This is a genomic window from Streptomyces sp. NPDC020965 (genome assembly GCF_044333555.1).
Classification (GTDB): Bacteria; Actinomycetota; Actinomycetes; order Streptomycetales; family Streptomycetaceae; genus Streptomyces.
The window spans coordinates 1-57671 of record NZ_JBIRRE010000017.1 but is presented as its reverse complement, the minus strand read 5'-3'; the positions used below and the strand labels follow the sequence as shown (position 1 = coordinate 57671).

49 protein-coding genes (1 of these 49 running past the window's edge) are annotated in these 57671 nt (G+C 70.8%); 28 read left to right on the top strand and 21 right to left on the bottom strand.

Going from position 1 to position 57671, the window contains the following annotated elements; all coding sequences use genetic code 11:
• The 4 genes from ACH4S7_RS34530 to ACH4S7_RS34515 form a co-directional block, all read right to left on the bottom strand.
• Positions 1-445 carry the 5' portion of an AMP-binding protein gene (locus ACH4S7_RS34530; protein WP_398525357.1) on the bottom strand. It extends 1055 nt beyond the left edge of the window, so the window shows 445 of its 1500 coding nt (coding positions 1-445); it begins with the start codon at positions 443-445; its stop codon lies off the left edge, out of view.
• Positions 445-1185, bottom strand: a complete 741-nt coding sequence (locus ACH4S7_RS34525; RefSeq protein ID WP_398525356.1) for a glycosyltransferase family 2 protein — start codon at positions 1183-1185, stop codon at positions 445-447. Before ACH4S7_RS34525 ends, ACH4S7_RS34530 begins: the two co-directional genes overlap by 1 nt.
• Positions 1182-2210 (bottom strand): 3-oxoacyl-ACP synthase III family protein, encoded by a 1029-nt coding sequence (locus tag ACH4S7_RS34520; RefSeq protein WP_398525355.1) that lies wholly within the window; start codon positions 2208-2210, stop codon positions 1182-1184. The genes ACH4S7_RS34525 and ACH4S7_RS34520 overlap by 4 nt, the downstream gene beginning before the upstream one ends.
• Positions 2211-2436: 226 nt before the next feature.
• Complete coding sequence (locus tag ACH4S7_RS34515; RefSeq protein WP_398525354.1) at positions 2437-2670, bottom strand: hypothetical protein; 234 nt, start codon at positions 2668-2670, stop codon at positions 2437-2439.
• A 409-nt stretch (positions 2671-3079) separates the two neighbouring features.
• On the opposite strand from ACH4S7_RS34515, the gene ACH4S7_RS34510 reads away from it, so the two are divergent.
• The 6 genes from ACH4S7_RS34510 (at position 3080) to ACH4S7_RS34485 (ending at position 12595) form a co-directional block, all read left to right on the top strand.
• Complete coding sequence (locus tag ACH4S7_RS34510; RefSeq protein ID WP_398525353.1) at positions 3080-3343, top strand: hypothetical protein; 264 nt, start codon at positions 3080-3082, stop codon at positions 3341-3343.
• Positions 3344-3882: 539 nt separating this feature from the next.
• The gene (locus ACH4S7_RS34505) at positions 3883-4911 is read left to right on the top strand and encodes a helix-turn-helix domain-containing protein (protein WP_398525352.1); all 1029 of its coding nucleotides are present in this window, start codon (positions 3883-3885) and stop codon (positions 4909-4911) included.
• Positions 4912-5175: 264 nt separating this feature from the next.
• Positions 5176-6795: a phospholipase A2 gene (locus ACH4S7_RS34500; RefSeq protein WP_398525351.1), complete on the top strand. Its 1620-nt coding sequence runs from the start codon at positions 5176-5178 to the stop codon at positions 6793-6795.
• A gap of 150 nt (positions 6796-6945) precedes the next feature.
• The gene (locus tag ACH4S7_RS34495) at positions 6946-9318 is read left to right on the top strand and encodes a S8 family serine peptidase (RefSeq protein ID WP_398525350.1); all 2373 of its coding nucleotides are present in this window, start codon (positions 6946-6948) and stop codon (positions 9316-9318) included.
• A 487-nt stretch (positions 9319-9805) separates the two neighbouring features.
• Positions 9806-10144, top strand: a complete 339-nt coding sequence (locus tag ACH4S7_RS34490; protein WP_398525349.1) for a hypothetical protein — start codon at positions 9806-9808, stop codon at positions 10142-10144.
• Between the two features lie 609 nt (positions 10145-10753).
• Positions 10754-12595 (top strand): amidohydrolase, encoded by a 1842-nt coding sequence (locus tag ACH4S7_RS34485; protein ID WP_398525348.1) that lies wholly within the window; start codon positions 10754-10756, stop codon positions 12593-12595.
• A 416-nt stretch (positions 12596-13011) separates the two neighbouring features.
• On the opposite strand, the gene ACH4S7_RS34480 is transcribed toward ACH4S7_RS34485, so the two are convergent.
• A complete protein-coding gene (locus ACH4S7_RS34480; RefSeq protein ID WP_398525347.1) occupies positions 13012-13545 on the bottom strand; it encodes an EF-hand domain-containing protein in 534 nt (177 codons plus the stop codon).
• 448 nt (positions 13546-13993) lie between these two features.
• On the opposite strand from ACH4S7_RS34480, the gene ACH4S7_RS34475 reads away from it, so the two are divergent.
• Entirely contained in the window at positions 13994-15127 is a 1134-nt protein-coding gene (locus ACH4S7_RS34475; protein WP_398525346.1) for a PQQ-dependent sugar dehydrogenase, read from the top strand.
• A 179-nt stretch (positions 15128-15306) separates the two neighbouring features.
• Here the strand turns inward: ACH4S7_RS34475 and ACH4S7_RS34470 are convergent, their stop codons facing one another.
• Together ACH4S7_RS34470 and lhgO are read right to left on the bottom strand one after the other, a co-directional pair.
• Positions 15307-16719, bottom strand: coding sequence for an MFS transporter (locus ACH4S7_RS34470; protein WP_398525345.1), 1413 nt, complete (start codon positions 16717-16719; stop codon positions 15307-15309).
• A gap of 96 nt (positions 16720-16815) precedes the next feature.
• Complete coding sequence (lhgO, locus tag ACH4S7_RS34465; protein WP_398525344.1) at positions 16816-18063, bottom strand: L-2-hydroxyglutarate oxidase; 1248 nt, start codon at positions 18061-18063, stop codon at positions 16816-16818.
• Between the two features lie 116 nt (positions 18064-18179).
• On the opposite strand from lhgO, the gene ACH4S7_RS34460 reads away from it, so the two are divergent.
• Positions 18180-18839 carry a GntR family transcriptional regulator gene (locus ACH4S7_RS34460; protein WP_398525343.1) on the top strand — a complete coding sequence of 220 codons (660 nt, stop codon included), beginning with the start codon at positions 18180-18182 and terminating at the stop codon, positions 18837-18839.
• A 291-nt stretch (positions 18840-19130) separates the two neighbouring features.
• The gene (locus ACH4S7_RS34455) at positions 19131-20345 is read left to right on the top strand and encodes an MFS transporter (RefSeq protein WP_398525342.1); all 1215 of its coding nucleotides are present in this window, start codon (positions 19131-19133) and stop codon (positions 20343-20345) included.
• Positions 20346-20506: 161 nt separating this feature from the next.
• On the opposite strand, the gene ACH4S7_RS34450 is transcribed toward ACH4S7_RS34455, so the two are convergent.
• The 8 genes from ACH4S7_RS34450 to ACH4S7_RS34415 form a co-directional block, all read right to left on the bottom strand.
• Positions 20507-21418 carry a class I SAM-dependent methyltransferase gene (locus ACH4S7_RS34450; RefSeq protein ID WP_398525341.1) on the bottom strand — a complete coding sequence of 304 codons (912 nt, stop codon included), beginning with the start codon at positions 21416-21418 and terminating at the stop codon, positions 20507-20509.
• A 113-nt stretch (positions 21419-21531) separates the two neighbouring features.
• Positions 21532-22635: an NAD(P)-dependent alcohol dehydrogenase gene (locus ACH4S7_RS34445; protein ID WP_398525340.1), complete on the bottom strand. Its 1104-nt coding sequence runs from the start codon at positions 22633-22635 to the stop codon at positions 21532-21534.
• Positions 22636-22637: 2 nt separating this feature from the next.
• The gene (locus ACH4S7_RS34440) at positions 22638-24041 is read right to left on the bottom strand and encodes an aldehyde dehydrogenase family protein (RefSeq protein WP_398525339.1); all 1404 of its coding nucleotides are present in this window, start codon (positions 24039-24041) and stop codon (positions 22638-22640) included.
• 8 nt (positions 24042-24049) lie between these two features.
• Entirely contained in the window at positions 24050-24826 is a 777-nt protein-coding gene (locus ACH4S7_RS34435; protein ID WP_398525338.1) for a (5-formylfuran-3-yl)methyl phosphate synthase, read from the bottom strand.
• 425 nt (positions 24827-25251) lie between these two features.
• Positions 25252-26007, bottom strand: coding sequence for a nicotinamide riboside transporter PnuC (locus ACH4S7_RS34430; RefSeq protein ID WP_398525337.1), 756 nt, complete (start codon positions 26005-26007; stop codon positions 25252-25254).
• Positions 26008-26124: 117 nt separating this feature from the next.
• Positions 26125-26583 (bottom strand): riboflavin kinase, encoded by a 459-nt coding sequence (locus ACH4S7_RS34425; RefSeq protein ID WP_398525336.1) that lies wholly within the window; start codon positions 26581-26583, stop codon positions 26125-26127.
• The gene (locus ACH4S7_RS34420; protein WP_398525335.1) at positions 26576-27100 is read right to left on the bottom strand and encodes a flavin reductase family protein; all 525 of its coding nucleotides are present in this window, start codon (positions 27098-27100) and stop codon (positions 26576-26578) included. Before ACH4S7_RS34420 ends, ACH4S7_RS34425 begins: the two co-directional genes overlap by 8 nt.
• A gap of 34 nt (positions 27101-27134) precedes the next feature.
• On the bottom strand, positions 27135-28481 hold the full coding sequence (locus ACH4S7_RS34415; protein ID WP_398525334.1) for an NtaA/DmoA family FMN-dependent monooxygenase: 1347 nt from the start codon (positions 28479-28481) through the stop codon (positions 27135-27137).
• Positions 28482-29195: 714 nt separating this feature from the next.
• Here ACH4S7_RS34415 and ACH4S7_RS34410 point away from each other — a divergent pair.
• The 14 genes from ACH4S7_RS34410 (at position 29196) to ACH4S7_RS34345 (ending at position 44620) form a co-directional block, all read left to right on the top strand.
• A complete protein-coding gene (locus tag ACH4S7_RS34410; RefSeq protein ID WP_398525333.1) occupies positions 29196-30182 on the top strand; it encodes a LacI family DNA-binding transcriptional regulator in 987 nt (328 codons plus the stop codon).
• A 177-nt stretch (positions 30183-30359) separates the two neighbouring features.
• On the top strand, positions 30360-30827 hold the full coding sequence (locus ACH4S7_RS34405; protein WP_398525332.1) for a GNAT family N-acetyltransferase: 468 nt from the start codon (positions 30360-30362) through the stop codon (positions 30825-30827).
• 589 nt (positions 30828-31416) lie between these two features.
• The gene (locus ACH4S7_RS34400; protein ID WP_398525331.1) at positions 31417-31632 is read left to right on the top strand and encodes a DUF6243 family protein; all 216 of its coding nucleotides are present in this window, start codon (positions 31417-31419) and stop codon (positions 31630-31632) included.
• 659 nt (positions 31633-32291) lie between these two features.
• Positions 32292-33737 carry a 2-hydroxymuconic semialdehyde dehydrogenase gene (locus tag ACH4S7_RS34395; RefSeq protein ID WP_398525330.1) on the top strand — a complete coding sequence of 482 codons (1446 nt, stop codon included), beginning with the start codon at positions 32292-32294 and terminating at the stop codon, positions 33735-33737.
• A 10-nt stretch (positions 33738-33747) separates the two neighbouring features.
• On the top strand, positions 33748-34581 hold the full coding sequence (locus tag ACH4S7_RS34390) for a 2-keto-4-pentenoate hydratase (protein ID WP_398525329.1): 834 nt from the start codon (positions 33748-33750) through the stop codon (positions 34579-34581).
• A gap of 1 nt (position 34582) precedes the next feature.
• Positions 34583-35356 carry a 2-keto-4-pentenoate hydratase gene (locus ACH4S7_RS34385; protein WP_398525328.1) on the top strand — a complete coding sequence of 258 codons (774 nt, stop codon included), beginning with the start codon at positions 34583-34585 and terminating at the stop codon, positions 35354-35356.
• A 95-nt stretch (positions 35357-35451) separates the two neighbouring features.
• Positions 35452-35895, top strand: a complete 444-nt coding sequence (locus ACH4S7_RS34380) for a RidA family protein (protein WP_398525420.1) — start codon at positions 35452-35454, stop codon at positions 35893-35895.
• A gap of 16 nt (positions 35896-35911) precedes the next feature.
• On the top strand, positions 35912-36484 hold the full coding sequence (locus ACH4S7_RS34375) for a 3-hydroxyanthranilate 3,4-dioxygenase (protein WP_398525327.1): 573 nt from the start codon (positions 35912-35914) through the stop codon (positions 36482-36484).
• A 20-nt stretch (positions 36485-36504) separates the two neighbouring features.
• Positions 36505-37524, top strand: coding sequence for an amidohydrolase family protein (locus ACH4S7_RS34370; protein ID WP_398525326.1), 1020 nt, complete (start codon positions 36505-36507; stop codon positions 37522-37524).
• Positions 37517-38440 (top strand): acetaldehyde dehydrogenase (acetylating), encoded by a 924-nt coding sequence (locus ACH4S7_RS34365; protein WP_398525325.1) that lies wholly within the window; start codon positions 37517-37519, stop codon positions 38438-38440. The genes ACH4S7_RS34370 and ACH4S7_RS34365 overlap by 8 nt, the downstream gene beginning before the upstream one ends.
• Complete coding sequence (gene dmpG, locus ACH4S7_RS34360; RefSeq protein ID WP_398525324.1) at positions 38437-39459, top strand: 4-hydroxy-2-oxovalerate aldolase; 1023 nt, start codon at positions 38437-38439, stop codon at positions 39457-39459. Before ACH4S7_RS34365 ends, dmpG begins: the two co-directional genes overlap by 4 nt.
• A gap of 977 nt (positions 39460-40436) precedes the next feature.
• The gene (locus ACH4S7_RS34355; protein WP_398525323.1) at positions 40437-43187 is read left to right on the top strand and encodes a SpoIIE family protein phosphatase; all 2751 of its coding nucleotides are present in this window, start codon (positions 40437-40439) and stop codon (positions 43185-43187) included.
• A 205-nt stretch (positions 43188-43392) separates the two neighbouring features.
• Complete coding sequence (locus ACH4S7_RS34350; RefSeq protein WP_398525322.1) at positions 43393-44175, top strand: phosphotransferase enzyme family protein; 783 nt, start codon at positions 43393-43395, stop codon at positions 44173-44175.
• 241 nt (positions 44176-44416) lie between these two features.
• On the top strand, positions 44417-44620 hold the full coding sequence (locus ACH4S7_RS34345; protein WP_398525321.1) for a cold-shock protein: 204 nt from the start codon (positions 44417-44419) through the stop codon (positions 44618-44620).
• 95 nt (positions 44621-44715) lie between these two features.
• Here the strand turns inward: ACH4S7_RS34345 and ACH4S7_RS34340 are convergent, their stop codons facing one another.
• Positions 44716-45258 carry a class I SAM-dependent DNA methyltransferase gene (locus ACH4S7_RS34340; protein ID WP_398525320.1) on the bottom strand — a complete coding sequence of 181 codons (543 nt, stop codon included), beginning with the start codon at positions 45256-45258 and terminating at the stop codon, positions 44716-44718.
• Between the two features lie 4 nt (positions 45259-45262).
• Positions 45263-46048, bottom strand: coding sequence for a TetR/AcrR family transcriptional regulator (locus ACH4S7_RS34335; protein ID WP_398525319.1), 786 nt, complete (start codon positions 46046-46048; stop codon positions 45263-45265).
• 241 nt (positions 46049-46289) lie between these two features.
• Between ACH4S7_RS34335 and ACH4S7_RS34330 the strand changes: the two genes are divergently transcribed.
• The gene (locus tag ACH4S7_RS34330; protein ID WP_398525318.1) at positions 46290-48515 is read left to right on the top strand and encodes an MMPL family transporter; all 2226 of its coding nucleotides are present in this window, start codon (positions 46290-46292) and stop codon (positions 48513-48515) included.
• A gap of 101 nt (positions 48516-48616) precedes the next feature.
• Here the strand turns inward: ACH4S7_RS34330 and ACH4S7_RS34325 are convergent, their stop codons facing one another.
• Both ACH4S7_RS34325 and ACH4S7_RS34320 read right to left on the bottom strand, forming a co-directional pair.
• Positions 48617-49024 (bottom strand): heme-binding protein, encoded by a 408-nt coding sequence (locus ACH4S7_RS34325; RefSeq protein ID WP_398525317.1) that lies wholly within the window; start codon positions 49022-49024, stop codon positions 48617-48619.
• A gap of 115 nt (positions 49025-49139) precedes the next feature.
• Positions 49140-49862, bottom strand: a complete 723-nt coding sequence (locus ACH4S7_RS34320; RefSeq protein WP_398525316.1) for a PepSY domain-containing protein — start codon at positions 49860-49862, stop codon at positions 49140-49142.
• A gap of 361 nt (positions 49863-50223) precedes the next feature.
• On the opposite strand from ACH4S7_RS34320, the gene ACH4S7_RS34315 reads away from it, so the two are divergent.
• Together ACH4S7_RS34315 and ACH4S7_RS34310 are read left to right on the top strand one after the other, a co-directional pair.
• Positions 50224-50478, top strand: a complete 255-nt coding sequence (locus tag ACH4S7_RS34315; RefSeq protein WP_398525315.1) for a DUF6480 family protein — start codon at positions 50224-50226, stop codon at positions 50476-50478.
• A gap of 359 nt (positions 50479-50837) precedes the next feature.
• Positions 50838-51956, top strand: a complete 1119-nt coding sequence (locus ACH4S7_RS34310; protein WP_398525314.1) for a helix-turn-helix domain-containing protein — start codon at positions 50838-50840, stop codon at positions 51954-51956.
• On the opposite strand, the gene ACH4S7_RS34305 is transcribed toward ACH4S7_RS34310, so the two are convergent.
• Both ACH4S7_RS34305 and ACH4S7_RS34300 read right to left on the bottom strand, forming a co-directional pair.
• Positions 51837-53123 (bottom strand): hypothetical protein, encoded by a 1287-nt coding sequence (locus ACH4S7_RS34305; protein ID WP_398525313.1) that lies wholly within the window; start codon positions 53121-53123, stop codon positions 51837-51839. The genes ACH4S7_RS34310 and ACH4S7_RS34305 overlap by 120 nt on opposite strands.
• 120 nt (positions 53124-53243) lie before the next feature.
• Positions 53244-55712 (bottom strand): glycoside hydrolase family 3 protein, encoded by a 2469-nt coding sequence (locus ACH4S7_RS34300; RefSeq protein WP_398525312.1) that lies wholly within the window; start codon positions 55710-55712, stop codon positions 53244-53246.
• Between the two features lie 161 nt (positions 55713-55873).
• Here ACH4S7_RS34300 and ACH4S7_RS34295 point away from each other — a divergent pair, with 161 nt between their 5' ends.
• Together ACH4S7_RS34295 and ACH4S7_RS34290 are read left to right on the top strand one after the other, a co-directional pair.
• Positions 55874-56446 (top strand): TetR/AcrR family transcriptional regulator, encoded by a 573-nt coding sequence (locus ACH4S7_RS34295; RefSeq protein WP_398525311.1) that lies wholly within the window; start codon positions 55874-55876, stop codon positions 56444-56446.
• Positions 56447-56674: 228 nt separating this feature from the next.
• A complete protein-coding gene (locus ACH4S7_RS34290; protein ID WP_398525310.1) occupies positions 56675-57484 on the top strand; it encodes an SAM-dependent methyltransferase in 810 nt (269 codons plus the stop codon).
• Positions 57485-57671: the final 187 nt, after the last annotated feature.

Here is a 57671-nt window from a genome sequence, read left to right as displayed (position 1 = left end):
AGCCGGGCAGCCGGGGGCCGAGCGTGGCCACCGGACCCAGCTCGGCGAGGTCGGGCAGGGCGAGCCCGCCCCGGCGGGCCAGCGGCCGGGCCCAGCCCGCGACGGCCTGCGCGGACGCATCCGCGAGGACGAGATCGGGACGGGCCAACGAGAGCCGCGCGCGCAGCACGTCGGGTCCGGCGCCGGGGTCGAGCACCGCGGCGCGTGCTCCCAACCGGTGCACGGCGAGCAGTACGGCCAGCGCGCGGGGCCCGGGGCGCACGGCGACACCCACCGTGCCGCCGGGGCCGATGCCCCGCGCGTGCAGGGCCCCCGCGTAGTGGTCGGCGAGATCGGCCAGATCACCGCGGCTCGCCCTGACGCGTACGGCTCCGGTACGGGTGGTGCCGAGAACGGCGGGTCTGTCGGGTTCGGTCCGCAGCGTGCGGGCGAGGGCGTCGAGCATCAGCGCGGGTCCTGTCCATGACGGCCGGGACCCCGGTCGAGGTACCAGCGGGCGGTGCCGACGAGTCCATAGGCGCGCAGCCGCCGGGTGGAGTTCTCCACGACCATGTCGCGCGCGTGGACGATGGCGGTGGTGTGGCGGCGGACCCGGTTGAGGAAGAGTCGGTCGGTGGGGGAGGGGCGGCGCGGCATTCCGCCGACCCGCTGGTACAGCTCGGCGGTGATGGCCATGTTGTTGCCCGCGTGCATCCGGTACGGGGCGAGGTAGCCGTGGTGGCGCCGGTGCGCCGGACGTATGCGGCCGAAGAACGCGGCGATGCGCACCAGGGCCCGGAACGCGGCCCGGCCGGCCGGGCCGTGCTCGTCGCGGCGTGCGTCGATCCGTCCGCAGACCAGGCCCGCGCCCCCCTCCAGCGCGGCCCGCGCGGCACCGGTCCAGCCGGGGTGCGGCAGACAGTCGGCGTCGGTGCGGGCGAGCAGGGTCGCCCCGCGCCCGATCGCGTACCGGAATCCCGTGTCCACCGCGCAGCCCACCCCCTTCTCCGGCTCACTGAGGACATGGACCGGGAACGGGGCCCGCCGCGCGAAGCGGTGGACCGTGTCGGTGGTCGCGTCGGTGGACGCGTTGTCCACCACCACGAGCGTGAAGTCCCGGTCCGTCTGCGCCGCGAGCACGTCGAGGGTGTCGCCGATGCGCGCGGCCTCCTGGTGGGCGGGCACCACCACCCACAGCGTGCTCACGCCTGCTCCCAGACCATCGTCATGATGCTGACGCCGCCGCCCAGACCGACGAACAGCACCCGGTCGCCGGAGCGCAGCCCGCGGTGGACCCGGTCGAGCTGTATCCCGAGGCTGGCGCTGGCGACATTGCCCAGCTCACCGACGGTCACCACCAGCCGGTCCGCGGGCACGCCGGTGATCTCCACGAATCGCTCCAGGTACGGGACGGTGACCTGGTGCACCAGGACGTGCCGGAAGTCCGTCCACTCCATCCCGGTCCGGTGCCGCACCCGGTCCAGCACCGAGGTGCCCACCTTCTCGAACACCTCGCGCAACTCGCTCCCGTCACCGCGGAAGTAGCTGTGCTCGTCCCCGCGCGGATGGCGCGAACCACCGCCGGGTATGCCCCCGGCCCGCCAGTGCTCGGAGTGCGTCTCGCCGTCCACATCGAGGATCCCGCCGCGCTCGACCGCCTCCAGGACGACCGCCGCGCCCGCGTCGCCGAAGGTGTAGCCGGCGAAGCCGTCGCGGAAGGCGGCCGGATCGGGCGGGTCGAGGCGTACGGCCCGGCTCGGCGTCTCCCCGGTCACGACCAGGGCCCGCCGGGCGCGCCCGGCGAGGATCATCGCCCGTGCGGTGTCGATGCCGTTGACGAAGCTGTTGCAGGCGTTGGTCACGTCCAGGGCGTGTGCCCGGGAGCCTAGCTCCGCCTGCACGATGTGCGCGGTCGCGGGCTCGACCATGTCGCGGCTCGCGGAGGCGAACACCAGCAGATCGATGTCCAGCGGGTCCAGCCCGGCCGTCGCCAGCGCGTTGCGGGCGGCGGCCACCGCCAGCGTGGAGGCGTACTCGCCCGGGCCCGCCGCACGGCGGGTCACGATCCCGGTGACCCGCTCGAATATCCCGTCCGGCAACGAAAGCCCACTGCTTCGGGACACCTGGCGGCGCAGTCGATCCGATGCCACCACCCGGTCGGGCAGGAAGGCGCCCACCCCGGTTATGCCGACCCGGAGGGGATCGGCGTCGGCCATGCTCGTCCTGTACATGTGCCGGAGGCTAGGGCCCGATCCGGACAGCGGGCCTGAGCGTTGGTACTCATCCGACCTGGGTACATCCGGAAAGGACGGCTCCCGCGGTGGTGAATCCTGCCGAGGGGCCGCCCGCCCGCGGGTCAGCTGGGCTCAGGCTCAGATCGGGCCCTCCCCCCGACACCGGCCGGCGGCGGAGCCGCCCTCCGGGGGAGGGCGGCTCGCTCTACGGGGACAGGGACGGTCAGTAGCGGACCCACAGCTCGTAGACGCTGGGCTTCGCGGCGAACGGCTTACAGAGGTAGAGCGCTCCGTTCAGGGGGCGGAGCGCTTCGCCGGCCGCCTGACAGGCGGTGGCCGAAGCGTGGTGGCTGTGGACCCAGAATCCGGGTGCGGCGGTGGCCGAAGAGGCGCTGCCGAGCGTGAGTGCGGCGGCGGCGAAGGCGGTTGCCGCGATGGCACCGAGACGCATTTTCATGGACATAACTCCCTGTCAACAAAAGGATGTGTCGTTCCATCAGGAGCTGTGCACCCCAAGCCGGTTGAAGATCCGGATCGGGCAAGGCACAACGTAACGGCGCCGCTCACAGGGCACAAGAGGTCTACACCAGTAGACCTGCTACGCGTTCGAACTGGGGATATGCGGTCGGACGGCGCGTCAGGCGAGGGGCTCGGTCGTGGTGACGGCCCCCGGCCGGACGGCCCGGATGACCCGGATGCGATGGTCCGGAGTGCCCCCCGATCCCGATACCCGCCGAATCCGATGGTGTAGACCTCTTGTCGGCCTCCTCCAACCATGGCTAGTTTTCTTCTTGGCTGTCGGCCGGGCGGCTCTCGCACACGCACGTCCCGTTCATGTTTCCCCTTTACCAGTAAGGGAGTCGCACATGTTCAGACGTATCGGAATCGCACTCGGAGCCACCCTGGCCGGGGCTGCTCTCACCCTCGGCGCCGCCACCACGGCGTCCGCCGCCACCCCCTCCGCCGCCCCCGTCGCCGCTCCCGCGTCGGCCGCCTCTCCGTTCTATGTCGCGGGCCGCTTCGTCAACCTCGAAAGCTGCCAGGCGGCGGGCCATAAGGGCCTCGCCATCTGGGGTCCGCTCTGGTGGTGCAGCCTGAACGGCAACACCTACGAACTCTGGGTGCACTAGGTCGTGTCTTCAAAGTCCCGTCTGTCTGCCGTGCCCTGGCACGCACGCCCCCTGGGCCCTGCGGGCCTGGGGGGACCCCCACCCTGCGTTGTCGTCAGTCGCCAATAAACCGCATTGACTCCCTCCTCCGCCTTGCGATCGCACGCACCAGACCCCGCCAGACCCGCCCTCCGGGCGGACGACGCTACTTTGAAGACACTCCCTAGGGACGTGAGGAAGGAACCGCTGGCGGACGACGAGCCGGAGCAGTGGGTCGAGCGACCACATGAGGGACGGCCGCCGCGGCGACGACGCTGAGTGCGTGCTGGAGCTGAGTGCGTGCTGGAGGTGAGCCGCCACCCGCGCGGGTGTGTCGTCCCCTGTCCGCGGGGCGGGGACACCCCGCGCGCATCACCGTGTAATCGCGCGTGTACGCATCGCCGCGACATGCCCCGCGTGGGTACCTTCGCCCTGTCGGTGCGCCCGGAGCTGACAGTCCCTTCGGTCAGCTCCGCGCGCCCGACCCACGGGTGACTGTCTCCGCCTCGAAGGGGTCCTTCATGACCAGTACGGTCCCGTCGCCGAACTCCCCCTCCCAGCCGCTCCCCTCCATGACCTTCAGCAGTCTGGACGCCCCACCGCGCGACCGTTTTGGAACCTGGTGCGACCTGCTGCGCAACACCCACGCCCCCATGGACCTGTTGAGCGACCACGCCGACGACTTCCGGGCGCGCCAGCGGGTGGTCAGTCTCGGCGAGGTCGTGGTGTGGCCCGCCGTGTTCCCGCCCGTGACGTTCCGGCGCACCGCGAAGCTCATCCGGCAGTCCGACCCCGAGACCTATCACCTCACACTCATGCTGCGCGGCGTCGGCACGGTCGTCCGGCGCGGCCATGAGCTGCACGCCGGGCCCGGGATCTACCACACCAACGACTCCTCGCGGCCGATCGACATCCGTTCCCACACGGAGCGGGGCCGCATCATGATGGTCGGAGTCGAGGTGCCCAAGGCGGTCCTGCCGTTACCCCGGCGGTCAGCCGACCGGGCGATCGGGATACCCATGCGGGACGACCAGGGGGTCGGGGCTCTGCTGGCGAACTTCCTCAGACAGTTCGTGCGGGATCTCGACGACTACCGCCTCGCCGACGCCTCTCGGCTGGGGGCGGTGGTCACGGATCTGGTGGCGGCCACGTTCGCCCACGCGGCGGAGAGCACGGACGCGCTGCCTCCGCACACTCACCAGTACACGACGGTTCTCCGCATCAAGGGTTTCATCCAGCAGCATCTGGGCGACCCCGCGCTGACCCCGACCGTGATCGCGGCCGCCCACAACATCTCCTGCGGCCATCTGCACCGACTCTTCCGCAGCGAGGGCGTCACCGTGGCCGCGCTGATCCGCCGCGCCCGCCTGGAGCGGGCCCGGACCGAACTCTGCGACCCGTGCCGGGCCGGGGACCACATTCTCACCATCGCGGCCCGCTGTGGGCTGGCGGCCGCCGAGCTGAGCCGGTCCTTCCGCACGGCCTACGGCATGTCGCCGAGCGAGTACCGGCACCTCCACCAACGGAATCAGCCGGGCGGCACCGGCTGAACCTCCGCACGGGCCGCCCAGCCGGAGGTTACTGAGGCACAAGGATCCGGTCACCGGGCGCTAACGACAGGGCCGGCCCACGCCGACGAATCTGGACACGGAACGGGCCGGGTACCCGGGTCGGCGACATCCCTGGGAGCGAAGCCGAGGCATTCCCTCTCCAGGGACGGCCGACGGTGGTGTTCCGAAGCTCGCACGCTGTCCCCGGTTTCCGCGCCCGATTCCGTTCCGTAGTGGACCATCACACCCGTACGAGGGGGATTTGTGCGTAGAACAGCGTTTCCTGTCGTCACCGCGCTCGGCATGGCACTGCTGCTTCCACAGCAGCCCGCGGCAGCGACGACCGTGACTACCGAACAGCCACCGGCCTCCGGTCAGATCCAGCATTTGGGCCCGGGTCAGTACACGTCGGACACCCAGTCGTTCGAAGTCAGCGAGAGCGATGCGACCGTCGGCATCATCGGCCGCGAACACGTCGTCACCGCCCAGGCGGGCGGCCTCGCCAAGCCGGAGTCGGCCCCCGCCTCCCGCGCCGACATGGGCGTCTTCGGCCCCGGTTGGAAGGCGGAGTTCCTGGGTGGCCAGCTCAACCGCAGGCTCGACCAGCAGTCGGGCGCGATCGTGGTCACCGACCTCGGCGTGGGCGAATCGCTCCGCTACGACCTGACCAGCAGCGCGTCCCTCCCCGGAGGAGGGGGCGTCAAGCAGTACCAGGCCACCGACGGCTCCCGCCTCACGGAGACCTCACGATGGGACAGTTCCGCCGGGTCCATGGTCAGCTCCGTGGTCGAGACCCTGGGTGTGGACCTCTCGTCGACCGAGCCGAATGACGACACCTTCACCGACGAGGCGGGCAACCCCATACCCGCCGCCGACCTCAAGCACACCTACACCTGGAAGCAGGCCGCCCCGGGCAGCGACACCTGGCGCGTCACCGGCGTGGGGAGCACGGCCACCGGCACATCGACCATCGGCTACGACCCGCAGGGCCGCGTCACCACCATCGCGCAGCCGGCCGCGGGCGAGGATCCCGCACAGTCACTGGTGATCGGCTACGCGGCCGTCACGACGGCCGCCGGGTCGTCGTTGGGTGACGTCGCGGGCCGCGCCAAGGAGATCACCGTCACCAGCGGTGCCACGAACCAGACGGTCGCCCGCTACGCCTACGACGCCTCGGGCCTGCTGCGCACCGTGACCAACCCGGTCGAGAGCGCCGCACCGGCCGCGACGTACACCTACGACACCACCGGCCGACTGTCCGGCCTCGCCTCCCCGGGCAACGGCGAATGGACCCTTTCCTTCCCCGCCCAGTCCGCGGCGCCCAACGCCCAGCCCGTCGGCCTCGCCCGCCCGGCCTCCGAGTCCACCTTCCAGGGTGGCGCCGGGATCAACGACCCCGGCGCCGTGGCCCCTCCGGCATCGGACCTCACCAGCGGTGAGATCACCGACCCACAGGCGTACCCGCGCCACTGCAACACCCCCGCCTCCTGGATGTGGTACACCAAGGCCGGCTGCGCCGCGTGGGCGGCACACTACGGCTGGAAGAAGCCGTACTGGAAACGGCTCCCCAGCGGCCACTGGGTGGTGGGTGTCAACCGTGACCGCTGCACCCGCGCCGCCGACCGGCCCGCCGGCTACAACTTCATCGCCGCCTGCGATATGCACGACTACGGCTACGGCCTGATCGGCAACACGTACAAGGGCTACCGCTACTACCTCGACCGCTACAAGAAGCCGGCCGTCGACGCCACCTTCTACGTCACACTCCGCGACTACACCTGCTCCGCGTACCGGAACAAGGCGGCCTGCCGCGCCATCGCGTACGCGTACTACAAGTACTACGCCAGGCATGGCAATCCGAGGCACGGCGCCATCGCCACCTGATCCCCCGCACAGCCACCTGACGGAACGTTCCGGAGCCCGCGGGCCGGTTGGCGGAATCCCCCGCCGACCGGCCTCGGTACGCCCGGCACCTTCCCGGCTCCCTCTCGCCACCGCGGGCCCGAACACGCCCGCTTCCTCCAGGAGCGTTCAGTGAAACGACCGATATGGACCGTCGTCATCACCGTGGTGATGACGACGGCACTCGGCGCGGTACCGGCGCGCGCCGCCGCGCCGCAGACCAGCCCCGCCGCTGTGCCCGCGGCAGCGACCACCGCGATCGCCCCGCCGCTGTACGACAGGACCGCCGGCGGCGACACCGTCCGCGTCAACGTGGTCACCGACGACCGTACCGACCTCGCGGGCGCGGCCTCCGCGGGGACCACACTGCAGTCGTTCACCACCCTGCCGATCGTCACCCTCGACGTGGACCGGGCCGGTCTGGACCGGCTGGCCGCCCAGCCCGGCGTCGTCAGCGTCACCGAGGACATGGCGGTACCGCCGACCCTGAACGAGAGCGTCCCGCGGATCGGCGCCAACAAGGCACACGCGGCCGGCAGGACCGGTGCGGGCAGCGCGATAGCGGTCCTCGACACCGGCGTCGCCAGCGGACATCCCTTCCTGGCCGGCCGGGTCGTCGCCGAGGCGTGCTTCTCCACGATCAATCCCGCCAAACATGCCACCAGCCTCTGCCCCAACGGCACACCACAGCAGCAGGGCCCCGGCTCCGCCGACTCGGGAACCGGGGCCTGCGCGACCATCACCAACTGCGACCACGGCACCCATGTCGCCGGCATCGCCGCGGGCGGCAGCGCCGTCGCCGGAGGACCCAACTCCGGTGTCGCCCCGGGCGCCGACATCGTCGCCATCCAGGTGTTCAGCAAAATCGACTCCCCCGAGGTATGCGGCCCCTCAGCCCCCTGCGTCATGAGCTTCGACAGCGACCAGATCGCCGGACTGGAGAAGGTCCTCCAGCTCAAACAGGCCGGGACACCCATCGTCGCGGCCAATCTCAGCCTCGGCATGGGGGATCACGTCACCGCTTGTGACACCGACCCGATCAAACTGGCCATCGACAGCCTGCGCGCAGCCGGTGTGGCCACCGTGATCGCGGCCGGGAACAACGGTCACCCGAGCGCGGTCAACGCGCCCGCCTGTGTGTCCTCCGCCATCGCGGTCGGCTCCACCAGCGATGACGACCAACTGTCCGGCTTCACCAACCGGGGCCCCCTGCTGGACCTCCTCGCCCCCGGCACCAGCATCACCTCCTCCGTCCACGGCGGTGGTTACGCCATCAAGAGCGGCACTTCCATGGCCGCCCCGCACGTCGCCGGAGCGTTCGCGGTCCTGCGCCAGGCATTCCCCGACAGAAGCCTCACCAGCCTGGAGGCGCTGGTGAAGGCCAGCGGAAAGACCATCACTTACACCGGTGCCGCCACCTCCCGCGTCGACATCGGACAGGCCCTGCGCGGCACACCCCCTCCGGTGGCCGACTACGACGGTGACGGCCGCGACGACATCGCGACCTGGTACGACTACGCCGACGGCCGGGACGCCGTGCACCTGTGGTCAGCCGGCGCGGACGGCAGGCTCCAGGCACCCACCACCGCCTACACGTCCGCGGCCGGCACCTGGGACGCGTCCCGCACCAAGCTGATCAACGGCGACTTCAACGGCGACCGCCGAGGCGACATCGGCCTCTTCTACGGATATGCCTCCGGCGAGGTCAAGCTCTTCACCAAGTCGGGCAAGGCGGACGGCACCTTCACCCCCGCCAGCGAGTCCTGGACCGCGACCGACTGGACCTTCGCCCGTATGAACCCCCGTACCGGCGACTTCAACGGTGACGGCCGCACTGATATCGCCGTCTGGTACGACTACGCCGACGGCAGCGACAAACTCTTCACCTTCCTCGCCCGTCCGGACGGCGGCTTCGCCCACCCGATCTCCTCCTGGCACCGTGACACGGGCTGGACCTTCGCGAACATGAAGCTGACCAGCGGCGACCACAACGGTGACGGCCGCGACGACCTGGCCGCCATGTACTTCTACAGCACCGGTGAGGTCAAGCTCTTCACCTTCCTCGCGCTGGCGACCGGCGGCTTCGACAACACCCAGATCCCCGGCTACACCAGCACCAACTGGGGCGCCAAGGAACGCACCAGCACCGTCTCCGGTGACTTCGACGGCGACGGCCGGGACGAGGTCGCCGCCTGGTACGACTACGCCGACGGCACCGATGCCCTGATCACCTTCTCCTCGAACGCCCAGGGTGTCCTCGGCAACCGAACCGTCGCCTGGCAGGCCCCCGTCGGCCACTACACCCGCGATCACCTCACCCTCACCAGCGGCGACTTCAACGGCGACGGCCATACCGACCTCGCCGCCCTCTACGGTTACGCCGACGGCTCGATCAAGATGCTCACCTGGCCCGCTTCCCCCACCGGTACCTTCACCGGCCCCCTCCACGGCGCGGGCAAGACCACCGGCTGGACCTACGGCAACATGCGCCTGTTCACCCCGTAACGGTGCGCGGGATCGTCGCGGCACGGCTGACCCCGCGCCCGGCCGGCCGTAGCACCCGAGGGCCAGGGGCGTCGCGCCCGCCGGGGGGCCCAGCGGGACAGGGGAGCAGCGGGAGGTCATCGGCCCCCCGGACCACGGCGAACGCCCCGGCCACGCATGGTCGGGGCGTTCGGGCGCCCAAGGGCGAACGGCGAGATCCGCCCCGGCCCCGGCCTCTTGTGCCACGGCCGGTCGAGGGTCTTCCTCAGGATGGAGAAGTCCCCGGAGTCCGGGTCCCCGATGTACCGGTAGAGGGTGGGCCGTTCCGGAGATCCCCCACGTACCAGCCGCCTACGGGCAGCCGTGGGCACCGTTGCCGTGAGCCCCGTGGTGATGCGTCGGGACGGAGCACGGCCATTGGCACGCCGAGCCCATGAGTACTCCGGCCGTGGAGGCTGAGTACGCGCACGGGTGCGCGGCCCCCGGTCCGTGGCGAATGATCGGCGTCATGAACGACACCCCACCGCGACCACCCGCGACACGTACCGCCGGGGAGAAGGACCGCACGCGGGTGTGGTCCCTGGCGGCCGCCGGCCTCTTCGTGCCGACCGTGCTGCTGGTGTTGGTGATCACTTACTCGTCCGGGAGCGCCTCGCGGTGCCTCACCTACGGGCAGGAGTGCGGCTGGCAACCCCCCGAGTGGATGCTTCCCTGGTCCCTGGGGATGGCCGCAGCGGCTTGCCTGACGACGCTGGCAGCGCCCACGGTGCGGGTGCGCCGAGCGGGGCTCTCGGTGCAACTGATCGCACAGGGAACGGTCTTGGTGGCGTTCTTCGCCAATGGCTGAAGGCGGCTGTGGTCCGTGTCGACATCATCAGCCGCCGGGCGACGGCGGAGCGCGCCGCCGGGGGGCACCGGGACGGGACGCGGTGCCCACGGCCGGTTGAGGTCCGGCTGCTCCTGGAGGACTCAGGCTGCCGTTCTGGCGCCGGGCCGACGCCGTACCGTGCAGCGCGTCACGCGGGGTCGCCGTCCTCGGGGAGGACGAAGGTGCGGTGCGTTGGGCGCGGTCAGGCCCAGCAGGCGGAACTCGTCGTCGTCGGGTCCCGGGACGACGAGACGCACGACAGCCTGAGACCGCTCCCCGACAGGACGACGACCACGGGCATGGTGACACCCCCGCTCCCTCCGGGCGTCGGACGGCGCGGGAGTGTCCGTGGTCGGCGCCCCGGGAGGCGGGGGTAAATGAGTGGTGGTGCGGGTGGTGCGGATGCAGGATGCGGGGTGCGGTGGTCGCGCCCCTTCTGGTGGACCAGGGGCCGCCCCCCCCATCGCCGGGGGGCTGGATGTGCGCCCCCGGGTGGAAATCATCAACTCCCGGCCAGGGGGAGCGGTCGCCGACCCATAGCCGGGGACAGCCTTCGACAGCGCACGACACGACATTTCGGAGCCGCCCATGACCTCCGCCTTCTCCCGACGCAGCCTCCTCCTCTCCGCCGGAGGCGCGGGCGCCACCGCCCTCGCACCCACGCGAGCCACCGCTGCACCCTCGCGGCGATCCGCCGCGTTCGTCATCCACAACGCCCGGGTGCTCACGGGCGTCCGGGGCCAGCGGCCCCGGGAGGCCATCGCCGTCGGGCGGGACGGCACCGTCCTCGCGACCGGGGCGTACGACCTCGTACGGCGATGCGCCGGGCGCGACACCGACATGGTGGACGCCTCCGGTGCGACCGTCATGAGCGGCATCGTCGATGGTCACGCCCATCCCCTCGGCGCGGGCTCCGAGTCACTGCTCCCGAGCCTGGAGCACGCGCAGCTGACGGTCGACCAACTGCAAGAGCGGCTGACCGGCTTCCTTGCCGCGGAGCCTCAGGAGCCGGACGGCTGGCTGGCCGTCGGGGCCTGGAATCCGGTCGGGCTGCTGCCGACCGGTACCCAGCCGCACCGCCGATTCCTGGACGCGCTTCCCACCCGGCGCCCCATCGCGCTCTTCGCCGCCGACGGTCACAGCACCTGGGTGAACGGGCGTGCCCTCGATCTTGCCGGGATCACGGCTGCGACTCCCGACCCGCCCGGGGGCGAGATCGTCCGCGACGGTGACGGATCGCCCACCGGCTGGCTCACCGAGGATGCGCAGGCGCTGGTGGAGTCGCTCATTCCCGCCCAGCCGGACGGACCGCTCCACGACGCCTGTGCCCGGATGCTCGCGCACGCCGCGTCGCTGGGCGTCACCACGTTCCTGGACGCCCGGGCCACCGAGTCGCAGCTGGACATCTATGAGGCGTTGGCCGTCAGCGGGCGGCTGCCGCAGCGGATCGCCCCGGCGCTCTGGCTGGACCCGGAGGAGATCCGGGACCCGGCCGCCGCGCTGAGCTGGCTGCGGCGGACGCGGCGGCGCTACCGGGAAGTGCCCGGACTGCGCTTCGGGCCGGTGAAGGTCTTCCTGGACGGGGTGATCGAGCATCCCAAGCTCGACGCGGCCCTGCTGGAGCCGTATCTCGACGGTGCCGGGCGGCCCACCGACCACATCGGGGAACTCCGGGCCACCCCCGCCGACTATCGCCGACTGGCCGTCGTGCTCGACCGCACGGGCTGGCAGCTGCACACCCATGCGATCGGTGACCGCGCGGTCCGTACCGCGCTCGACGGCGCCGAGGCGGCGCTGCGCGCCAACGGACGGCGGGACAACCGGCACACCGTCACCCACTGCCAGCTCGTCCACCCGGACGACTACCGGCGCTTCGCCCGGCTCGGTGTGGTGGCGTCGATGCAGTTGCAGTGGGCGGCGCGCGACACCTTCACGATGGAGGCGCTGTTGCCGTACATCGGCCTGGAGCGCCATCGCCGCCTCTACCCGTCGCGCAGTCTGGAACGCGCGGGTGCCGTGATCGCCGGGGGCTCGGACTGGCCGGTCGATCCGCTGGAGCCCTGGAACCAGTTGCGGACCGCCATCGACCGGGAGGGCGCGCACGCGGGTCAGGGCGCCCTCTACCCCGAGCTGGAGGGACTCAGCCGGGCCGCCGCGTTGCGGGCGCACACGGCGAACGCGGCGTATCAGTTGGGGCTGGACCGGATCACCGGACGGCTGACGCCGGGGCGCGCAGCCGATCTCATCCTGCTGGACCGTGATGTGACCCGGGTGCCGGTGCGGGAGATCAGCGACACCCAGGTGCGGCTGACGTTCGTCGGCGGACGGTGTGTGTACGACGCGGAATCGGCGGCCGGGAAGACCGCGCGTACGTCAGTGAACGCGGTGGCGAGGGCAGCGGCCTGCGGGTGCTCAGCGCGCCGACGCTGAGCCGGGCGGCACAGGGATCACCCCCGCACTCGGCAGCGGCAGGCCCCTCAGGGCGACCTCCTTCCCGGCGAAGTCCCGCGTGCACGGCGGCCCCGGCCAGGCCATCGAGTACACGTCCACCGGAGCGAGCGGCAAGAAGGTCACGTCTCCGGCCCGCTCTTCGCCCCGGCCGGACAGCCGCCCGAGGACGGCTGGTACCCCACCACCGGCTAGGACTTGTCCTGTCGATCGTGTTCTGAGCCAGATGGTGAGGGCTGCGGCGGTGTGCGGCGCCGGGGTGGACGTGGCCGCGTCTGTCGTGGCGGGTGCCGACTGCCCGGGCCTTCCTGAGCCGGTTGACGGCCCGTTCGACGGTGGTGCGCTTCTCGCACCGCTCTTCGTCCAGGCGCGGGCGGGGCGGCGGGGTCCCGCGGAGGTCAGCCGGCCGGGATGGCGACGAGGAGGTCACCGACCGTGCCGTGGGCGGCGGGACAGTAGTACTCGCGGATGGATGCGTCCCAGGCGGCGGAGGCGACGCGGTCCTCGTCATCAGGACCGAGGGCGTCGAAGAGCGCCTGGATGTTGGCCGGCGAGAAGCCGATCGCGAGCATCAGCGCGACGAACTCCCCCCGCCCCACCCGACCATCCCCCCGCAGATCGCCGACGGTGGACAGCGCGCCAGCGAACTCGGCAGCGGCACCGTCGAACCGCTCGGGTGCCAGTACACAGGCCACGTACTCATCGAAGTCGACCTTGCCGTCGCCGTCCGTGTCCAATGCGCCGACCAGGGTGTCCCAGTACCGGCGGAACGCCGCCGCCATTGCTTCCTGGGCCGCCGGCTCCGCGCCCGGGACGGCGTTCCGCACCCGGCCCGCCATCAGCTCGAAGTCCTCTGCCTCCAGGACGCCGTTGCCGTTGGCGTCGAAGAGGGTGAAGACGAGTCGGACCCGGTTGAGTGCTTCCGTCCGCATCGGGGATACCGCCTTTCATGAAGGCGACACACCAGGGAGTGGCGTGTCGTGGAGTCGCGGTTCCCCCACTGTGGCCCCCCGACCCGGATAACCCTGCGGCCCGTACCCCAATCCACCGGATCGGGTGAACGCGGGGCGCGGGAGCGGCGAATGGCGCGACGAGGGTGTCACCGCCCTCCGTCACAAGCGAGGCAAGCCCCGCCGCCGACCGGTTCGGTCTGACCCTCGACACCCAGGTCGAGCATGCCGGACATCGCCGTTCGGCCCCCCGCCGGATTGCGCCGAACTCGGGCATTGGCCTACACCAAGCCGCCCCGCCCCCGTATCCTCATCCGTAGCCAGCAGCACACCCCCCACACCCAGTTGCGTGCTGGCGCACGGGCGTCCCCCACCACTTTGCCCGAGCAGCCGGGTGACCTCCCCACTCGCCGCCTCTAGGAGGCTCACGGTGAAAGTTCCCACCAGAAGCTCGGCGATCATCGGCACCATCTGTCTCGTCGCGTCCCTCGCCCTGACCACGGCGTCCGCGGACGAGCCCGCCGCGCGTAAGCAGGCGAAGGTCGTGCTCACTCACGTGGCCACGGCCAAGAATCCCATCGCCGGTGCGGCCGGGCCCGGCGACACCGTCTGGATAGCCGAACGCGCGGGCACTGTAAGGATTCTGGACGACAAGGGGCTCAGCAAGCCGGTCCTCGACATAACCCGCGAGACCACGAACGAAGGCGAACGGGGCCTGCTGGGAATCGCGTTCGACAACAAGTTCAAACACTTCTACATCTCGTTCACGAACCTCGAAGGCACCAGCACCATAGACGAGTTCGCCGTGAAGCGCGGCAAGATCCAGCCGGAGACCCGGCGCACCGTCCTCACCCAGACGCAGCCGTACTGGAACCACAATGGCGGTGACATCAGGTTCGGCCCCGACGGCTACCTCTACATCGCCTTCGGCGACGGCGGCGCGGGCGGGGACCCGCACGGCTACGGACAGAAACTCGACACGCTGCTCGGCAAGATGGTGCGGATCGACCCCGCAGGCGGAAAGCCGTACGCGATCCCGCCGGACAATCCGTTCGTCAACGATCCGAAGGCGAAGGACGAGATCTGGGCCTACGGGCTGCGCAACCCGTGGCGATTCTCCTTCGACGCGGGCACAGGCGATCTGCTGATCGGCGATGTCGGCCAGAGTGACTGGGAGGAGATCGACTGGGCCTCCGCGGACAGCAAGGGCGGCGAGAACTACGGCTGGTCCCAGATGGAGGGCACCCACCCCTTCCGGGGCGGCATCGAGCCCGCCAACCACGTGCCGCCGGTCCACGAGTACGACCGTAACGGGCTGGGCTGCTCGGTGACCGGCGGGTACGTCTACCGCGGTCGCGAGATCCCGGCCCTCAAGGGGCAGTACCTGTTCAGTGACTACTGCGACGGAAACGTTCGCGCTCTGCGGATGAAGAACGGCAAGGTGACCGGCCAGAGCGACCTCGGAGTCAACGGCGGCGAGGTCATCTCGTTCGCCCAGGACGGCGATGGTGAGCTGTACGTGCTCGCCATCGGCGGCACCATCTCCCGCATCGATCCGGCGTAGGGCTGCTGACTGACTGCCAGGAGATCCCGGTCAGACGGCCACCGTCTGACCGGGATCTCATCGTTCCATGGCAGGACGGACTGAAGGTCACCGCGGGCACGCGTATCTGAACGGGTTGGCCCGGACCGAAATCGGTCCGGGCCAACCCGTTCAGCGGTTCTCTGTCCTCGGTCCGGGTGTCAGCGGTCCTGAGGCACGCGAGCGCTGTCCTGGTCCGGTGTCCGGTCGGCGGCCCGTCCCGTGTCGGAGTCCTGCCGCAGGGCGGGCGCGGCGGCCGGGCGGGCGCCATGGTCGAAGACCGCGCCGATGACGACCACGATGCCTCCGGCGATGAGGATGAGGGAGACGCCCCAGGTGGCGTGGGTCACGCTGGCGCCGACTATGGCCAGGGCCGCCAGTGGGGCCAGGCCGCCCGAGAGGGCGGCACCGATCTCTCGTCCGGTGCCGACTCCGCTGACCCGGACGTCCGGCGGGAACTGGCGGGAGAGGAAGGCGCCTTGTGGGGCGAACATGGCCGGTGCCAGCACACCCGTGGCGATGATCAGGCACAGCCAGATCACGGTGGAGTTCCGTGTGTCGAGCAGAAGGAAGAACGGAAAGGCGAAGAGCACCGAGGCGATGCCGCCGCCCGCGAGTACCCTGCGGCTGCCGAAGCGGTCGCTGGCCCAGCCGAACAGCGGCACGGTGACGATGGCCGTGGCACTGGCCAGGGTGATGCCGAACGCGCCGACGCTCGGCGAGACGTTCTGGAAGTCCGAGAGGTAGGCCAGCGAGAAGGTCTTGAAGATGTAGCTGAGGGCGTTGTATCCCAACGAGACGGCCAGGACCACGAGGAGTCCGCGCCGCTGCTTGCGCAGCAGGGTGACGAACGGAAGCTGTGGGGCAGCTTTCTGCTCCTCCTTCTTCTTCTTACTGTTGTGGAAGTCGGGCGATTCGGGCACGCGACTCCGCACCCACAGACCCACGCCTGCGAGGGCGAAGCTCGCGACGAACGGGACGCGCCAACCCCAGGTCAGGAGTGTCTGCTCGTCCAGGGTGGTGAGCACCGTGACGGTCAGCGACGACAGCAGCAGTCCGAGGTTGAGTCCCAGGGCCGGCCAGGCGCCCTGTCGGCCGCGCCGGTTCTCGTCGGCGTGCTCGTAGGCGACCACTGCCGCGCTGCTGTACTCGGCTCCGGCACCGAGGCCCTGGAAGATGCGCAGGATCACCAGGGCGACAGGCGCCGCGACGCCGGCGGTGTCGTACGTGGGAAGCAGACCTATCAGCCCCGTGGAGATGCCCATCAGGACGAAGGTGACGATCAGTACGCTTCGTCGGCCGATGCGGTCGGCGAGGTGACCGAACATGATGCCGCCCAGCGGGCGGGCGAGGAAACCGGCCGCGAAGGTCGCGAAGGCGGCCATGGTGCCGGTCGCGTCGTCGGACTGCGGGAAGAAGATCTTTCCGAAGACCAGCGCGGCCATGGAGGCGTAGAGGTAGAAGTCGTACCACTCCAGCGCGGAGCCCACGATGGTGGCGGTGGCGACCCGGCGGCGGGCGATAGCGGGGGGCGGTCCGGGGTCCTGAGCGGCTGTGTGCGGGGCGTGCGCCATGAGCTGTCCTCGATCACCGTTGAAAAAGAGGGTCAGAGACGGGGAAGGGGAGGGAAGGGGAGAGGGGAGAGGAGGAGTGGGGGAGAGAGGGAGCGGTCAGGCCGCGGCGGACTCTTCGCGTACGGTCCGGGCGGCATCCCCGTGGCCGAGCTGTTCGAAGACGTCGGCCGCGATCCGGCTCCCGATGTGGAGGCTCGACGTGGCCGCGGGTGACGGCGCGTTGAGCACGTGGACGGCGCGCGGGGTGCGGCTGATGACGAAGTCGTCGACCAGTCGCCCGTCCGCCGTGACCGCTTGTGCGCGTACGCCGCTTCCGTGCCGCCGCATATCCCTGCTCTCGATCTCCGGGACCAGGCGGCGGACGTCGCGGACGAACAGCGGCCAGAACAGCGACCGGCTGATCTCGGTGACCCCGTGCCGCCAGAAGCGCCGCGTGAGACCGCGCAGGGCCGGGTCCCGGAGCAGTTCACTCACCATGCGGGGGTCCACGTCGCGCCAGCGGTAGCCCTGGCGGGCCAGCGCGGGCACGGCATTGGGCCCCACATGGACCGAGCCGTCGAGCATGGGGGTGATGTGCACCCCGAGGAAGGGCAGTTCGGGGTCGGGCACCGGGTACACGGGGTTGTTGACCAGCCCTCGGCGACCGGGCCTGATCTCGGCGTACTCGCCGCGGAAGGGCATGATCCGCACGGTCGGGCGGTCACCGGCCGCCGCCGCGATCTTGTCGCTGTGCAGACCCGCGCAGTTCACGAGGGTCCGGGCCCGGATCTCCTCACCGGGCGTTCGGATCACGGTCCGGTCCGCGGTGGCGCTGAAGGAGAGCGCCGGTGACCGAAGGCGCAGCTCCGCGCCGAGCACGGTCAGCTCGGCCGCCAGCGCTCGGCACACCTGGGCGAAGTCGGTCATCGCGGTGTCGGCGACCGACAGCGCGGCCACCCCGGCCACATGCGGTTCGCGCTCGGCGAACTCGGCGCGGCTCAGCCGCTGCACCGTGACACCGTTCGCTCGGCCGCGCTCCGCGAGCGCGTCCAGGCCGGGGAGTTGGGCCGTGGACGTGGCCACCACGAGCTTTCCGGTGCGCTTGACGGGCACCTCGTGCTGCTCGCAGTAGCGGATCATCTCCTCGCCGCCGGCCCGGGCCAGCCGGGCCTTGAGGGAGCCGGGCGCGTAGTACAGGCCGCTGTGGATGACATTGCTGTTGTGCCCGGACTGGTGGGCGCCCCAGTGTGCCTCCTTCTCCAGGACCGTGACGGACAGGTCGGGCCTGGTTCGAAGGAGCGCCCGAGCGGTGGCGAGCCCGAGCAGTCCTCCTCCGATGACGGCGACGTCGACGGCACGTGACATCCGGCAGCCCTTTCTGTGGCGAGATGTGAGATGCGCAGCGGCTGTATACATTCGCTGCTGGCGGAAAGTGAATGTATACAGCCGCTGCGGTGATGCACAAGAGATAGAGTGCCGAGGTGACCCGAGCAGCCCGCACCCCCAGCACGAGCAGTAGCGCCGGCGTCATCGCCGAACAGCTACGCACCTCCATCCGTGACGGCGGGCTGCTCCCGGGCACCCGTCTGGTGCAGGAGAAGCTCGCGACCGAGTTGAAGGTCAGCCGTATCCCCCTGCGTGAGGCCCTGCACGCACTGGCCGCCGAGGGCCTGATCGAATTGCAGCCGCAGCGCGGCATGGTCGTCGCCGAGCTGAGCCACGGTGAGATCGGCGAACTCTTCGAACTCCGGCTCCAGTTGGAACCGCACCTGGCCGACGAGATCGTGCGTGGTTGCCGCGACCGGGACATCGACGAACTCCAGGGCCTCGCCGACGAGATGCGCAGCCAAGGCGCCGATGCCGCGAGCCGGGCCTCCCTCAACTACGAGTTCCACCGGCGGGTGTACGCCCTCTCGGAACAGCGGCTCACCCTGCGCTTCGTCGACCAGATGCTGCACCTCGTCGAGCCGTACAGCCGACGCTGGGCGCGCTCGGGCCACGACCTCGAACGCATCGACGACGAGCACCAGCAGATGGTCGACGCGTTGCGCGACCGTGACGCCGCGGCACTGCGCCGGGTGATCACCGCGCACGTCGAAGGCGCCCGCGATCACGTCATGGCCGCTCAGCAAGGAGAGTGACCGGCTGAGGCGGACCACCTGAGCACCGCGGTCGACCGCGGCCTCGACGGAGCTGCTATGCCCTCACCACCACCCGTACCGACCGATCGGTGTGCCATGCACGTACGCCGTTGGCCGAGCTGCTGCTGACCGGCGGCACGGTCGACGGCTGACCCGGGCGGCGGGAGGTCATCCGCGGCACCCCGCGCAAGGCAGCCGGAGGGACACCGCGCTTCCCGGGGCCGGCCGGCCGCCCCGCCGGGGAACGCGCTGTTGCGGGGGTGTGGGCCGAGTGGCTCGTACGGTGTGCGGATGGTCGTACGTCGCCGGGGGACCCGGCGTCCCGGATATCTCGTGGCCGCCGCGGTGTTCGCCGTGGGCATGATGGGCACCACGCTGCCGACGCCGCTGTACGGGCTCTACCAGGCCGACATCGGATTCTCCGAGTTCGTGGTGACGGTCGTCTTCGCCGTGTACGCGCTGGGGGTCATCACCGCTCTCCTGGTGGCCGGGGACTACTCCGACCAGGTGGGTCGCCGCCCGGTGATTCTCGTGGCCCTGGTCCTGGCCGTGGGCAGCGATCTCTGCTTCCTGTTCGAGGGCGGACTTCCCCTGCTGTTCACCGGACGGCTGTTGTCCGGATTCTCGGCCGGACTGCTCAGTGGCGCGGCGACCGCCGCCGTGTTGGAGCTCGCCGCACCGGACCGCAAGGCGCGGGCGGGGTTCGCCGCCACGGCGGCGAATCTCGGCGGGGTGGGCTGCGGTCCACTGCTGTCCGGAGTTCTCGCGCAGTACGCTCCGGCTCCCCTGCGGCTGCCCTTCGCGGTCCACCTCGCCCTGGTGGTGCTGGTCTGCGTCGCCGCCTGGCTGCTGCCCGAGACGGTCAAGGCCCCCCGGCGGTGGCCGCGCTGGCGGCCCCAGGGGATGGTGGTGCCGCCCGAGGTCCGTGCGGTGTTCCCCTCGGCGGCGCTCGCGGCGTTCTCCGGCTTCGCGCTCCTCGGCCTGTTCACCGCCGTCGCGCCGAGCTTCGTCGCCGAGACGCTGGGGGTGCACAATCTGGCGCTGTCGGGCGCGGTGACCTTCTCCGCGTTCCTCGCCTCGACCTTGGGGCAGTCGCTGACCGGACGGATCGGGGTGCGCCGGTCGCTGCCGGCCGGATGCCTGATCCTGGTGGTGGGACTGCTGCTGGTGGGCGCATCCCTCCTCGCCGAGTTGCTGGTCCTGTTGCTGGCGGGCGCGCTGTTGGGTGGCCTCGGTCAGGGGCTCGCCTTCCGCGCCGGCCTGACCGCGGTCGGCGATGCCGCGCCGCCGGGGCATCGGGGAGCCACCATCTCGGCGTTCTTCGTCGTCGCCTACACCGGCATCTCGGTCCCGGTCGTCGGTGTGGGTGCGCTGACGCTCGGACTGGGCCTGCGGGACGCGGGGCTGGTCTTCACCACGGCGGTGACGGTCCTCGCCCTGTGCGTCGGGCTCTATCTGCTGTACCGACCCCCGATGCCCGCACGGACCGAAGCAAGGGAGGAGTGAGCCGTCGGAGTGTCGCCGCGGTGCGCCCTGCTCCTCATCGGGTACGTCGACACGCGGTCCCCGCGCCGCGGAGAGCCCTGCATAGGGCTCGATGCCCGCGCCGGTACACGGGCGCGGGCATCGAGCATCGTGTGCGTGAGGGCGTCCTTCAGACGGCGGGGTCAGGGTTTGTTCGCGAACACCCATCGGTTGCCCGCCAGCGCGTCGTTCTCCTCGGGGAGCGGGCCGCGCCCGTGCAGGCGGGTGAAGTCGAAGGGGGTGTGGACCGAGGTGGACCAGCCCTTGCCCGCCAGATCACCGGCGGAGTCGGGCCGCGGCTCCCCGTCGAACAGGTTGAGCAGGTCGATGCCGATCTGGTCTGCCGTCGAGGTGTAGAGCCGGCTGTCGCGGTACTCCCACAGGTCCTTCTCCAGCTTGACCTCGAACGCCAGCGCGCTTCCTCCCGTGCTCAACCGGTCCACGGTGTCGATGAGGTAGGTCTCGGCGGCGGGGGGCAGGTAGAAGAGCAATCCTTCGGCCAGCCAGACGCTCGGCGCGCCCGTGTCGAAGCCCGCGTCGACGAGCGCGCCGACCCAGTCGGCGCGCAGATCGATCGGTATCGGTACGCGCGTCGCCTTCGGGGCCGCCGACAGCCCGTCGAGCACCCGGTGCTTGAACGCCAGTACGCCTTCCCTGTCCACCTCGAAGACCACGCAGCCGGACGGCCAATCGAGTCGGAACGCCCGCGAGTCCAGCCCCGCCCCGAGCAGGACGACCTGACGGGCGTCTCCCGTGTGCACCGATCGCAGGAGGAAGTCGTCGAGGACCCGCGTCCGCAGTCCGAAGTAGCGCGCGAATCGCCCCCACAGCGGGTTCGCGTCCCCGCCGGGAACCTGTTGGATGCGGAGCGGCCACCCGGCGCACGCGGAGGCGGCGCGCACGAAGTGCTCCGCGTAGACGTCCTGTGCCAGGGAGTCATGGCGGACGGTCTCGATCGCCCGTGCCGCGGCGACCAGGAGAGCGGTGAGGCCGACACCTTCCTCCACGCCTTCCGTACCTTCCACGCTGGTTTTCCGAGGCGTTGTGCCGACCATATGTCCTCCTCCGGGCGGGCCGAGACCGCTGGCAGCGCCGCGGGACGGCGGTCGATCGGGGACGATCGGACGGGTGACGGCGTCGGGCGCCTCGTCCATCGGGTCCAGCGGGTTCATCGGCTTCCCCCTTCCGGAAGCAGGACGGGTTTGACCACACGACCCGCTTCGCAGTCGTCCTCGGCTTCGTTGACGTCGGTGAGCGGGTACGTACGGATCAGCTCGTCGAAGGGGAACCGCCCCGCCTGCCACAGCCCGATCAGCCGTGGAATCAGCAGTCGCGGCACCGCGTCCCCCTCACAGATATGGAAGATGCTCCTGCCCTGGTCCAGCGCGCCCGGTTCGATCGGCAGCGTGGTGGGGAGCCGTGCCACCAGACCGAGAGAACCGGTCGGACGCAGCGCCCGCAGGGCGTTGTTGATGAGCTGGGCGGAGGCCGTGGTGTCCAGTGCGTACTGCGCGCCGCCGTCGGTGAGGCGCCGGATGCGGCCGGCCAGGTCGGCCGATGAGGCGTGCAGGGGGAGGGCGCCGAACCGCTCGGCCAGGGCCAGTCGTTCGGGACGCCGGTCGACGGCTAAGGTCACCACCCCCGAGGCGGTGGCGGCCATCACAGCGGCCAGGCCCACCGCCCCCGCGCCGAAGACCGCGAGGGTGTCGCCGGGCCCGACGCCGAAGGAGTGGAAGACCGCTCCGGCGCCGGTGAGGAATCCGCAGCCGAGCGGTCCGAGTAACTCGACGGGGAGCGCGGGGTCGGTCCGGACCGCGTTGCGGGCCGGGACCACCGCGTACTCGGCGAACGAGGACTGGCCGAACCACCGAGGGGCCAGTTCGCCCCCGGCCGCATCGGTGAACCGTCCGGCGTGTTCCTTGCGCCCCCCGAAGAGGTTGAGCGAGGCGAAGGAGTCGCAGTAGGCGGGGGCGGCGCGTACGCAGCTCCGGCAGTGTCCGCAGGAGTCGAAGCTCAGCACGACATGGTCGCCCTCGCTCAGGCCGGTGTGCGGGCCGCCCGTCTGCACCACGACCCCGGACCCCTCGTGGCCCAGCACCGCGGGCAGCGGTGAGCGGCCCGCCGAACGCCGGACCGCGAGATCGGTCCGGCACATCCCGCAGCCCGCGATCCTGACCAGGACCTCATCGTCGGCCGGCCCCGCATGGAGGGCGACCTCCTCGATGGAGAATCGGCCCTCGGCCGAGCGCAGTACCGCCGCGTTGAACCTCATCGTCACGCCTCCTCGGGACGGTGGAGGACGAACGGCCTGAGGTTCCCGTAGAGCCCCCACGGCCCGCCCGCGACGCCGACGCCGCTCTCCTTGACGCCAGCGAAGGGCTGGGCGAGGGACAGTTCGGCGTGGTGGTTGAGCCATGCCGTCCCGCACTCCAGCCGACCGGCCACCGCCTCGGCCCGGTCGAGATCGGTCCCCCACACCGAGCCGCCCAGCCCGAAACCGGTGTCGTTGGCCATCTCGACGGCGTCATCGAGGTTCCCGTACGGCAGCACCGGTAGGACCGGTCCGAACTGCTCCTCCGTCACCACCGGGCTGTCAGGGCGGACATCGGCCAGGATCGTCGGGGCGTGGAAGTAGCCGGGTCGGTCCAGCCGGTGGCCACCGGCCACGGCTCGGGCACCGGCTGCCAGGGCCCGGGCCGTGAGGCGCTCGACCCGGGCGAGCTGAGGCGCGTTGTTGAGCGGGCCCAGTTGGGTTCCCGGGGCGAGGCCGGCTCCGACGACGACGGCCCTCGCGCGCTGCGCGAGGGCCTCGACGACGTCGGAGTAGAGCCGGGCCGGGGCGTAGACGCGCTTGACCGCCATACAGACCTGCCCGCAGTTGCGGAACGCCGCCCAGAACAGTCGGTCCGCGATCCGCTCCACGTCCACGTCCTCCAGCAGCACGGCGGCGTCGTTGCCGCCCAGCTCCAGCGTGACCCGGGCGAGGGAGGTCGCCGCTGCCTCCGCGACGGCCCGTCCGACGGGCACCGAGCCGGTGAAGGTCACATGCCGGATGCCTGGATGGGCGGCCAGGCGGGCGCCGAGGGGCTCGTGTCCGGTGACGATCGTCAGCACGTCCTCGGGGAGGGCTGCGGAGACGACGGACCCCAGCAGCCGGGTGGCGAGGGGCGTGTGCGGGGAGGGCTTGAGCACCACCGTATTGCCCGCGGCGAGCGCGGGCGCGAACTTCGCCGACGCGAGCTGGAGGGGAAAGTTCCACGGGACGATCGCTGCGACGGGCCCGAGTGGGCGCCAGCGGATCTCGCCGCGCACCGCCACGCGGTCCGAGAGCGTCCGGGACTCGGGGGCGAGCTCGGCGAAGTAGCGCAGCCTGGCGGCCGTGCGGGCTACCTCCGCGTACGACTCGGCCAGGGGTTTGCCCTGTTCACGGGTGAGCAGGGGAGCGAGGTCCACCCCTGCCGCTTCTATGGCGTCGGCCGCCGCGAGCAGCGCGGCGGTGCGGGCGGCCGGGTCGGCGCGCCAGCCGCGCCAGGCGTCATGGGCCCGGGCGACGATCGTGTCCAACTCGCCCGGCTGTTGGTCGGGAGCCTCCCCGAAGGCATCGCCCGTCGCCGGATCGAGCACGGTGAAGTGCTTGCCGAGGTTCCCGGCGGTGAGAGGGGGCTGATGTGTCGCCATGCCGGTGGTCAGTTCCCGCCGGTGACAACGGCCGCGTACTCCCGGGCGTGCCGGTCCATCTCCGCCCGGAAGGCGGCCACCGCCTGCGGCTGAATCCTTCCCGCGGTGCGGTCGCCCCCCTCGCAGACCGCCCCACGCACTCCCACGATGTCGGTCCCGATACGGGTCAGCGTGCCGAGGTCGCCCACCTGTACGCTGCCCGCGAGCGCGGCGAGCAGACCGGCTTCATGGGCCCGGCGGACGAACTCCCCGCAGACGTCGGGCGGAACGTGATCGAACAACCGTGTCCCGTCCTTGACCGCGGTGTCGAGCATGGCCGCGTCGGAGCCGGAGCGCCGCGCGATGTCGGGCAGTGCGAGCGGGTTGACACACCCGATCCGGTGGGCGTCGGCGTAGCCGGAGGCGACGACGAACGCGTCCGGCCGATAGTCCTTCACCGCCCGGACGACCCCTCGCATGACATCGATGGCCTGGTCGGGCGTGGTGCAGCCGTACAGACCGACCTTGATGTACGTCGCTCCGGAGACGGCCGCACCGAGCGCCGCCTGGGCCACTGTGCCGGGCTTGTACGGTACGTCTCCCACCGTGGCGGAGACCGGTTTGTCGGCTGGGATCGCCTCGCGGATCTCTCTGATGACCCATGGGTAGTTCGCGCCGAGCGAGCCCTCGTCGGGCTTCTTGACGTCGACGATGTCGAGGTGCTCCGCCGCCTTTGCGCAGTCGAGTGCCTCCTCGACGCTGTCCGGGGAGATGAGAAGCAACAACGTGGACCCCTTCCACCGCATGTGCACCTGGCCGGGGGACAGGCGTGCGGAATCGACTGGATCATTCGCGGTCTGCCCATCATCACGGGGGCCCAGGGTGCTCGTAAGGGCGCACGGCGTTCGCATGGGTACTACCGTGGCGTACGCCCATGCGCCGTGTGCGCCGGTCTTGAATCAGCCAACCGACCGAACCGACTCCGCTCGCGCTCTGCCTCGGTGACGGCGCCCTGCGTGGGCGCCGTCACCTCACCGTCGGCGCGGTCCACCCTGCTGACCCGCGCCCACCGTCGCCGGGTTGGGTGGACGGCGCCGTCCGGCCTGTCGGGTCCTTCTGTCTCCGCGGGTACGGGGCTGGCGGGTCGCGTGCCCCGCACCGGGAGGGCGAGTTCGAGGGCTCCACCTGGTGCCGTCCGCCGACGGGGGGTGTCCACGACCGGGATCACTGGTCAGTCAACGGTTCCCAACCCGTTCGTCTTCTCCGTGCCCGGCCGGGCGGTCTGCGGCCCCGCGGCCGGTGCAGTGTCATTCCGGCTCTCCAGGACGACAGCCGGCTCCAGCGGGGAGGCGAGCTCCTGGCCCTTGCTGCGGGACGCCCAGTCGCGGATTCCGATGACCACCATGACGAAGAAGATCGCGTAGACGATGCCGGAGAAGTACAGCTCGGAATGGATGGCGAGGGGAATTCCAACCAGGTCCACGGCCAGCCAGGCGAACCAGAACTCCACGTACCGGCGGGCCTGGGTGTACATCGCCAGGATCGAGCCGACGAATATCCAGGCGTCTGCGAGGACCATCCACCAAGGAGCACCCGGGTAGAACGACGCCTCGGCCGTCTTGAGCAGTGCGCCGAACGCGAAGGTCCCGGCGACCATGGCGACGAGCAGCACCGAGCGCTCCCGCCACGAAGCCCAGCGGACGTTGATCGTGCCTTCCTTCTCCCTGCTGCGCCGCCAGGTCGCCCAACCCCACGATGCCGATACTATGATCACGACCTGTCGGGCGGCGTTTCCTCCGAGATCGACGTTCAGGCTCGCGATCAACAGGAGTATCGACCCGAGGATCTGCACCGGCCAGGCCGTGAGTGATCTTCGCAGCGCCAGCCAAACGGTGGCGAGCGCCAGGATGTTGCCGAGGAAATCGGACCAGTAGACGGGAAATCCGAAGAAGCTGAACTGCTCATTCAGCCACTGGAATGCACTCATGACTCACACCTTTGTTCGAACGGAGCAAGGCGGGGAGTGGGGGGCTGTGGACCCGGACCGGGCCGGTCAGGACGCGGGGAGTCGGCAGTGCGTGCCGGGTCCGTGTGGAGTGGTACCTCAGTTGGAGACGGTTTTCCCGTAGGCGTCGAGCGCGCCGGTGAGGACGCGGCGCCCGCGGTCGGAGGCGAGCACTGCCTCCGACCGCAGGACGTCCTGCTGGGCGGCGCGTATCAGATCGTCGGGCGACGCGAACTTCACCGTGTCCCGAATCCGTGCCACGAACCACAGTCCGACGCGCTCTCCGTAGAACTCGTCCGATGTGTCGTGGCAGTACACCTCGACGTGTACATCCGTCGTATCGCAGAAGGTCGGGTTCGACCCGATACTGATCGTTCCCTGGTGGACGACGCCGGTCGAGTGGCGTACGACCCAGCCGCTGTAGATCGCGGATGGTGGGACCCGCGAGCCGGGGTCGGCCGCGACGTTCGCGGTGGGGAAGCCGAGCCCATGGCCCCGACCGGCACCGCGCACCACCGCACCCGTGAGGTGCGCGTGGACCGTCAGGGTGTCATCCATGGGGAGTGAGCTCGCGGAACTGGCTGGTGTGGAAGACCAGCGGCTCCACACCGGAGAACAACTCGGCCGTCAGCAACTCCATGAGCACGATCTCGTGATCGCCGCCGTCGTAGGTCGCGCTCACCCGGGCCGTCAGCCAGAGTGCGGCGTCCTCGATCACGACGGCGCCCTCGGGCGTCGCCTTCCACGCGACGCCGTCAAAGCGGTTGACCTCCCGGGACGCCAGGCGTCGACACACCGCACCCTGACCGTGGCTGAGCACACTCAGCCCCAGCACGGGTGCCCCGACGAGGCGCGGCCAGGTGGTCGAGGTGCGGGCCACACTGACCGCGGCCATGGGCGGTTCGAGCGAGATCGAGACGAACGAATTCGCCGCGAACCCGACCGGCTCGTTGCCGCGCAGCGCGCTGATCGCGACGACACCCGTCGGGTAGGCCCCGAACGCCCGTCGCAGCGTCGCCGCGTCCAGCTCCATCGGCGCGGATGCCCCCGGCGGGGTGTGGGCAGACGTGGCCATGGTCTTCGACATCCTCTCGTCGCGCGTTCTGTTCTCAGTGCCTGTACTGCGCGGCGGGGTGGCTGGCCGGCAGCGCGCGGTCGGCTGCTCCGGTGAGCCGCTCACGCAGGCTCTCGCCCTCCGTGTACTCCCCGCGGAAGACTCCACGGGCCCGCAGGATCGGCAGGACCGACTCGACGAAGTCCGTCGTCGAGACGGGCTGGACCGTCGGGGACAGCAGGAATCCATCGAGGTCGGCACCCTCCGCGAGCGCGCAGATCTCATCGGCGATCTCCTCGGCCGTGCCGACGACGGGCCGCGCTCCGACGCCGTGGGTGTGCCAGTCGGCGAGGACGTCGCCGACCGTCTTGTCGGAGAAGCGGGCCACCTGGGTCTGCGACAGCTCGGTGGAGAGATCCGCCATGGGCGTCTCGGGCGCGTAGGACGAGAGGTCGAGCCCGGTGAACATGGCGTAGCTGGCGACGGTCACCTCGGACCGCTGAGCGTCGAGGATCTGCCGATAGCGCCGCTCCGCGTCGGATGTCGTCGCACCCACGACACAGGAGAACGCCGACATCACCTTCACGTCGTCGGCTCGACGGCCCGCCTTGACCGCCTCTTCGCGGATGGACGCGGTGTGTCCGGCGAGCTGCTCGATCGAGCCGCTTCCGACGAACATGCATTCGCCGTGTCGGCCGCCGACCCGGCGACCGGCGGGCGATGCCCCCGCCTGGAACAGAACGGGCGTGCCCTGCGGGGAACGCGCGGTGTTGCCGTACCCCTGCGAGCTGAAGAACGGGCCCTTGTGCGTGACGAGGTGCACCTTGGCGGGGTCGGCGAACCGTCCGTCCTTGTCCTTCTCCAGCGCGTCCGGCTCCCAGGCGCCTTCCCAGTACTTGTAGACGACGTCGAGGAAGTCCTCGGCCATCCGATACCGGTCGTCGTGGTCCACCATGTCCATGCCGAACGCCTTGACCGCGGTGTCTGCGGTGCCGGTCGTCACGATGTTCCAACCGATGCGGCCACCGGAGAGCTGGTCGAACGTGGCCATCCGGCGAGCGAAGGCGTACGGGGGTTCCACCAGGGCGGAGCCCGTCACGACCAGACCCAGGTTGGTCGTCGTGGACAGCAGCGCCGACGCCACGACGATCGGGTCGAGCCGCGGGAGGTCGAGGGACTCCTCCGTGGCTATCGGCGGGCGCGTGCCGTCGATCTCGGACCAGCCCCACGCATCGGCGAGGAAGAGGAAGTCCAGCTTGGCGTCCTCGCAGACCGCGGCGAGCTCCTGCCAGTACTCAAGGGTGTCGAAGAGGTGCCGTCGACTCTCGGGGTGACGCCACGTGGCCGTGCCGCTCGAATTGGCCTGTGCGTTGTCGAACACGCCGATCTTGAGGTTTCTCATGAGTGGTTCTCCGTAGTGCTGGTGGTGGACCCGCGGCGCGTCAGGGAGCAGAGGCGGTACGGGTACGTCGAGCTGGGCCGCGTGCGGCCTGGAGGTGCGTGTGCCGGGGTGGATGGCGGCGTGCGACGCCGATGCGTACGGCGCGTTCGACCGCGACCCGACGGTGGGTGTCGCGTCCGAGCGCGTCCGCGAGGGCCGCGGAGGGTGTCGTCGGCACCCACGGTGCGTTCACACCCCTTGGCGGAGCAGGGGTCATGCGTGGTGTTGGCGCTGTGTGCGCCTAATTCGGGGCGGCTCGTCCGCCCCGATCGTCACCGTGACGGCGCGACGATTTCAGACAGATCTCGCGCGTCATCGGCGGCGGGAGCCGGTTGGGGCCGCGTAACTGAAGCGGGTTTCCCGAGTTCGCCGAGGATGCGGGTACGGACCTGGAGGTGGAGACCGGCGGCCGGTACCCGCGAGCCGATCGGGCGAGCGGGGCGGGTCCGGGGAGCCTGCTCTGTTCAGGGGTCCCGTCAGGTCGCGGCAGGTCCTTGACGGTCAGGACGAAGTCCCGGTTCACCGAACCGACGACACTGGTATGCGACATGCGAGCTCCTTGGGAGATCGATTTCCGACATGCTGTACCAGCGCACCCGTGGCGTCAAGTAGCCTCGTGCTGCCCAGCCGCCCCGCCACCGTGGCGCAGGCCCACTGACGGAGAAGGACACCTACGTGACAGCGCCCCGACTGATCGACGTGGCCAACGCCGCCGGCGTCTCCCGCGCGACGGCATCACGTGTTCTCGCCGGCACACAACGAAACGTCGATCCCGACCTCGCGCGCCGCGTCGAAGAGGCCGCGGAGCGGCTTGACTATCAGCCCAACCACTCGGCCCGAGCGCTGCGCACCGGCGCGACCGGCACCATCGGTGTCATCGTTCCCACGCTCGCCAACCCGTATTTCGTCCAACTCGCCGATGCCATCGCGCAGCATGTGCGCGCTGTCGGCGGCGCGCTCGTGGTCTCCGACGCGGCGAACGACACCGCGATCGAGGCCGAGCAGATCGACACCCTGCTCGGTGGCCGGGTGGACGGCCTGTTCGTCATCCCCGTATCCGCCAGCGCCTCAGGGCCCGCCATCCGTGAGGCCGCCCGGCGCCGCCCCGTCGTCCTCTTCGACCGATGGGCCAGAGGGTCCGGCACCGTCGCTGTCACCCTCGACAACGTGTCCGCGGTGAAGCTTCTCGTCGATCACCTGGAGGAGATAGGAAGGCGCCGCATCGCCCTCGTCGCCGATCAGACCTCGTCCTCGGGGGCCGAACGGCTGGCGGCCTTCACCAAGTTGCAAGGGTCCGGAGCCACCACCATCCTTCTGCCCGATTTCACCACCGACGCAGGGCGAACGGCAGCGCGCCGCATCATCGAGCAGCGCGACCGGATCGACGCGGTCGTCTGTGGAGCGGACGTCCTCGCGGTGGGGCTCGTGAGCACGCTGCACCGTTCATCGGTGGCGGTGCCCCGGCAGATCGCCGTCACTGGATTCGACGACACCGAGATGCTCAAGTTGCTCGACCCGCCCATCACGTCCATCCGTCACCCGCTGTCCGTCATGGCCGAACGCGGACTGACGCTGCTTCAGGCGCCCGGCGGTGAACGAACCGAACGGGTTGAGAGGTTTCCCCCTCAGCTCGTCGTTCGTGCCTCCACGAGCGAACTCTGACGAATCGTCATATCGCTGGGGCGCGACATCACTTCGACCTCTCCCTGCCGGGCCGGGCGGGCTGCCCACCGTCAGCGTTGTTCTCCGGGAGAACGCGGGACGGGAGACGTTCGGGCGGAGGGAAGGCGGCCCAGCGACCTGGTCCGGCCGTGCGGTGTGAACTGACAGCATGGACTCATGGACGATGCAGTGGACTTCGGTGATTTCCGCGTTCGCCGCGCGAGTGCGTCGGAGTCGGACGCGCTGATGCGGATCGACGCGGTCGCGCTCGAAGGTGACGTCGCGCGACAGGAGCGCATCCGAAGGTGGTGCCGGCAGGGCCTGGCGGTCGTGGCGGAGGACGCGTCTGGCCTGCTTGGTTACTGCGTGGTTGAGTACACGTTCTTCGAGCAGGGCTTCGTTTCCATGCTGATGGTTGCCCCATCGGCCCGCAGCAGAGGTATTGGTCGTCAGTTGCTGGACGCGGTGGCGACCTCGTGCACGACTCCGAAGCTGTTCACCTCGACCAATGTCTCCAATCAGCCGATGCAGCGGTTGCTCCACCGGGCTGGCTGGAGCCCGGTCGGCCTTCTTCACGGCCTCGATGAGGGCGACCCGGAACTGTTCTACCTCTGGCGACCACGGAGCGGGCGGACGCACCCGTGATCGGAAGCGCGGTTCCCGTACTGACAGCACGGTGACAACCAGCCACATCGACGTCCCACCCGCACCCCTTCATCGGCTGGTCAAGGTGGTCTCCTGATCCTCAGCCGCCCCGTTCATTGGAAGACTGGACCGCGGGTTTCATGGCGGAACGTCCGACGTCGTCAGCCGCAGCGAGCGAGCGGTGACCGTGCGTGAGCGGGTGGAACGGTTGGCTGGTGCTGCAGGTTCGTGACGCCCCCCGGGCGGCGGTGCAGCCTGCTGGACAGTCTGAGGGAATGACACCGATCCGAGACAGCCGCCGCCCGACTCTTCGTGAGACTGAAGGAGAACGTGCAGGTCACAGCGTCGGCGCTGACTCCGAAGGCGAGAACCTACATCGTTGTGGGATCCGAGGGCCCGGCCGACGCCGGGGCGGCGACAAGATTGGTGTGTGGGGCCGGCGGAATCGGGTAACGTCTTTGTCATGTTCTTCCAGACGCCGATTTACGAGTGAGAGCGTGATGGGCCCCTGCTGACGTCCTTCGACGTCGCCGCCCGTCCCCCACCGATAGATCCGTAGATCACTTCACATCATTACTCGGGAGAACTCGTGACCGTGAGCAAGAACATCAACAACCCCGTGGGCATGGGCGGCGGCCAGCGCAAGAAGCTGTCCCGCGCCGAACGGCAGAACAACGGTCCGCACCGCAACCTCGACCGCCAGGGTGCAGCCGACCAGAAGGCGGAGCTGGTGCGCAAGATGCGCGAGAAGGCAGGCGCATCTGAGGGCGCCGCGCAAGCGGGCGACGACACCGCACAGAGCTGACGCACCGCCGCCGCAGGGCGGCATCGCACGGAGCAGGGCCCGGACCGCGACGCGCGGACCGGGCCCTGCCGCCGTACCGGGCACAGCCGGACCACGCTCTCATCTCTGCTGAGCGATCGTTGTTGCTTCGGGCTGCTGGGCGCCGCAGTGCCGCACCATACCGACGCGACCCGGGCCCCACTCGTACCCCTTCCTCCGTGGTGCACCCGACGGCGGCCGGACAGCCCCTGCCGGGCGCTGCGGTGCCGTGCCATGTCGGCCGGTCATGACCATTCCGCCGAAAGCCCCCCCGCCGGTGGATCGGGAAGCGGGCCGGGCCGACGTCATCGTGGGGCGGCTGATCCCACCGGCCGCCGCGGAACACGCCTCATCAGGAGTCGGTACGGGTCATCGCCGGCGCGCCCGGCCCCGCGCCGGGACGGGCATCGCCCCCCGCCCCCCGCCCCTGGAGCCCTCTCACTCCTGCCCTGCCGGCCGCGCCGCGTACCGGGGCGGCCGGGCTGACGGCCGGCCGAATCCCTGACGCATACCCAAATGGTTATGGGAGAAGCTCCAAAGAGCATTAGACAGGTATACCTCCCCGGCGCCATGCTCCTGAACAGTTGGCCGACGGCGAAACGCGGCCTCCTGACACAGGACGCGAGGGTGAGGGGCGAGCCATGAGAGCGGCGCACTACATAGGCGGGGCATTCCTGCCGGACGACGCCACCACCACGATGTTCCCGCTGGTCGACCCGGTGGACGGGACCACCGTGGGCCAGGTCCCCGAAGCGGACCGGGAGACCGTCGACGCCGCGGTCCGCGCGGCCCGCGCAGCCCTGGAAGGTGCCTGGGGCGCGACGGGCCCCGAAGAGCGGGCCATCGCGCTGCACCGCATCGCCGACACCATCCAGGCCCGCTTCGACGCCTTCGTGGACGCCGAGGTGAGCGACACCGGCAAGCCCCGCGAACTGGCCGCCACCGTCGACATCCCCCGCGCCATCGGAAATTTCCGCGCCTTCGCCGACCTCCTCCGGGCCCGCCCCGAACACTCCTGGTCCACCGCCGTCCCCGGCTGGAGCACCGGCACCGGTCAGGCACTCAACTACACCGTGCGCCGCCCGCTCGGGGTCGTCGCGGTCGTCTCCCCGTGGAACCTCCCGCTGCTGCTGCTCACCTGGAAGGTCGCCCCCGCCCTCGCGGCGGGCAACGCCGTGATCGCCAAACCGTCCGAGGAGACCCCCTCCACCGCGACCCTGCTCGCCGAGGCGATCGACGCGGCCGGACTGCCTGGCGGCGCCTTCAACCTCGTACACGGCCACGGCACCGACGCGGCGGGCGCGTTCCTCACCTCCCATCCCGGTGTGGACGCCATCGCCTTCACCGGGGAGTCCGCCACCGGCTCCGCCATCATGCGCGAGGCGGCCGGCCACCTCACCCCCGTCTCGTTCGAGCTGGGCGGCAAGAATCCGGCCCTGGTCTTCGCTGACGCCGATCTCGACGCCGCGATCGAGGGCACCGTACGGTCCGCCTTCACCCACTCCGGGCAGATCTGCCTCTGCACCGAACGCGTCTATGTGGAGCGTTCCCGGTACGAGGAGTTCGTGACCCGCATCGGCGCCCGCGCCCGGGAACTCACCGACTACGGCCCGATGATCTCCGCGGCCCACCGCGACAAGGTCCTCTCCTACTACCGGCTGGCCGTCGAGGAGGGCGCCACGGTCGTCGCCGGAGGCGGCGTCCCGCACTTCGGCGACCGCCGGGACCAGGGCTTCCACGTCGAACCGACCGTCCTGACCGGACTGCCGCAGCACGCCAGGACCGTCCAGGAGGAGATCTTCGGACCGGTCTGCCACATCGCCCCCTTCGACACCGAGGAGGAGGCGGTACGGCTCGCCAACGACAGCCGCTACGGCCTCGCCGCCACCGTCTGGACCCGCGACCTCTCCCGCGCCCACCGGGTCGCCCCGCGCATCGACGCCGGAATCGTCTGGGTCAACTGCTGGAACCTGCGCGATCTGCGCACCCCGTTCGGCGGTGCCAAGGACTCCGGCATCGGCCGTGAGGGCGGCACCTGGTCGCTGGACTTCTTCTCCGAGCCCGTCAACATCTGCGTCCAGGTCTGAGGAACCGTCCATGAATAAGAACGCCACCACCACCGAACCCCCCGGGCCCGGCACCGCCGGCATCCGGGCCGCCGCCGACCGGCTCCTGCGCGCCCACACGGAGGGCAGTCCCTGCGCCCCCGTACGGGACCTGGTCACCGACGCCGCATCCGCCTACGCCGTGCAGGACCTGCTCACCGAGCACTGGCTCGACCAGGGACGCCGCCTCACCGGCCGCAAGATCGGCCTGACCTCGGCGGCGGTCCAGACCCAGCTCGGCGTCGACGCACCCGATTTCGGCATGCTGTACGCCGATATGGCGATCCCCGACGGCGCCGAGATCCCGGTCGGAGCGGTCCAACAGCCCCGCGCCGAGGCCGAGGTCGCCCTCGTCCTCGAAGCCGACCTCGACCGGGACCGGCACACCATCGCCGACCTGCTGCGCGCCACCGCGTTCGCGCTCCCTGCCATCGAGATCTGCGGCAGCCGCGTCCAGGACTGGGACATCACCCTCGCCGACACCGTCGCGGACAACGCCTCCAGTGGTCTGTACGTCCTCGGCAACCGGCCCGTAACACTGGATCGGCTCGACCTGCGCCTGGCCGGAATGGTCCTGGAGCGGCGTGGTGACCAGGTGTCGACGGGAACCGGAGCAGCCTGTCTGGGCCACCCCCTGAACGCCGCGCTCTGGCTCGCCGACGCGATGGTACGGGTGGGACGCCCGCTACGGGCCGGGGACACCGTACTGACCGGTGCGCTCGGACCGATGATCCCCGTCGCCCCCGGCGACGTACTGGAAGCGCGGATCGACGGACTCGGCGACGTACGGGTCGCGTTCGCCGCTGAGACCGGCCGGGGGGCCTGATATGGACATCGCCCGGCTCGCCGAGCTCGCCGAGATCCTGGACACCGCGGCCCGCGAGGGCCGCACCGTGGACCGGCCCACCGACTCCATCGCCCTCACCCTGCCCGACGCCTACGCGGTGCAGCGCGCCGTCATCGAACGCCGGCTGGCCCGCGGCGAGGTGTCCACCGGCGTCAAGATGGGCTTCACCAGCCGCGCCAAAATGGTGCAGATGGGGGTCGACGACGTCATCTGGGGCCTGCTCACCGACGCCATGCGGGTCGAGGACGGCGCCGTGCTCGACCTCGGCGGACTCATCCACCCCCGTATCGAACCGGAGATCGCCTTCGTCGTCGGACGCCCGCTCGCCGGCCCGGTCACCCCGGCCGAGGCCGCCCGCTCGGTCGCCGGGGTCGCCGTCGCGTACGAGGTGCTGGACTCCCGGTACGAGGGCTTCCGGTTCACCCTCCCGGATGTGATCGCCGACAACGCCTCCGCCGCGCGCTACGCCTGCGGCCCCTGGCAGCCGGCCGGCGGCCATGACCTCGGCAATATCGGCCTGGTCGTGGAGGTCGACGGCAGGGTCGTCGCCACCGGCTCCTCCGCGGCGATCCTCGGCCACCCCCTGCGCGCCCTGGCCGCGGCCGCGCGACTGGCGGGCGAGGCCGGGCGCTCCCTGGAGCCGGGCCAGACGGTGCTGGCGGGCGCCGCGACCGCCGCCCTGCCGCTGCCGCGCGGTGCGCATGTCCGTGTCGTCGCCGCGGGACTCGGCCGGGTCGAGGTGACCACCCGATGAACCCGAACCGCCGCACGCCGGACGGCCCCACGCCTGACGGCCCCGCCCCGGACCGCCCCACGCCTGACGGCCCGGCCGGAGCCGCACCCGCGGCCCTGCTCGTCGAGGGCAAGGCCCGCCCCCGTGGCCGCTTCCCACATCTGCGACGCGCCGGAGACCTCGTCTTTGTCTCCGGCACCAGCTCCCGCCGCCCCGACGGCACCTTCGTCGGTGCGAGCGCCGACGCCACCGGCACCACCAGTCTCGACATCCGGGACCAGACCCGGGCCGTCATCGAGAACATCAGCGATCTGCTGGCGGCGGCCGGCGGTTCGCTGGCCGACCTCGTCAACATCTCCGCCTTCCTCGTGAACATGAACGACTTCGGCGGCTACAACGAGGTCTATGCCGAGTACTTCGACGAAACGGGCCCCGCCCGCACCACCGTCGCCGTCCACCAGCTCCCGCACCCGCATCTGCTCATCGAGATCTCCTGCGTCGCCCACATCCCGGTCACCGCACCGGCCGGAAGCCGATCGGCCACCGTCACCCACCCCTGATCAGGAGCACGGCACCATGACCCTGCCGAAGCTGTCCCACGGCACCCCCTTCAATTTCACCCGCTGGATCGACGAACACCAGGACCTGCTCAAACCCCCGGTCGGCAACATCCAGATCTGGCGCGACAGCGATCTGATGGTCACCGTCGTCGGCGGCCCCAACCAGCGCACCGACTTCCACGACGATCCCACCGAGGAGTTCTTCTACCAGCTCCGCGGCAACATGGTGCTGCGCATCATGGAGGAGGAGGGCCGACCGCCCACCGACCTCCAGATCAACGAGGGCGACGTCTTCCTGCTCCCGCCCCATGTACGGCACTCCCCGCAGCGCCCCGAGCCCGGCTCCATCGGCCTCGTCGTCGAGTTCACCCGTCCGCCCGGACTGCTGGACGCCGTCGAGTGGTACTGCACCGACTGTCACCACCTGGTCCACCGGTCCGAGCTGCGACTCACCTCCATCGTCGACGATCTGCCTCCGGTCTTCGACGCCTTCTACGACGGTGACCGCACCTGCCCCCACTGCGGCGCCGTACACCCGGGCCGCGACTGGCCCGACGAGCTGCGCCCCGTCACGCAGCCCCGTTCCTGACCACACCCCCGGAGTTCGCCTTGTCTGTCATCGATGTCCATGCGCATGTCTTCCCGCGCATATCGGAATCCGAGAGCCGCATCCTGCGAGGTGCCGGCGAGCCCTGGCTGCGTGTCCACCCGGGCACCTCGGGCGCCGGCGTGATGATGAGCGGCACCGAGGAGTACCGGCCGGTCACCGCCGCCCTGTGGGACCCCGAGCGGCGACTCGCCGAGATGGACGCACTCGGCATCGATGTGCAGGCCATCTCCTCCACACCGCTGATGTTCGGATACGGGGCCGAGCCGGATCGCGCCGCCGAATGGTGCGAGCTGGTCAACGACCGCATCCTCGACTACTGCGCCCAGGATCCGGAGCGGCTGCTCCCGCTCTGTCAGGTGCCGCTCCAGGACACCCGCCTGGCCTGCGACATGGTCTCCCGGGCCGCCGCCGCGGGCCACCGGGGCGTCCACATCGGCAACCACATCGGCGAACGGACCCTCGCCGACGACGACTTCGTCGCCTTCCTCGCCCACTGCGCGGCGGAGAACGTCCCGGTGCTGGTCCACCCCTGGGACATGCTCGGCGACGGTCGGATGGACCGGAACATGCTGCGCTGGCTCGTCGGTATGCCCGCCGAGACCCAGCTCTCCATCCTCGGCCTCGCCCTCTCGGGGGCGTTCGAGCGGCTCCCCGAATCGCTGAAGCTCTGCTTCTGCCACGGCGGCGGGAGCTTCGCCTATCTCCTGGGCCGCGCCGACAACGCCTGGCACAACCGCGACATCGTACGGGCCGACTCCCCGAAGCCCCCGTCCGCGTACGCCCGCCGCTTCTACGTCGACACGGCGGTCTTCGACCCCCGCGCGCTACGGCTGCTGGTGGATGTGATGGGCCCGGACCGGGTCATGCTCGGCACGGACTTCCCCTTCCCGCTGGGCGAACAGCGGCCCGGCACCGTCGTACGCGACTGCCCGGGACTGACCGATGCCGAACAGGCGATGATCCTCGGCTCCAACGCGGCCGCGTTCTTCGCCGTCCCGACGGGAGGCAGTGATGTCTGAGCGACCCAGGCGCACCAAGGTGGCCGTCATCGGCTCCGGGAACATCGGCACCGATCTCATGATCAAGGTGCTGCGGTTGTCGGAACGGCTGGAGATGGCCGCGATGGCGGGGATCGACGAGGCGTCCGACGGGCTCGCCCGCGCCCGCAGGCTCGGCGTGCCCACCACCCACGAGGGGGTCGAGGGGCTGGTGGCCATGGACTGCTTCCCCGACATCGAGATCGTCTTCGATGCGACATCGGCCGGAGCCCACCGCCATCACGCCACCGTGCTCGCCGCGCACGGCAAGCGGCTCATCGACCTCACACCCGCCGCGCTCGGCCCCTACGTCGTACCGCCGGTCAATCTCGAACAGCATCTGTCGGCCCCCGACGTCAACATGGTCACCTGCGGCGGACAGGCCACCGTGCCGGTCGTCGCCGCGGTGTCCCGGGTCACCCCGGTCCGGTACGCGGAGATCGTCGCCTCCATCGCGTCGAAGTCCGCCGGACCCGGCACCCGCGCCAACATCGACGAGTTCACCGAGACGACCGCGCGCGCCCTGGAAGAGGTGGGCGGCGCGGCCCGCGGAAAAGCGATCATCGTGCTGAACCCCGCCGAGCCGGCGCTCGTCATGCGGGACACCGTCTACTGCGTCGTCGGCGAGTGCGACCAGGACGCGGTGCGCGCCTCGGTGCGGACGATGGTCGCGGAGGTCGCCGCCTATGTGCCGGGCTACCGGCTCAAGCAGGAGGTGCAGATCCGGCCGATCGAACCGGACGACCCGCTCGCGCCGCTCACCGACGGACCCGGTCATCTCGTCTCCGTCTATCTGGAGGTGGAGGGCGCCGCCCACTACCTGCCCTCCTACGCGGGCAACCTCGACATCATGACCTCCGCCGCACTGCGGGTCGCGGAAAGGCTGGCCTCCCGATGACAGATTCCCCGACACCGTCCCGGCTCTACATCCAGGACGTGACCCTGCGCGACGGTATGCACGCCGTCCGGCACCGCTACACCGTCGACCAGGTCCGCACCATCGCCGCCGCCCTCGACGCGGCGGGTGTCGACGCCATCGAGATCGCCCATGGAGACGGCCTCGCGGGCTCCAGCGTCAACTACGGCGCCGGAGCACACACCGACGACGAGTGGATCGCGGCCGCGGCCGAGGTCGTCACCCGCGCCCGGCTCACCACCCTGCTGCTGCCCGGCATCGGCACGCTGGCCGACCTGCGCCGTGCCCACGGTCTCGGCGTCCGCTCGGTCCGGGTGGCCACCCACTGCACCGAGGCCGACATCGCCGCCCAGCACATCGCGGCCGCCCGTGAGCTGGGCATGGACGTCGCCGGATTCCTGATGATGTCCCATCTGGCCGAACCCGCCGAACTCGCCCGCCAGGCCGCGCTGATGGAGTCCTACGGCGCGCACTGCGTCTATGTCACCGACTCCGGCGGCCGGCTCACCATGGACGGCGTCCGCGACCGGGTGCGCGCCTACCGCGACGTCCTGGCCCCGGAGACCGGGATCGGCATCCACGCCCATCACAACCTCGGCCTGGGCGTCGCCAACTCGGTGGTGGCCGTGGAGAACGGCGCGCACCGGGTGGACGCCTCACTCGCGGGACAGGGCGCGGGCGCGGGGAACTGCCCCCTGGAGGCTTTCATCGCGGTCGCCGATCTGTCGGGCTGGGACCACGGCAGCGATGTGTTCCGGCTCATGGACGCCGCCGACGACATCGTCCGCCCCCTCCAGGACCGGCCGGTCCGCGTCGACCGCGAGACCCTCAGCCTCGGCTATGCCGGTGTCTACTCCAGCTTCCTGCGCCACGCCGAGGACGCGGCCCGCCGATACGGCCTGGACACCAGGCAGATCCTCCTCGAAGCGGGCAGGAGAGGGATGGTCGGCGGACAGGAGGACATGATCGTGGACATCGCGCTGGACCTCGCGCGGGCATGATTTTCCCGCAGGAGCCGGCACCACTCCCGCGGCCGGGCGACTCCCTCGCCCGGCCCGACGGCCGCCTGTCCACGGCGCCGTTCCTGCCGCTGCCGCGCAGGTGTCGTGCACGGCGCTCGCGCGCGGAAACGGGCGTGGTGAACGGCGCCGCGCCCCACCTTCACCCATGAACAGCCCGGGCGGGGGCGGGCGAAGCGGCTGTGCGGACCGCATGCCACGAGTCCGCTGCCCTCGACCGGATCCGTCGCCGTGTCGAACACTTCCTCGCACGCGAACGGCAACCACCCCGACCGTGCGACACCCTCCGTCCGGGTGACACCCCCCGGCGGGGGCGTCACCGTGACGCTGTCAGGACGACGCCTCGCGCACTGTCACCCGGGACGCCCCCGACCGGCAGCAGCGGCGCGCCCGCCCCCCGCCGCCCCGCTGCACGCCGTTCATCCCGCGGCGGAGCCCGGCTCCCCGTACTCGGGTTACGGACTGGGGCGTTCGATTCCCCCGAGCCTGGCTGACGAGCCGAGACCGAAGGGGAGCCGACCCTCCCGGCACCTGCCGCCCGGTACCGGGGATCGGGCCGGATGCGCCCACCGGTCGGCACGGCCGGCCGGAACGCTCAGGCCCGGATCCACGGTCAGGCTCCCGCGGCGGGCGGCCGGGGACGGAGCCGCCCCCCGCCGGTCCGAGGGGGTGAGGTGGCCGGTACGGCTGGTGGAGGTGAATGTCCCCCGTATCGTGTCGGGTACGGCGTGTCGCGCGTTCGCGCCGTCCGTTCCGGTGCAGCGTGTTGCGCCCGGGGTGGATGGACGGCGTGGTGGGTGAGGTATGCCGCAAGTCCGGCTGCCGCAGCGCGGATGACGCCGGCCTGCTCGCTCCCGTTCGTACGTCGGGCCGTCGTGGGCCGGGCGTGCCGGTGGCGAGCCCATCAGAAGGGGGCGGTTCGGTGACGGCGTGGATGGACCGGCTGGGAGGAAGCTCGCATGGCGGGCCGTAGCGCGGCTGCCGAGGCCGCACGGCCCACCGGCCGTCGGCGGCGTGGGCGTTCACTGCTGGACGTGCGCAGTGTGGTCGGGCAGATGTTCGTGCTGCAACTGGTCGTCGTGCTCCTCCTGACAGCGGGAGCGGTGGTCCTCATTCTGGTGACGGCCCGCCAGGAGAGCACGCGTGACGGTGCCAGTACGTCACTGGCGGTGGCCCAGGGCTTCGCCAGCGCGCCCGGCACCGCGGCGGCTGTGGACTCCCCGAACCCCACCAGAGCGCTCCAGTCGCGCGCCGAGGAGGCCCGCAAGGGGGCCGGCGTGGACTATGTGGTGGTCCTGAACCGGGCGGGCATCCGCCTGACCCACCCCCTGGCGAACCGGATCGGCAAACGCACCTCCACCGATATGGTCCCCCTGCTGGCGGGGGAGACGGTCGTGGAGGAGCGCGAGGGCACGCTCGGCCCGCAGATCCGGGCCTACGTCCCCCTTCGCCGGCCGGACGGCACGGTCGTCGGCGCCGTCGGCTCAGGAGTGACGATCGACCGGATCCATTCGGCCGCCGCCGCGAAACTGCCCACCGTCCTCGGGGCCGGTGCCGGGGCGCTCGCCCTGTTCTCGGCCGGGGCCGCCCTGCTGAGCCGCCGACTGCTGCGCCAGACGCACGGCCTCGGGCCGACCGAGATCACACGGCTGTACGAGCATCACGACACGGTGCTCCACGCGGTACGCGAAGGCGTGGTGATCCTGGACGGCCGGGGGCGGCTGATGCTCGCCAACGACGAGGCGAACCGACTCCTCGGCCTGCCACCCGACGCCCAGGGCCGCGCGGTTTCCGATCTCGGCCTGCCACCCGCCACCGTCGATCTCCTGGAGTCGGAACGGGAGGTCACGGACGGCGTCCACCGGACCGGGAGCCGGATTCTCGCCGTCAACCAGCGGCCCACGGGTGCCTTCGGCGGGCGCGTCATCACCCTGCGGGACACGACCGAGCTGTTGGCCCTGTCCAGGGCCGCGGAGGTCACTCGCCAGCGTCTGAAGGTGCTGTACGACGCCAGCCTCGACATCGGCACCACCCTGGAGGTGCCGCGCACCGCCCGGGAGCTGGCCCGGACCGTGGTGCCCGACTTCGCCGACTACGCCACCGTCGACCTGGTGGAACCCGTGCTCCACGGTGACGAGGTGCACGGCACGGAACGCGACCTGCGGCGGGTGGCGGTCGTCGGCGTGGACGACGCGGCCCCCCTCTACGGTGAGGGCGAACTGATCCGCCTCGCCCCCGCCACCCCGCAGGCCAGAGGACTGGACCTGGGACATTCCGTGCTCGAACCCCGGCTGGCCGACGCCCCCGCGTGGCAGGCGCAGGACCCCGAGCGGGCTCGGGCGATCGTCGCCTTCGGCATTCACTCGCTGATCACCGCACCGCTGAAGGCCCGGGGCGTGGTCCTCGGCGTCGCCAGCTTCTGGCGATCGAACAAACCCGAGCCGTTCGACGCCGAGGACCTGGCGCTGGCGGGAGAAGTGGTGGCCCGCGCCGCGGTCTGCCTCGACAACGCCCGCCGCTACACCCATGAGCACTCCACCGCCGTCGCGCTCCAACGCAGCCTCATGCCGCGCTACCTCCCCGCCCAGGACGCGCTGGAGACCGCCTACCGCTATCTGCCCGCCCACGCGGGCGTCGGCGGCGACTGGTTCGACATCATCCCGCTGCCCGGCGCCCGTGTCGCCCTGGTGGCCGGCGACGTCGTCGGCCACGGTCTGCACGCGGCGGCCACCATGGGACGGCTGCGGACCGCGGTCCACAACTTCTCCGCGCTCGACCTACCACTCGACGAACTCCTCACCCACCTCGATGAACTCGTCGCACGCATGGACCAGGAACAGATCCCGGCAACCGGCCCACAAGGGGGCGTCGGCGTCACCGGCGCGACCTGTCTCTACGCCGTCTACGACTCCACCACCGGACGCTGCGCCATGGCCCGCGCCGGGCACCCCCCGTTGGTGGTCGCGCACCCGGACGGCACCGTACACGTCCCTCCGGGCCCCGTCTCACCCCCTCTGGGGACCGCCAGCGGCCTGCCCGTGGAGATCACCGACTTCGCGGTGCCCGAGGGCTCACGCCTCATCCTCTACACCGACGGACTCATCGAGGACCGGCACCGTGACATCGACGCCGGACTCGCCCTTCTCACTGACACCTTGCGGGAAGCGCCGGACCAGAGCCCCGAGGACACCTGCGAGACGATCCTGACCGCACTCCTCCCCGAACAGCCCCGCGACGACATCGCTCTCCTGGTGGCCCGGACCCGCCGTCTGACCGCGGACCGGAGCGCCGCCTGGGACGTGCCGTCCGACCCCGCCGCCGTCGCCGTCATCCGCGCACAGTGCGCACGGCAACTCGACGCCTGGGGCCTGACCGACCTCGGCTTCACCACCGAACTCATCCTCAGTGAACTCATCACCAACGCCGTGCGCTACGCCGCCCAGCCCATCCATGTCCGTCTCATCCACGACCACGCACTGATCTGCGAGGTGTCCGACGGCAGCAGCACCGCGCCCCACCTCCGGCGGGCCGCCACCACCGACGAGGGCGGCCGCGGACTGTTCCTCGTCGCCCAACTCGCCGACCGGTGGGGCACCCGCTACACCCCCCGCGGCAAAGTCATCTGGACCGAACAGTCCCTCCACTCCGAAGGCCCGCGAACCGGTGCCGACCCCACCGACGCACTCCTGGACCAGTGGGACCTCGACTAGTGAAGACCAGGGGCGGCCCCTGACGACACACCGTGTCCCACCACCACGACGGTGGGACACGGTACGGCGGACGGCACGACGCCCCCGCGCGCCGTACGGTCCGCCCGAGGGGCAGGAACCGCTGCCCCCGTGCCCACCCATCACGGGGTGAACGCGGCGGATTAATGAGGTGAGCGGGGATGGGCCGGTTCGCCACACTGGCCCGATGCGACCCGATGAAGAACAGCCGTTGACGGGCGGCAACGTCAGCGACGGCGTCGTCCGGATCGGCGATACCGTGCGCCGCCCGACCGGCCCCTGGACTCCCGCGGTACACGCCCTCCTCACCCATCTGCACGAGGTGGGATTCAACGCGGCCCCCCGTCCGCTGGGCATCGACGACCAGGGCCGCGAGGTCCTGACCTTCATACCGGGGCAGGTGGTCTGGCCCGACCGGTTCGCACTGCTGGAACCCGCTCGGCGACTGGCTCGCACGGCACGGCTGATCCGGGAGTTCCACGATGCCGTCCGGGACTTCACGCCACCACCCCACGCACGCTGGCGGGAGTTGATCCCCGCCGAGGGCGGCGACATCATCGCCCACCACGATCTGGCTCCGTGGAACCTCGTGGTCGGGGACGCGGACCAGTGGGCCTTCATCGACTGGGACACCGCCGGCCCCGGCTCCCGGCTGTGGGACATCGCGTACGCGATTCACGGGTTCGTCCCGCTCTCCGCGCATCCCGACTGGCAACGCCCGGACGCGCCGGACCGACTGCGCGGCTTCGTCGACGCCTACGGCCTCGACGAAGCCGAACGTCGCCGGCTGGTCCCGCTGCTGGGGCGGCGCACGCGTTCCATGCACGACTTCCTGCGCGACCAGGCCGCCCGGGGTGTGCAGCCCTGGACGAGGCTGTGGGCCGAAGGACACGGCGATTCCTGGCGAACCGACGCCGAGTACATCGAAGAGCGGGAGGACCAGTGGTCGCACGCCCTGCTCGCGGGCTGAGTACGTCCGCGCGCGTGCTCGGTCATCAGCTGCTACCGCGAGGTGGAGGCATTGTTCAGGACCTGTGTCCATTGCTCTCTGGTGACACGCCATCTCACCGTGTAGCGTCGCTGCCAGATGTCGTGGTTCGCAGTGCCTGCCCGCGCTCCGGCGCGGGCGTCTTGCTGTGCCGTGCTGGACCAAGGCGATCACCTCCGGAGCCGCGTGGTGCGGATCCGATAGCGAACTGAGAGGCAGTGGCATGGCCAGCGGAACCGTGAAGTGGTTCAACTCCGAAAAGGGCTTCGGCTTCATCGAGCAGGAAGGTGGCGGACCGGACGTCTTCGCCCACTACTCCGCCATCAACTCCTCCGGCTACCGCGAGTTGAACGAGGGGCAGAAGGTCACCTTCGACATCACCCAGGGCCAGAAGGGCCCGCAGGCGGAGAACATCACCCCCGCCTGACCCCTGGACGCGTGTCGCTGAGCCCCCGAAGCGCTCTTCGGGGGCTCAGCGCGCTCAGGTCGTGTCCGTCTGCCGTGCTCTGACACGCACGCTCTCTAGGGCCTGCGGTGCACGGAGACCGCGTACTCCCCGTCGTCGTACGGGGCTCGGGACCAGGTCGCGTACCTCGCCTCAAGGACGAGTCCCGCCGCCCGGCAGTGCGCGTCGTAGGCGTCCAGTCCATAGCCGCGGTCCAGCGAGAACCCCGCGATGAGGTGGCCCGTCGGTCGGACGTGGCGTGCCACTCCGGCCACCAGGGCCGGTTCGGTCCCCGCCGGGGTGAACAGCGGGACGTTGCCCGCCATCACCACGACATCGAACGACCTGCCCAGGTCGAGGCCGGCCAGGTCGTGCTGGTGCCAGTGGATCTCCGGGGCCCGGCGCCGGGCCGTGGCGAGCATCGACGCGTCGACGTCCACGCCCACCACGGCGATTCCATGACGGGCGAGCTCCACCGCCACCCGGCCGGTGCCGCAGCCCGCGTCGAGGACGGTGCCGGGGGTGAAGGAGCGCACCAGCGCGGCCTCACCGTGGACATCCGCTCCGTCGGCGGCGATCTGGTCGAACCGGGCCTGGTACTCGTCACCGTTCCACGTCATGCGGTCACCTTGGCACATGCGCCGCTCCGCCAGGCCGGTCGGCCTTATCCGGCTCGCCCAGGTGCGGGGGGATCCGGCGATGGATGTCCGCCAGCAGGTTCACCATGGCCGTGCGGAAGATCTCGGCCCGGTGGTCGCCGAGGAATGAGGCGTGCCCGAACACCTCCAGTACGACGAGGCCGTGCAACTGTCCCCACGCGCTCAGCAGGAGAGCGGTCGCCGGCGGCGGCAGCTCTCCCAGACCACTCAGGGGCAGCCCCTCCAGATGGGCCCGGAGCGCGGGCGAGAGCGCGGGGGTGTCGGCCGCGGCGAGTTGCGCCGGGGTGAACCCGTCGAACAACTCGCGCTGGAGGATCGCGCTCATCCGGCGCACCGCCTGGGTGGTCGGGCCTTCGACGGGCGCCGCGTAGCCCCGCAGCGGCGTCCCGTAGAGGAGTTGGAAGCGCTCGGGGTGGGCGATGGCCCATCGGCGGTAGCCCTCGGTCGCGGCCACCAGTCGCGGCACGGCCGAGTCGTCCGCCGCGGTGTCGACGGCATCCTGCACGCCATCGGCCAAGTCGGAGTACGCCTTGGTGACGAGCGCCGTGACGAGGGCTTCCCGGCTCGGGAAGTAGTGGTACAGCGCCTGCACGGTCATTCCCAGCGCGCGGGCGACCGCGCGCAGGGACAGGGCGGCGGGCCCGTGCTGGTCGATATGGCGCTCGGCGGCGTCCAGGATCTCGTGGGTGGCGGCGGCCCGGCGTCGCTGGCGCAGGGTGGGCGGGGTCGTCACGGATTCCTCGGCAGACATGCGGCGACCGTACGACGGTGACCCCGGTGACGCCAAGAAAAATGCCCCCTGTGAGGAAAATCTAACACTGCCAAATCTTCTGTTGCCTCACTAACGTCGTTCACAGCGGCGAGAGTGCGACAGCGCACCTCCTGCTGACGGGGCGGAGAGCGACCCCGCAGCGCACCGCGCCGGCACCCCGTGGGTCAACAACGGCTGCTTCACGTCGTTTTCACCGCATGGACACCAAAGGAGATCGTGCGTGTTTGAACGCATAGCCGAACTGGCGATTCGCCGGTCGCGGTTGATACTCGTCGTCGCCGTTGTGGCTGTGGCCCTCATGGGCGCCCTGGGGGCCGGCGCGTTCGGCAAGTTGCTGGGCGGCGGCTACGACGATCCGGCCTCCCAGTCCACCCGAGCCGCAGAGGTCATCGACGAGAAGTTCGGCGGAGAGACGAATCTGGTCCTCCTCGTCCGTGCCGCCCAAGGCCGCGTCGACACCCCGGCCGCCGAACGGAGCGGCCGGGCCCTGGTGGCCGAACTCAAGAAGGAGCGGAACCTCCGAAACGTGATCTCGTACTGGGACACGGACAGCCCCGCCCTCCGCTCCGATGACGGCCGCGAAGCCACGGTGCTCATCCATGTGAAGGGCGACGGCACCGAGCAGAACGAGAACGCCAAGAGTGTCATCGACACCTACACCGGACCGTACGACGGCACACTCACGGTCCAGGCGGGCGGCGGCGCCGCCGTGAGCAGCGAGATGGGGGAGCAGTCGGGCGAGGACCTCCTCCTGGCCGAGGCCATCGCCATCCCGCTGACCCTCGTACTGCTCCTGATCGTCTTCGGCAGTCTGGTCGCGGCCCTGCTGCCGCTGCTGATCGGAATCATCGCCATGATGGGGACGTTCGCGGAACTCTTCGTCCTCGGCAGTATCACCGATGTGTCCCTCTTCGCGATCAACCTGACCACGGCACTGGGCCTGGGCCTCGGCATCGACTACGCCCTGTTGATGATCAGCCGATTCCGGGAACAGCTCGCGGCAGGGGCGAGCGTGGACGACGCCGTCCGGCAGACGGTGCGTACCGCCGGCCGTACGGTCGCCTTCTCCGCCGCGACGGTGGCCGCGGCGCTCGGGGCACTCCTGGTGTTCCCGCAGTACTTCCTCCGCTCGTTCGGCTACGCCGGGGTCGGCGTCGTCGTCATCGCGGCGGTCAGCACCCTGTTCGTCATGCCGGCCCTGTTCGTCGTCCTCGGGCACCGGGTCAACAGCGGGCGGCTGCCGTGGGTGAAGCCGGGACGCTCCCACACCCGGGCGCCCCTGTGGGGACGGCTGGCCCGCACCGTCATGCGGCGACCTGTGTTCACCGCGCTGCCCGTGCTCGCGGTCCTGCTGCTGGCGACGAGCCCACTGCTGGGCATCACCTTCGGCACACCGGACGAACGCGTGCTCCCCGAGGGTGCCGAGAGCCGCCAGGTCTCGTCGGTACTGCGGGAGAAGTTCAGCGGCAACGACGACGCGGCCCTTCTCGTCGTCTTCGGCACCTCCGTGGCCAAGGCCCCCCTGGATTCGTACGCGGCCGAACTCTCCGAGCTGAAGGGCGTCGTCCGCGTCGAGGCCAGCACGGGAACCTACGCCGACGGACGGACCACGGCGAGCGGCCCCGGCAACGCCGCCCTCGGCCGTCCCGACGCACAGCAGGTCCATGTGGTGAGCCATCTGGCACCCAAGTCGGACCAGGCCCAGAGCCTGGTCAAGAAGGTGCGGGAGGTCACCCCGCCAGCCGGAGCGAGCCCCCTGGTGGGCGGAGTCGACGCCGAACTGGTCGACTCCAAGGACTCCATCGGCAGCCGGCTCCCGATCGCCGTGGCCCTGGTCGCCCTCACCACCTTCCTCCTGCTCTTCCTGTTCACCGGCAGCGTCGTACAGCCGTTGCGTGCGCTGCTCCTCAACATGATCAGCTTGGGGGCGACCCTCGGCGTCATGACCTGGATCTTCCAGGACGGCAACCTCTCCTCCCTGCTCGGCTTCACGGCGCAGCCGATGGAGGTGTCCATGACCGTGCTGATGTTCTGCATCGCCTTCGGCCTCTCGATGGACTACGAGGTGTTCGTCACCAGCCGTATCAAGGAACTCCACGACCTGGGCGAGGACAATGAGTCCGCCGTGGTCAACGGCCTCGGGCACACGGGACGCATCGTCACCGCGGCGGCCTGTCTGCTCGCCGTGAGCTTCTTCGCCTTCGGGACGGCCAAGCTCAGCTTCATGCAGTTGTTCGGCCTGGGCACCGGCCTCGCCATCCTCATCGACGCCGTCGCCGTACGCGGCATCCTCGTACCCGCGGCGATGCGCCTGCTCGGCCGTTCGGCCTGGTACGCACCCGGCTTCCTGCGAAGGTTCCACCGGCGGTTCGGCCTCAGCGAAGCCGGCCCGGCGCCGGAGCCCGTCACCGCATCGCCGTATGTGAAGGACCCGGCGAAGGTCTGACCGGGCCAGGACAACGCACCGTGCCGTGCCCGCCTCCACCCACACCGGAGGCGGGCGCGGTCACGCGTGGAGCGCAGACCGTGCCCAGGACGCGGGTCGGGTCAGAACGCGGCCACCGCCGCCTCGGCCACCGCGTGGTCTTCGTCGATGGTGCCGCCGCTCACTCCGATGGCCCCCACCACCCTGCCCTCATGGACCAGAGGGATGCCGCCGGCGAAGACGACCACCCTCCCCTGCTGGGAGTTGGCCACGCCGTAGAGAGGTCCCGCAGGCTGCGCATCGCGCCCGAGCGCCTCGGTGGACCTGCGGTAAGCACAACTCGTGAACGCCTTGTCGATGGCATGGCCGATGCTCGCCAGTTGGGAGCCGTCCATCCGGATGTGAGCCACCAGATGGGCCCCGGCGTCGACCACCGCGATGTTGCACGGCACACCGAGTTCCGCAGCCCTGGCTTCGCCGGCGGCCATGACGCGTCGTGCGTCGTCAAGAGTCACAGATTCGAACTTCATCACGCACTCAGCCTGCTGCCCCTCTTCCTCCCGCTGGCCCGCCACGCCGTCGGACGGGGAAGAAGCACCCGAGTGACGCAGGGGCCCGGGACGGTACCGATCCGGCCGAAGCCCGTCAGTCCTGGTCGATCCGTTCCCGCAGGATCTTCCCGCTGACCGCGTCGATCTCGATGTCGGCCTCCGTCCAGTCGCCCGTGTTGGCCACTTCGGTCTCCCAGACGACGTCGTTGCCGCTGTCGTCGCCGTCGTCCAGTTGAAGCCCGGTGACGGTGCCCGGATGTTTCTCCGTGGCCGTTGCGGCTGCCTGCTGCGGGGTCAGGGTCGCCTGGGCGAGCAGCCCCGCGAGCTCCTGCTTGTCGCCCGTGTCCTGGCCCTGTTCGAGACGGGACGACAGCACCTTCCCGGTGACGGCGTCAATCGTCACCTGGTGGGCGGTGCCGTCCTTCAGGGCCACCGTCGCCGTCCACTGCGGGGTGCCGGGGCCCGGGGAGGCGCTGGGGGACGCGGTGTTCGTGTCGTTCGTGGCGTCCGTGTCGTGTGAAGGGTCAGTACTGCTGGACCCGCGCCCCAGGTCCAGCTCGACGAGCTCACTCTGCGGAACCTCTCCGGTGGCCGTGGTCGCCGCCTTGTCCCAGCCGATCTTCGCGGACTCGACCAATGTTCTGCGCTGGGCCCGTTCCGAGGACAGGGACGCCGCGGCCGAAGGGGTGGCGGAAGCGTCCTGGGTGGCTTCGGCCGCAGAGACCACCGAATCCGCGCGTTCGCTCCCGCAGCCGGTGACCACCGGAACGGCGACGGCGACGGCACACACCACTGCGGCGGCGCGGACCGGGAACAAGCGTCGCGCACGGGTGCGCCCCCGGCCCGGACGCGCGTGCGCGGTAGGTCTCGGACCTCCGGGCGGTGGGGCGTCAGGGCGATGGGCACCTGGTTCGGACGGAGCTCCGCTGCGGTGGAGTTCGGACGGGATTCCGCTGTGGTGAAGGGGCATACAGCCACCCGTAACCCGTCACCCGCTACTCCTAGCCGGTCGCCAGGCGGCGCCACTCGATCGGCCCCACCTCTCCTCCGCGCCGCGTCGTCAGGTGTCGACCTGCGGCGACATCGGGAGCCAGCCGCGCCAGTCCGGTCCGCGCCTGAGCACCTGTGGACCCCGCCGCGCCGATGGCTCCGGTCCGGCTGATTGGGGAGCGACCGAAATGGGCAGATTGAGCGACATGGACGATAATGCGAAGGGAAGCCCCGATCCGTATCCCGCCTCTTCGCCGGGTCCCGCCCGGGGTGGAGTGCCGCCTGGGGAAACGCCGCCCGCCGAGTCCAGCACGGGCTCGGAAACGGGGCCACGAGGCGACCAGAGCAGGGGGTGGGGCAAGGGCCCGCTCATCGTGCTCAGCGTGATCGTCTTGCTGTTCGCCGCATTCTTCCTGGCCTACGCCCTGCTCATCGATCTATGACCGGCCCGATCCGATGAGAGGGGAGCGGGGGAGTCGGCGACGCGCTGGGCGGTGTGTGCGCGACGGCCGCATGTGACCGGGTGTGCCGCAACAGATGGCCGACGGTCCGAAACAGGTGGCCCGCGTTCCGCATCGGCCGGTCGGATCGATCAGGAATCGAGAAGCGGGGGTCGTAGCAGCGCACCTAGCATCGTCGACGGCACTGCCGAGCCGGTGGACAGCGCCGGCGCGGCACTGAACTGGACGACGCGTGCAAGGCGGAACTTCCGCAACCCACTCCTCAAGGCTGTCGCGTAATCCGTCGTGCGCCCGCCAGGGATCACGGGACAGCCCTTGGGCCGCGCTGAAGGGGGATATCAGTGATCGAGACCGTCTTCCGGGGCGAGAGCCTGCCCACCCGGGACCGATGCGACTCATGGAGGGAACCGGTCCGCGCCAGCCACGCTCGCGTGCATGTGCGCGGTGACTGCTATGACGACTTCAGCGCCCCGCTCCGGCGGCTGGACCTCGGCTCCATTCAGATCTCCGAGTCCACCTGCCCATCGGTACGGTCCCACCGACCTCCGCGGCAGCTCCACCACGCCGACCCCGGACGGTACGTCCTGTCCTTCGTCAGGACCGGCACAGCCACCGTCGGTCAGTCGGGTCGGGAAGCGACCATCGGCGTGGGGGATCTACTGCTCCACACCAATACCAAACCGGGGCTGCTCACCCCCGGCGGACGCACGAAGCTGGTGGAGGTCGTTGTGCCTCGGGCCCTTCTCCTGCTGCCTGTGCCGGCCGTTGACCGGCTACTCGCCACCCGACTGCCCGGACGGCACGGCGTGGGCGCCCTGTTCACCCGGTTCGTGAGCCGGCTGACCGATGACAGCGCCACCTACACGCCCGCCGATGTGTCCCGGTTGTCCGCCATCACCCTCGATCTGGTGACGGCGTTCCTCGCCCACCAACTCGCTGCCGGCGGGCCCACCGAGGGCGGTCGGCATGCCCTGGCCCTACGGCTGACGGCCTTCATCGACCGCTACCTCGACGACCCCGGACTGACCCCCGGGCGCATCGCGGCCGCCCATCACCTCTCCGTGCGTACCCTGCACCGCCACTTCCAGCAGCACGGCACCACCGTCGCCGCCTTCGTCCGCGACCGCCGCCTGGAACGGGCCCGCCACCACCTCGCCCACGCCCCGCTGGACTCCCGTCCCATCCATGTCATCGCGTCCTCCTGCGGCTTCAGTCGCCCCGCCGACTTCACCCGCGCCTTCCGTGCGGCGTACGGGATGCCGCCCAGTGAGTACCGCCGCCTCAGCCGTCAGGCCAGGACCGGCACTCCGTGTGGCCCCCCGCCGGGTGGTGCGCCGGGCTCAGCTACGGGTGATGGAGAAGACCACCCGTACTCCGGTAGTGGAGTTGATCCGTTCGTTGAGGCCCCAGATCCGGCCGGTCGCGGGTGCGTAGCCGAGGTTCTGGGTGTAGACCGGTGACGTCGTCAGGACGTGGGGTGCGATGCCGGGACGCGTCTTGTGGATGCAGGAGAAGCGGGCCCCGGAGGGGTCACCCGATCCGCCACCCACGTTCGTGGGGCAGTCGCCCGCGAGATACCAGTCGGTGCCGTCGGTGGCCGCACCCTGCATGGCCCAGATGGGTGAGGAGTGGGCCGTGGTGGCGTGTCCGTGCGGCAGCGCGGTGTCCGCGTTCAGCGCCCAGCGGATCACTCGACCGCCGGCCGCGCCCTGCTTGTACTCGGCGGACACCAGGCCGTCCTGACCCGTGCGGTCAAGGCTCAGCGAGTTGAGGCAGGGCCGGTCACCGGCGGTGACCGCGCAGGCCCCGCCGTCGGCGCTGGTGACGTACTCGCCGATCATGGGCAGTGCGTAGTTGCTCCAACGGGCCGAAGAGGTGGCGCCGTTGACTCCCACGGCCTCGGTGCTGGAGTTGACCTTCCAGATGTGGCGCAGATCGTAGACCTGGAGCCAGCGGCCGTTGGCGACGAAGACCTTGTTGCCGTACCAGACGACACCGTCGGCGTGCGCGGCCACCTTGGTGAAGTTCCCCTTCCCGTCCGCGCCGAGGGTGGGTCGCACGAGCAGCAGGTGGTTGTACCGGACCTGGCCGCCCTCGGTGTTCACGAGGGTGGTCCTGGCGAACTCGTTGGGGACGGGATTCGGGCCCTGCATACCGCGGCCGAAGTGCCAGGAGGCGAGGAAGGCCGTGCGGCCCTCCCACAGGCCGTTCGGCTGGGCGTCGTGGGAGCCGGTCAGGCCCTGCGGGGTCCAGCCCCCGGCGTCGGTGTACGAGTTGGAGGTGTCGTCGGCGACGTCCCAGCAGAAGCCGGTCGGACCGAGCTGGGCGTTGAGTCCGGTGCCGTGACACAACCCCGGACGGCCGGTGCGGCCGCCCGAGGTGAGCACCTGAGTGGCGTTGCGGACGGTGACCGCCCCCTGGGACTCGACGGCGGCGATGGCGTTGCCGTAGTCGGCAAAGGTGTTCCCGGCCCTGAGCTGGAACGCGGCCACGGTCGCCGGGTCGACGGGCGCGAACGGTGTCGCGGCCCGGGCCACCGTCGCGGTCGGGCCGAGAAGGAGAAAGGTAGCGAGAACCGCCAGGATGGCGCCGAACACGGTCAGTTGTGTACGTGATGTGTGCAGCATGACGGCAAGCTAGCAGCCGTCGGCGCGGGGTGGACAGACTCGGCGCCCCCCAGCGGGCGGCCGGTCGCGGAGCGGTCCGCGCGAGGGACCGCTCCGGGGACCGGTGCCCGGATGACGGGGTCAGACCTCCAGCGTGGCGCTGAGGCGCTCGTCGTCCAGTGCGTGCGCCGCCCTGACCTCGTACGGACCACGGAGGTACGTCCAGGAGTCCGCCCGCTCGTCCCAGACCTCGAAGGCACGGCGCGGCAGGGCGATCTCGACCTCGGCGGTCCCGCCCGCCGCCGCCTCGACCACGGCGAACCCGGCCAGCCAGCGTGCCGGGCGCGCGAACTCGCCGTCCGTGCTCGGGGCGAGATAGATCTGCACGACCTCACGTCCGCGTCGTCCACCGGTGTTCCGCACCCGGACCGACGCGCTGTCCGGGGTGACCTCCAGGGACTCGTACTCCCAGGTGGTGTAGCCGAGTCCGTGACCGAAGGCGTACGCGGGTGCCGTGCCCGCACGGTCATAGCCGCGGTAGCCGATGAAGAGGCCCTCGCGGTAGTGGAGCGCGCCGTCGGTCGGGACGACCTCGGTGACCGGGGCGTCCGCGAGCACGGCGGGCCAGGTGGTGGGCAGCCGTCCGCCGGGCTCCTCCGCGCCCAGCAGGACGTCGGCGAGCGCGGTACCGCCCTCCTGGCCGGGGAACCAGCTCAGCAGGACCGCCGCGACCGCGTCGCGCCAGGGCAGTTCCACCGGCGAGCCGGCGTTGACCACGACGACCGTGCGCGGGTTGACGGCCGCGACCGCCCGTACCAGATCGTCCTGCCGGCCCGGCAACCGCAGGTTGACGCGGTCGAACCCCTCGGACTCGACCTGTTCGGTGGTGGCGACGACCACGACGGCGGTGTCGGCGTCCCGCGCCGCCGCGACGGCCTCGGCGATCAACTCGTCCGGGTCCTGCCGCGGCCCCTCGTGCAGCAGCCCGAACACGACCCCGGCCAGCGACTCACCGGCCGGTTTGAGGACCGGGTGGAACAGCGAGACCGCCACCGGCTCGCCCTCGGTCAGCCGGACCCGGCCGCGGTCGGTCGGGGCGCCGAAGAACGCTGCGAAGGGGTCGGACTCGTCACCCATCGGCTGCGCGCCGTCCCAGAGCACCTCGCCGCCCACGGTGAGCGTGAAGGCGCCGAGACCGCGGGTGCCGAAGGTGTGCTCGCCGCTCTCGCGCGGGGTGAACTCGCCGTGGATCTCGACGGAGTGGAGGTTGTCGTGCGTGACCCCGACCGGCAGGTCGGTACCGATCCACTGGATGTGGCCGCTGGGCAGCGCGGCGTCCGCGATCACCGTGCCGTCCGCGTCGCGGCAGCGGGCGCCGAGGGAGAAGCCCTTCTCGGCGGCGGTGAGCCCCTCACTCGGATCGGCGCCGACCGTGTAGGTCAGGCAGCCGTCGGGGAGCGCGGCGGTGAGGCCGTCGAGCGGGGAGACGATCCGTTCGGGGTAGACGGTCGCGGAGCCGCCGCCGAGTACCCGGGCGTCCCGGGCGGCGGCGCCGATCAGGGCGACGCGGCGCACCCGGGAGGCGTCGAGGGGCAGCACCGGGCCGCCCGCACCCGCCACGGCCCTGTTGGCGACCAGCACGAAGGAGCGGTGGGCGATCTCGCGGGCCAGTGCCGCGCCGTCGATCCCGGCGGGTGGGTCGGTGACGACCGGGTCCACACCGTCGAGGGCACCGACCCGGGCGGCGAGCCGCAGCACGTTCCGTACCGCGCCGTCGACGACGGACTCCTCGACCTCGCCGGCTCGGACGGCGGCGGCCAGCGCCCCGCCGTACACCGTCCGGGGTCCGGGCATGGCCACATCGAGGCCGCCGGTGATGTCGGCGACGGTGGAACGGGCGGCGAGCCAGTCGGAGACGATGTACCCGTCGAAGCCCCACTCCCCGCGCAGGACCTCGTTCTGGAGGTAGCGGTGTTCGGTCATGGTGGCGCCGTTGACCTGGTTGTAGGCCGCCATGATGCCCCAGGGGTGGGCATTTTTGACGATGGCTTCGAAGGGCGCGAGATACAGCTCGCGCAGGGGGCGCGGGGTGACGACGTTGTCGACCGTGAACCGGTCGGTCTCGGCGTCGTTGGCGACGAAGTGTTTGACGGTGGTCCCGACGCCGCCGTCCTGGACGCCGGAGACATAGCCGGTGCCGATCCCGCCGGTGAGCAGCGGGTCCTCGGAGTAGCACTCGAAGTGCCGCCCGCCCAGCGGTGAACGGTGCAGATTGACGGTCGGTGCGAGGAGTACGTGCACACCCTTGCGGCGGGCCTCCTGGGCGAGCAGCCGCCCGGCCCGGCGGGCCAGGGCCGGGTCCCAGGTGGCGGCGAGCGCGGTGGGAGAGGGCAGGGCCACCGAGGGGTCATCGGCGGTCCAGCGGACACCGCGCACCCCGATCGGGCCGTCCGACATGACGAGGGAGGCGAGCCCGATCTCGGGCAGGGCCGGGAGCGACCACATGTCCTGTCCGGCCAACAGCCGGGCCTTGGCGTCGAGGTCGAGCCTGCCGAGCGCGGTTTCGACGGCCTTGGCGCGGTCGGGCGCGGGGACGGGTGCGTCAGCCACGGTGGTACCTCCTCGGAGAAGTCCCGCACGGCGGGTGGTGCTCCCATGGTGCCCGATTGCCTGTAGGTCGGTAGGGTTCGTTATTATTACGTTATATGTTCTATGGCGTACGGTCCTGACGGCGGCGAGTCGAGCGGGGCGACGGAGAGGGGCCGAGGACGATGGCCAGGGCCAGAAGCGAGGAGCGGCGTGCGGAGATCCTCCGCGCCACCCTCGAAGTGATCGCGGAACGCGGTTACCGGGGAGCATCACTCGGCGCGGTCGCCGAACGGGTCGGCCTCACCCAACAGGGTCTGCTGCACTACTTCCCCACCAAGGAGGCACTCCTCGTCGCCGTCCTGGAGGAGCGCGACCAGTGGGACACCGGCGGCGCCCCCCGCTCGTCGGGCGCCTGGCGCATCGAACTCCTCGACTCCCTCGTGGAGTACAACGCGATGCGCCCCGGCATCGTCCAGACCTTCTCCGCGCTGCTCGGCGAGAGCGTCACCGACGGCCATCCCGCGCAGGACTTCTTCACCCGCCGCTACGGTCAGGTCCGCGCCAGCATGGCGGCCGTGCTGCGCGCCGAGTTCGGCGACGAACTCCCCGGCGGGCTCACCCCGGAGCGCGCGGCCCCCCTGCTGACCGCGGTGCTGGACGGTCTCCAGTACCAGTGGCTGCTCGACCCCGAAGCGGTCGACATGCCCGCCGCCTTCCGGGACTTCCTGGCGCTGCTGGCACCGCGCGACGCCTGACTGCCCGTCAATCTGCGCAGCGGGCGCGGGAGACGGCGCGGGCGGGGGCCGCAGAGAGGCCCAGGAGAAGGCCGGGGGAGGTCTGGGGAAGGTCGTCCGCCGTGCGTACGGTCGCCGGTCCCAGGCATGCGGACCCGCGACTATGCTCGGCCGGGTCCCCGGGTACGGGGCAGGGGCGTGCGGACCCCTGCGCACCGGATCACCCGCGGACCGACGGGAGTCGCGGGTATGGCGGACAAGGGGCGTGCGGTGGACCGGATCGATACGAGGCGGGCGCATTCCGCGCGGGTGTACGACTACATACTCGGCGGCAAGGACCACTATCAGGTGGATGTCGAGGCCGGGCAGGCGATGTGCGCGGAATGGCCCGCACTGCCGGTCCATATGCGGGCCAACCGGGAGTTCATGCACCGCGCAGCACGCCATCTCGCGCGGGAGGAGGGCATCCGCCAGTTCCTCGACATCGGCACCGGGCTGCCGACCTCGCCCAATCTGCACGAGGTGGTGCAGCGCGAGCGGCCGGACGCGGCCATCGTCTACGTCGACAACGATCCCATCGTGCTGGCCCATGCACAGGCGCTGCTCACCAGCTCGCGCGAGGGCCGGACCGCCTATGTCGACGCCGATATGCGCGACCCCGATGAGATCATCGGCTCACCGGAGTTCCAGGAGATCCTGGACCTGCGGGAACCCGTCGGCCTGATGATCATCGGCATTCTGCACTTCATGCTCCCGCCCGAGGACCACATCCTGGTCCGGCGGCTGCTCGCCCCGCTGCCCCCGGGCAGCTTCCTGGCCGCGACCATCGGCACCGCCGATTTCGCCCCCGTCGAGGTCGGTCGGGTGGCGGCGGAGTACGAGCGCCGGGGGATGCCCATGCGGTTGCGCGACCGCGCGGAGGCCGAGGCGTTCTTCGACGGCCTGGACCTGGTCGAACCGGGGCTGTGCCAGGTGCACCACTGGCGCCCCGACGCCACCCAGCAGCCCTACGACGACCGGGACATCGCCATGTACGGGGCGGTGGCCCGCAAGCGCTGATCCGCCACGGTCCGACGCGTGCCCCCACCCGAAACCGGGCGGGGGCACGCGTCGCACTCCGGAGCCGGGCCCTGGAGCGGGCTCTCCGGGCAGGTGTCAGTTCTTGCGGGTGGTGATCTCTTCGGTGAGTTGGGGGACGACGGTGAAGAGGTCGCCGACGACGCCGTAGTCGGCGAGGTCGAAGATG

Excerpts from the sequence above, each read along its gene's own strand:
- ACH4S7_RS34520 (WP_398525355.1), bottom strand. The coding sequence starts at position 2,210 with ATGTACAGGACGAGCATGGCCGACGCCGATCCCCTCCGGGTCGGCATA.
- ACH4S7_RS34515 (WP_398525354.1), bottom strand. The coding sequence starts at position 2,670 with ATGAAAATGCGTCTCGGTGCCATCGCGGCAACCGCCTTCGCCGCCGCC.
- ACH4S7_RS34510 (WP_398525353.1), top strand. The coding sequence starts at position 3,080 with ATGTTCAGACGTATCGGAATCGCACTCGGAGCCACCCTGGCCGGGGCT.
- ACH4S7_RS34505 (WP_398525352.1), top strand. The coding sequence starts at position 3,883 with ATGACCAGTACGGTCCCGTCGCCGAACTCCCCCTCCCAGCCGCTCCCC.
- ACH4S7_RS34490 (WP_398525349.1), top strand. The coding sequence starts at position 9,806 with ATGAACGACACCCCACCGCGACCACCCGCGACACGTACCGCCGGGGAG.
- ACH4S7_RS34485 (WP_398525348.1), top strand. The coding sequence starts at position 10,754 with ATGACCTCCGCCTTCTCCCGACGCAGCCTCCTCCTCTCCGCCGGAGGC.
- ACH4S7_RS34480 (WP_398525347.1), bottom strand. The coding sequence starts at position 13,545 with ATGCGGACGGAAGCACTCAACCGGGTCCGACTCGTCTTCACCCTCTTC.
- ACH4S7_RS34470 (WP_398525345.1), bottom strand. The coding sequence starts at position 16,719 with ATGGCGCACGCCCCGCACACAGCCGCTCAGGACCCCGGACCGCCCCCC.
- lhgO (WP_398525344.1), bottom strand. The coding sequence starts at position 18,063 with ATGTCACGTGCCGTCGACGTCGCCGTCATCGGAGGAGGACTGCTCGGG.
- ACH4S7_RS34455 (WP_398525342.1), top strand. The coding sequence starts at position 19,131 with ATGGTCGTACGTCGCCGGGGGACCCGGCGTCCCGGATATCTCGTGGCC.
- ACH4S7_RS34450 (WP_398525341.1), bottom strand. The coding sequence starts at position 21,418 with ATGGTCGGCACAACGCCTCGGAAAACCAGCGTGGAAGGTACGGAAGGC.
- ACH4S7_RS34445 (WP_398525340.1), bottom strand. The coding sequence starts at position 22,635 with ATGAGGTTCAACGCGGCGGTACTGCGCTCGGCCGAGGGCCGATTCTCC.
- ACH4S7_RS34440 (WP_398525339.1), bottom strand. The coding sequence starts at position 24,041 with ATGGCGACACATCAGCCCCCTCTCACCGCCGGGAACCTCGGCAAGCAC.
- ACH4S7_RS34435 (WP_398525338.1), bottom strand. The coding sequence starts at position 24,826 with ATGCGGTGGAAGGGGTCCACGTTGTTGCTTCTCATCTCCCCGGACAGC.
- ACH4S7_RS34430 (WP_398525337.1), bottom strand. The coding sequence starts at position 26,007 with ATGAGTGCATTCCAGTGGCTGAATGAGCAGTTCAGCTTCTTCGGATTT.
- ACH4S7_RS34425 (WP_398525336.1), bottom strand. The coding sequence starts at position 26,583 with ATGGATGACACCCTGACGGTCCACGCGCACCTCACGGGTGCGGTGGTG.
- ACH4S7_RS34420 (WP_398525335.1), bottom strand. The coding sequence starts at position 27,100 with ATGGCCACGTCTGCCCACACCCCGCCGGGGGCATCCGCGCCGATGGAG.
- ACH4S7_RS34415 (WP_398525334.1), bottom strand. The coding sequence starts at position 28,481 with ATGAGAAACCTCAAGATCGGCGTGTTCGACAACGCACAGGCCAATTCG.
- ACH4S7_RS34405 (WP_398525332.1), top strand. The coding sequence starts at position 30,360 with ATGGACGATGCAGTGGACTTCGGTGATTTCCGCGTTCGCCGCGCGAGT.
- ACH4S7_RS34395 (WP_398525330.1), top strand. The coding sequence starts at position 32,292 with ATGAGAGCGGCGCACTACATAGGCGGGGCATTCCTGCCGGACGACGCC.
- ACH4S7_RS34390 (WP_398525329.1), top strand. The coding sequence starts at position 33,748 with ATGAATAAGAACGCCACCACCACCGAACCCCCCGGGCCCGGCACCGCC.
- ACH4S7_RS34385 (WP_398525328.1), top strand. The coding sequence starts at position 34,583 with ATGGACATCGCCCGGCTCGCCGAGCTCGCCGAGATCCTGGACACCGCG.
- ACH4S7_RS34375 (WP_398525327.1), top strand. The coding sequence starts at position 35,912 with ATGACCCTGCCGAAGCTGTCCCACGGCACCCCCTTCAATTTCACCCGC.
- ACH4S7_RS34365 (WP_398525325.1), top strand. The coding sequence starts at position 37,517 with ATGTCTGAGCGACCCAGGCGCACCAAGGTGGCCGTCATCGGCTCCGGG.
- dmpG (WP_398525324.1), top strand. The coding sequence starts at position 38,437 with ATGACAGATTCCCCGACACCGTCCCGGCTCTACATCCAGGACGTGACC.
- ACH4S7_RS34355 (WP_398525323.1), top strand. The coding sequence starts at position 40,437 with ATGGCGGGCCGTAGCGCGGCTGCCGAGGCCGCACGGCCCACCGGCCGT.
- ACH4S7_RS34350 (WP_398525322.1), top strand. The coding sequence starts at position 43,393 with ATGCGACCCGATGAAGAACAGCCGTTGACGGGCGGCAACGTCAGCGAC.
- ACH4S7_RS34345 (WP_398525321.1), top strand. The coding sequence starts at position 44,417 with ATGGCCAGCGGAACCGTGAAGTGGTTCAACTCCGAAAAGGGCTTCGGC.
- ACH4S7_RS34340 (WP_398525320.1), bottom strand. The coding sequence starts at position 45,258 with ATGACGTGGAACGGTGACGAGTACCAGGCCCGGTTCGACCAGATCGCC.
- ACH4S7_RS34335 (WP_398525319.1), bottom strand. The coding sequence starts at position 46,048 with ATGTCTGCCGAGGAATCCGTGACGACCCCGCCCACCCTGCGCCAGCGA.
- ACH4S7_RS34325 (WP_398525317.1), bottom strand. The coding sequence starts at position 49,024 with ATGAAGTTCGAATCTGTGACTCTTGACGACGCACGACGCGTCATGGCC.
- ACH4S7_RS34315 (WP_398525315.1), top strand. The coding sequence starts at position 50,224 with ATGGGCAGATTGAGCGACATGGACGATAATGCGAAGGGAAGCCCCGAT.
- ACH4S7_RS34305 (WP_398525313.1), bottom strand. The coding sequence starts at position 53,123 with ATGCTGCACACATCACGTACACAACTGACCGTGTTCGGCGCCATCCTG.
- ACH4S7_RS34295 (WP_398525311.1), top strand. The coding sequence starts at position 55,874 with ATGGCCAGGGCCAGAAGCGAGGAGCGGCGTGCGGAGATCCTCCGCGCC.
- ACH4S7_RS34290 (WP_398525310.1), top strand. The coding sequence starts at position 56,675 with ATGGCGGACAAGGGGCGTGCGGTGGACCGGATCGATACGAGGCGGGCG.